This is a genomic window from Kitasatospora sp. NPDC051984, from assembly GCF_044593455.1.
Taxonomy (GTDB): Bacteria; Actinomycetota; Actinomycetes; order Streptomycetales; family Streptomycetaceae; genus Kitasatospora.
Genome location: NZ_JBIUCB010000040.1, coordinates 1 through 41,925, shown reverse-complemented (window position 1 = coordinate 41,925; position 41,925 = coordinate 1). Strand labels below are relative to the sequence as shown.

The following is a 41,925-nucleotide window of genomic DNA, read 5'->3' as shown; positions in this document are numbered from 1 at the left end:
AACCCTAGACAAGTCACATCCTCCCAGGTCAGATGGCATCTCCGTTTTCATGTCCGGCCCCTGGAACGGCAATTGGCCGGTGAATCCGGGCTCAGGCCAAGGCCGACGAGGAATCCTGTCCGAGTTCGCGAAGTCGGTGCTCGGACTATGCCATCCCTGGACACGTGCTTCCTGGAGTGAAGATGAGTGTTGTAACGGAGTACGAGCTGAAGCTCGACTGGGTTCGGATCGACGACGTCAGCGACAACGACAACGTGGGTGAGGTCGGCGGCTCCATCCTGCTGGACGACCTGACCTTGTGGCAGCCCACCGTCCAAAACTTCCTGGGGGGAACTCACAGCACCACAGCGGACATGAGGGCCGGAGACTTCTTCAAGCTCCCCAAGGAGCGGTCCTCACATCGCCACTTCGATGACGACGCTCCGCAGCAGTCCGTACCCTTCAGGTTGAGGATGCGGTTGGTGGAGAATGACACCTTTGGCCAGGACAGCATCGCTCAGGTCACCGAGGAGATCCGTCCCGACCCGAACGACTTCAACGGCAAGGCGAGCCTGACGGCCGAGAAGACCGCCTCGGCCGACGGCAAGATCACCTACCGATACACGCTCACGCGAATCGGTTAGCTCGAAGCGCCGACTGCGGCGGCGGGTCAGGCAGCGGCCTGGAGGCCGACGTCCAGGTCGAAGACCGGAGCGACGGTGCCGAGCGGAGCGGACTGGTTGAGGGCCACGACGGTGGCCTTCACCGGCATCTCGCCGAGTGCGGCGGGGGCCATGGTCACCGAGTCCGCGCCGATGATCGACGTCTTCGGGTAGTGCCACACGACGGCCTTGGTGCCGTGCACGGCGGCGATCATCAGCGCCCGGTTCTGCGCGGCCGGGCGCGTGGGGATCGAGAGCAGGCCCTTGCTGTCGAGGCCCTTGTCGGTGCCGTAGTAGACGGCTACAGCAATGGCCACGAACCCGACGTCCGCGCACCGCGGTTGCTCGCCGCGTGACCGTCCGCCGCTGACACCAGGCCCCACCCCTTGCGTGTGGTCACTCCTGAGCCCAGCCGCGCCCGCCTGATGAACGAGGAGGCAGCGCCCCAGAGGGGCACCACCTCGTCGTCACGTCACGGGGACGTCAGGGAGTCTGAACCACATTCACGTTGGTCACCTTCGCGCAGACCGCGAACGCCTGGAGGGTGCCCGGGCTGGTGGGGTCGCTGTTCGTGGCGTACGCCCACCAGGTCTCGTTGCCGAGGGGCCTGCTGGCCGCGAGGTTGTAGCGCTGGACGTACGCGTTTCCGGCCTTCACCTCGGCTCCGCCGCCCGTGAGGACCTCTCCGGCCGGACATTTGGCCTGGGCCGCTGCCTCACCGGCGTAGCCGCCGCCGGGCGACGGGGGAAGCGTGACAATCGGGCCGTACACGATGTCCATCGTTGCCGGGCCGTCAGCTCCCGCAAAGCCGACCGAGCTGACCAGCATTCCCGCAGCCGCTGCTGCCACGAGGGCAAACTTCACCGCGCGCTTGACCACTGAGGTCTCCTTCTATCACTGAGGGGAGTCCCCGGTGCTCAGCGGGACTCGTCTATACACCCACAGATTCCACGTACCGTCGGATTTGCGTACAACACGTCCGAAATTCACCCGTTGCGATCAAGCCGGCGCCCACCACCCCTGCGACAAGGCCTGGCCGGCCCCGGTGCGGCCCGGACCGCCCTTCGGACCGTGCCGAGGCCCGGCCAGACCCCGGGCCCCACCCCGAGCAGCACAGGAGAGCAAGCAGCATGCCCGAGTACACCGTCGCCGTGGACGTCATCACCGTGCACGTGGTGCCCGTCGAAGCCGACACACCCGAAGCCGCCCAGGCCGAGGCCGAACGCCTGGTCGAGCAGGACTGGGAGACCTGGCACCACCACACCGAACCCGCGTGCGTCGGCGACGCCCTCACCGAGGACGAATGGGCCGCCCAGGAAGCCGAGTGGGCCCCGCTGAAGCAGACCGCCGAGCAGCAGGCCGCCGAGGGGCGCCAGGCCCCACCCCCGCGGCCACCACCCGCCCGTGCCCGGCCAGCCCCGTCGGCCGAGGGCACCAGGCCCAACCCCGACCCGCCCGAACGGAAGGACACACCCCTGGCCATCCACCCCGCCAACCTGCTGCCCGACGGCCGCCGAGGGGCACTACCGGGTCGTGCGCGGCCTCGGCGAACAGATCGGCACCCGTGGAGAAACACGGTGGCGTCTGGATGCCCCGCAACGCTGCTGGAGCCTGGGTCGGAGCCGCCGCCGGCCGCTCGGGCTACCTCACCCCGCCAGGTCGCCGCCGTTCGAACTGTCCATCACCGTCCCGCTCCCGCCCCCGGAAGAGCTTGAGCAGTACCGGGTGACGCCGGGCCCCACCCCCGTCGTCGTGGCCGAGCGTGAGGCCCAGACGCGGAGCACCCCACCTCCGTCGGAAGTGGGGGTGGGGGAGGTGAGCGGTCAGCCGAGGTAGACCTTCTGCCACTCCAAGGACGTCATGGACAGAGCCGCCTCGGCGAGGGTGCGCGCCGACTCGGTCTTGAGGCTGCCGAGGCTGCTGTCGATCCACGGCTGGACGTTCTGATAGCCCTGCTCGCGGTACTCCACTGCCTGGATCAGGCACTCCAACTTGTCCGCGTCATGGGCGACGACGACCTCCAGGCTCTCGGCGTTCTCGTACTCCTCCACGATGGCCTGCACTCCGGCAACGACAGCCGGATGAGCAGCGCTGACCTGATCGGCGGTCACGCGTTCGTTCGAGGCCGCGGTGAGGTAGCGCCGGCTGATGTGGGGGATATCGCTGACCCGGGTTTCCTGGGTGTCGTGGAAGAGGCACAGCAGGGCGACCTTGGCCGGGTCGGCCCCCTCCATCATCGCGAGCACCGCGCCCACGATGCCCGTCCGGAAGGAATGTTCGGCGATCGTCTCGGGGTCTTTGACCCCAGCGATCCACCAGCCGGAGCGCTTCGCCCGCTTGAGCATGCCCGCCTCGAACAGGTAGCCAGCGGTGCCCTTCGCCTGCTTGTCGTCCGTCATTGTTGTCCTTCGCTGTTGGATCGGTTGTTGCTGTATCCGCCTACCCGCAGACCGTAGTGCACAGACTCAAGCTCTCGGCGGGACTGCCCTGAAAGACCGTCACCGTCCAACAACGTGCACACTCGTGCGGCCAGGTCCCGGGCTGTACGGGGGTCCGCGTCGGCCAGGCCCCGGCGGGTGAGCATGAGTGCCCAGATCGAATGGACGTACAGATCGGTGTACTCGCCCGCACGGTCCAGCCGGATGGCGAACTGTCGTAGCAGCGAGGAGGCGTCCCACGCGGGGCACTCCTGCTCGGCCATGAAGTCATCGCTGGTCTGGGGACGTGAATCGAGCCCGAGCCAATGAGCCCAGTAGTTCAGGTTCGCGGCTTCGAAGTCGTCATTGTCGGTGATCGAACGGGCGATGAAGTCCCGGAGCAACTCGGGATCTCCCTTCCTCGCCAGTGCCGCCGCGACCGAACGCGCCTCGGCCCAGCGGGGCGACCATCCCGAGCCCGCCGAGGGGATCCGCCCTCGGCGCTGCATCCCCCCAAACCACTCGGCCACATCGCGGGCCCGGTCGTAGGAGGACAGGTACCAGACCTGCCTTCGGAGTAACGCGGTCTCCTCACCTCCGCTCTCCACCAGGTCGGCGGTATGCCGGAGGTTGTCGAAGAATCGCGCGCGCATTTCCTGCCCCAGAAGCGGCGCGGTGGAGACAGGCCCGCGTCGGGCGGCAGGGATGCTCAACTCGGCTGCCACCGCACCGGGCAGAACCCCGCTGACGGCCCAGCCGATCATGTGCGTGGTGTCGCGAGTAAGCACCCACCCGGCCAGTGGATGCTCCAGAACTTCGGCCCTCGAGGGCCTGAACCGCAGTATCTCGCTGAGGACGAAGTCTGCGTCCATGGCAAGGCTGATCAGGTTGACCAGCCCACTTGGCGCGCCGAGCAGGATCAGCCTCCGGCGCAGCATCACCAGGTTCCCGGCTCGGGTGGAGGAGAGTGGCCGACGGCCGGACTCCCAGCCCTGGACGGTGCTCTTGTCGATGCCCAGGTCCACGGCCAACTCGTCCTGAGTTCTCGGGATCTGTTCCCGGATGACCTTGAACAGGAAGCCGGAAATCACCCCTTCGGGGACCCTGACGACCTCGGACGGACTGTCAGTCAGTGTTTCGGTGCGCCTCGGTGGTGTCCGCCCAGCCATTTCTGCCCCCCCTGCCCTCGGTCGTCCAGGTAACTCGTACTGGCAGTCCGTCGAGCCCTGTCTTCACCGGCCGTAACGTCATGACTACGGCATCGCCGGTGACAGCGGAAGCCTAGTGCCAACTCGGTCTTCTGCGAACGACGGTGCTGTCCTGCCGTAGAGCCCCCTGCGGCAGCCTCAACCATCCAGCAGGAGGACCAGCATGCCCACCAGCACCATGCCGTCCGTCGGCACGCTCGGCGAGCGCTTCCGGTAGATCCGTAGTGACCGCGACACCTGATCCCACAAACCCCAGGCTGTCGCACGAGTCCCGAGGAGCGGCCTCCCCACGGCGGCCTCGGGGACGGAGGGAACACCACCATGACGAGACGCAAGACCCCGAGGGTCTACCGCGACCCCGAGACCGGCCCGTCGAAGGCCGAGCGGTACAAGCTCCCGAAGGGCTGGAACCCGCTGGACGAGTATCGGAAGGCCAACGCGGCCGGCCGGGCCCCGTCCCTGGGCGAGATCGTGCAGGAGTCTGCCATGCGGTGCTCGTGTCGCTGCCGCAACTGCGTTACCCGCAGGGGTGCCGCTGATCGTCCGACAGAAGCGGGGCCTGAAGGTGGTCGAGGGCGACCCGGTCTGGCACTGCGAGGACGGCTGGACGGGCACCGTCGCGGAGACCCCGGGCGAGCACGCCAACCATGCATGGGTGAACAGGGATTCCTCCCGCGCCGTGTACCCGGAGCTGGTCCTGCTGACCGAGTTGGAGCCCGCAGAGTGAACACGCCGAGACCCTTCCGCCTTGCGGGCGACGAGTACGCGGTGGACCGGCCGGACGGCTACCGCCAGGGAACGTGCTGGGTCTGCCGGCAGGAGAAACTGGTCTGCGCGGGCACCACGCTCCGCGCCCCCGGCAACTACGACAGCACGCTCCACACGATCTGCGACGACTGCATCGCCCGCGCCCGCACACCCCATCGCCGCGCCGCGCTGCGGGCCGCGCTCGACCGGCGGCCGGCGTAGCAGTGACGCCCCGAGGAGAGAACGCCGTGGACGACGGCCGGAACGACTGCGGGGACACCGCCGGGCGGGCCTCGCACGAGGCCCCCACCCCTGGCCGCTTGCCGTCGCGTACACGGTTTCCCTGCTCGCGCTCATAGCGCTGGCGACGGCGCTGATCGCCTCCGGCCGCTACTAGCCTCACCCTTGCCCGCTGGGCGCCCATGAGTTCCCGGCCCGCTGGAAAGGGTCCGTCGGGCCGGGTCTGCATCACCCCGTACCACGGCTCGTCCACCTTGGACGAGCGGAGCCAACCCGATTGGAGAGGCATCGTGAGCGACACCACCATCACGCCCGACCCGGAGGTCACCGCCCTGACGCGGCGGCTGGACCACTCCGTCCCGGACGGCGACTTCGCCCCGGCCACCGTCGCGTCCCTGACGCGGCGCCTGGACCACTCCGTCCCGGACGGCGACTTCGCCCCGGCGGGAACCGAGAGCTGACCGCAACTCCCAACTGATGCCGTCTGACTGACGGCACGGCGGGCCGACTCGGCATGCGCAACCGGGTCGGCCCGCCACCTCCCCGACCTGTCACCTGCACGCCTCGACCAAGAGGAGAACCATCGTGTCGCCGACGATTGCCACCCGAGTGGAGCCCGGTTCCTTCTTCGACCTCACCCGCAAGGACCCGGCCCTGACCCGGCTCCGTGACGCGGGCGCCGAACCCGTGCTCCCGTTCGCCCTGATGGAGCGCCTGGTGCGGTCCGGCACTCCCTTCGCGGAGCACGCCCGAGTCCTGCGCAGTGACACCGTGACCGTGGCGGGCGTGACCTTCGACTGGTTCGACGCCGAGCTTCCCCGCGAGATCGCCGACGAACTCAGCCTGACAGAATACGAGCTCGTCCAGCACACCGACGAGCGCCGCACGACGCTGACCCAGGCCCTGGACCGCCTGTCGCTTATCCACCCCGAAGGGTTCGCCCGCGTGCGCGAGTTCGTCCGCGGCCTGCTGTGGGTCGCCCTCAAGCCTGGTGTCCGCGCGTCCTCGCTGACCAGTTCCAGCGACCCGGCGCTCCCGTACGTCATCGTGTTCTCCGACAAGGCCCGGCACCACATCCCGCCGAACACCGTCAGCCCCGAGCCGTCGCCCCGCTTCCTGGCAGAGAACCTGCTGCACGAGGGAACGCACCAGTCGATCAGCTTCCACGTCCTCCAGAACCGGGTGTTCGCCGACGGCTACTCCTCCCGGACCTCGCCCAGGATCGAGATCGGGTGGCGCGCGACGCAGGGCGAGGCCCGCAACCAGTTCTGGGAGATCGACCGGGCGTTCCACGCGACCTGCGTCTACAACCAGTTGCTGCGGTTCCGCCGGACCGAACTGGACCGCGACGACCTGACCGCCGACGAGCGCGCGCGCTTCCAGGACGCCTACGACGAGGGACTGCCGGCCGTCCGCTACCTCATGCGCGAACTGGAGCTGTTGGGCGAGCACTTCTCCCCCCACGGGGTGGAGCTGCTGGCCGACCTGCGCCACCGGACCGACCAGCTGTAGTGCGACGCTGAGCGCAAACCGAACGAGGGAAGGCCCCGTGCTCCAGCACCTCATCACCCAGGACGACCAGCTGCGCATGGTCCCCATCGACCGGGACGAGCTGACCATTGTCGTCGACCAGCTCCGCCAGGAGTTGGACGCCACCACCGACCCCTCCCGGACCCGGTTCCTGAGCAGGGAGATCGGCATCGCCCAGATGACCCTGGGCAACCATGACGAGGCCCGCGCACTCCTGCGGCAGGCGCTCGACATGGCCACCACCGCAGGCAACACCCGATCCGTCGTCGCCTCCGGGATCAACCTCGGCGACGCCCACCGCTACGCCGGCGACACACAGGCCGCGGACGCCCTCTACCGCAGCGCACTGGCCACCGCGCGAAGCCGGCACCCGGAACTCCTCGACTTCGCACACCAGCACTTCGGCAAGCACCTGATGGAACTCGGCGACCACGCGGGGGCGTTGGCCCACCTGCAAGAGGCGCTGCGGCTGCGGATTGCCAAGGGCAACGCGGAGCTGGTCGAGTCCACGCAGGCCGCACTCGACCGGGTCGCGCTGCTGCTCGGCCGGGCCAACCCCAACTCCCCGGCACCGCACGGGTGGAGTGCCGGGTGGACCGCCTGGATCCAGTCCCGCACCACCGCCCGGACGCCGGCCCGATGGGCGGAGAACTTCCCCGGCCTCCAGGGCGCCGTGCGAGGAATCACCGCGCACCAGCGCGCGCACCCGCGCCTCCTCCGCCACCTGCGCGACCAGTCGTTCGCCGCCGAGCCGATCGCCGCGATGGCGCAGGAGGCCGAGAACGCCCTTGCCACCGCCGGATACCTCCACAACGGCAAGTGGAACGCGCCCGTCGGCGACGCGGCGACCCGCTTCGCCGACCACGTCGACCTCGCCGCCGTCGTGGCCCGGTCCACGGGCCTGGAGGTCGAGCAGCCGCACACCGGCGTCTACATCGCGTACCTGGAAGACGGGCAGTTCCTCGACTTCCACGTCGACGAGTTCGGCTTCGGCGAGGTCAACCTGATCCTGTGCCTCAAGCACGACCGCCCCAGCGGTACCGCCACGCCCAGCTCCACCGTCTTCATCACCGCCGACGGCTACCTCGAATGCGATCTGGCCGCAGGTGACTGCGTCGTCTTCGACGGCGCACTCACGCCCCACGGCCGGACACCTGTCAGTGCCAGCGAGAGCGTCACCCTCATCAGCTTCGGCTTCCGTGCGCGCGACCGAGCCTCCCGCACGCCCGCAAACCTCCCGCCGCCGCCCCGGCCGTGAGGCTTGGAGCACGGCTCGCGCGGGGGGCGATCTCGACGTTCTTGCACGGGCCACGGCTGTGACGCGAAGTGGCTGCATGACCGGCTGGTCGAGTCGTGCTTGCCCATCGAGCGCGACGACCTGACACAACTCGGCGCACCCCGGTCGTGGGAGCTGATCTCGCTCCCGCCCCGCACCGCGAGGTGGTGATGGTGAGCCCCCGGGCCCGCCTCGGGGAGTTCCTGCACCGCGACGGGTGGCCCGGCTCCGCTGCCGTACGCGGTGATTCCCCCACCTACGTGTAAACGAATCTGGCCACGTCCACGATCAGCATGAACTGGGCCAGGCAGAGCACCCCGAGCAGCAGCCGGCGGCGCGGATGCCCGGCGGCCGGGGCGTGGGTGGACGGTGGATGGTGCGCGATGCGTTAGGGGTTTCAGGGTGGGGGTTCAGCGAAAGCCGAGGCCGGTCAGGCGAGTTGGGTCAGCGCCCGCGCGGCATCCACGAAGAACTGCTCGTCGGCCGTGTCGTGCAGACCCAGCAGCACGCCCTGGGTGAGCCCGACGAACAGCGCCCGCAGCGCGGTGACCAGGCGCTGCGCCCGATCCGCCGTCACCGTGCCACCGGCGAGCGCGCGTCCGGCGAACAGCTCCACCAGCTGCGCCTCCTGGGCCCGCACCGACTCGGCCAGCCGGGTGCGCAGGTCGGTGTCGTGCACCGCCATGTCCAGCAGCGTCACCTGCAGGGACAGTGCGGCCATCGCGTCGGGGCGGTCGCAGCTGCGGCGGTAGTGGCGGGCGAAGGCGTCGACCGCCGCCGGCAGGTCGAGTTCGCGCGGCAGGGCCTGTTCGAGTTCGGCGTAGTGCGGGCCCAGGTGGTCCGCGACCACGGCCACCACCAGGCCGTTCTTGCTGCCGAACAGCGAGTACACCGCCCCGGTGGTCACCCCGGCCAGCGCGGCGATCTCGTCCAGCTTCGCGCGGTAGCCGTCCCGGGATACCAGCTGGAGGGCGGCGTCCAGCAGTGCCCGGCGGTTGCGTTCCTTGGCCTCGGCCCTCGTCATTCGCATAGTCTGATTATTACCGTAATCTTGTTACGGGAAACTGAGACACTCAGGGGAGGGGAACGCGCATGGCGAGGAACAGGACGGTGGGGATCGTGGCCGACGGCGCCTTCAAGGTGCTGCTGGCGGCGGTGTCCGGACTCGGGGCCGTGCAGGTCGGCGGCCAACTCGGCGTCGCGCCATGGCTGATGATCGTCTGCGCGGTGGCCCTGCTGATCTGCGGCGCGGCCGAGATCCGCTTCGTGCGGCGGCGGCCGGCCCGCACCTACACCCGGCTGATGATCGGCTACGACGCCGGCTGGGTGCTGACCGCCGCCGCCGGGCTGCTGCTGGCGCACGGCGGCAGCAGCGCGGGTGGCGAGGTGTGGATCGGCTACCAGGCCCTCGCGCCACTGGTGTTCGCGGCGGTGCTGGCCCGCGCCGAGGAGAGCCGAGTCGAGGAGAGCCGAGTCAAGGTGAGCCGAGTCGAGGAGAGCCGAGCCGTGGAGAGCCGAGCCGAAGAGAGCTGAGGCATCCTCAAAGCGGCCGTCAGGACTGGTCGAGAACGCCCGTGACCACCGTGTGCAGGTGGTGCCGGAAACGGTCGAGGACCGGCAGGTCGAGCGGGCCGAGGCGGCGGCCGGCCGGGTCGATGACGCCGGCCTGGCCGAAGGAGTGGGACGTCCAGACGATGGTGAAGACCAGCATCTCGACGTCCACCCCGGCGCCGAGGCCGGCCCGGGCGAGCACCTCGCGGACGGCGGCGGCGACCTCGGCGACCAGCGGACCGGCGAACTCGGTCTCGATGTCGGCCAGGTCGGAGCCCTCGGCCAGCCAGCGGCGCATCCACAGCGCCGGCACCTCGGGGTGGCTCAGGCAGAACGACAGGTAGGCGTCGACGAAGGCGAGCAGCGCCGCCCTGGTCTCCTCGGGGGACGGGCCGCAGGTGTGCAGCTGGCGGACGGCGGCGGTCACCACCTCGCGCTGGGCGAGATGGGCCCGGCGCATCACCTCGCGGTACAACTCCGGCTTCGCGCCCACGTGGTAGGCGACGGTGGCGATGTTCAGCCCGACCGCGTCGCCGATCGCCCGGGTACTGGTGGCGTCGTAGCCGCGCTCGGCGAACAGTCGGGTGGCGGTCGCCAGGATGCGTTCGCGGGGACCGTCGTCGGACCGGGTGCTCATGGGCCGAGGCTACCCGAGACGGAGTGCCGGTTTCAATCACATGACGGAGCGAAAAGTCGCAGGTCACGGAGCATTGCCCATTCCTCCATCATTCGATTGAATGAGCGCCTTCCACGGAGAGGAGGGCCCGGTCATGGGCTCCACGAAGGTGGCGGTGATCGGTGCCGGCGCGGCCGGGCTCGCCACGGCCAAGGCGCTGCTCGACCACGACCTGGACGTCACCGTGCTGGAACGCGGCGACCGGGTCGGCGGCCTGTGGGCGGGCGACGACAGCGCCGGGACGTCACCGTCGTACGACAGCCTGCACCTGAACACCAGCAAGGGCCGTACCCAGTTCGTCGACCACCCGATGCCCGAGCACTGGCCCGACTACCCGTCGGCCGCCCGGGTGGCCGGCTACCTCGCCGAGTACGCCCACCGGTTCGGCGTCACCGAGCGGGTCCGGTTCCACACCGACGTCACCGCCGTCCGCCGCGCCGACACCCACTGGGAGGTCGAGACGGCGGCCGGCGCCGAACAGGCAGCCGGGATTGAGAAGTTCGGCGCCGTGGTGGTCGCCAACGGCCACAACCGCGAACCGAAATGGCCCAGCCCCGGCTACCCCGGCCACTTCGACGGCACCCAGATGCACGCCCACGACCACCACAGCGCCGACACGTACAAGGGCCGCCGGGTGCTGGTCGTCGGCATGGGCAACAGCGCGATGGACATCGCCGTCGACGCCTCGCACGTCTCGCACGGGCCGGTGCTGCTCTCCGCCCGGCACGGCAGCCACATCGTGCCCAAGTACCTGTTCGGCCGCCCGTCCGACGCCACCGGCGGCGCGCTGTCCGTGCTGCCCTGGCGGATCCGGCAGGCCGTCGCGCAGACCGTGCTGCGGCTCGCCGTCGGCACGCCCGAGCGGTACGGCCTGCCTAAGCCGGCCGGCGGGCTGTTCCAGAACCACCCCACGATCAGCGACACCATCCTGCACCGCCTCACCCACGGCGAGGTCGAGGCCCGTCCCGGCATCGAACGGCTCGACGGCAACCGGGTGCTGTTCACCGACGGCACCGCCGACCGGGTCGACGTGATCGTCTGGGCCACCGGCTACCACGTCACCATCCCGTTCCTGGACGAGCGCTGGACCGGCGACGACCCCGAGGAACTGCCGCTCTACCAGCGGGTCTTCCACCTCGACGACCCCACGCTGAGCTTCGTCGGCCTGATGCAGTCCACCGGTGCCGCGCTCCCCGTCGTCGAGGCCCAGGGCAAGCTGGTCGCCGCCCACCTGGCCGGCCGCTACGCGCTGCCCACGCCCGAGCAGCAGCGCGCGCACGTCCAGCGCATGCACGCCGCCGCCGTCCGCCGCTGGGGCGCCAAGCGGCCGATGATGCGGATCGACTTCGACCAGTACACCGCCGCCGTGCCCCGCGAACTGCGGGCCGGTGCCCGCCGAGCCGTCGCCCGCCGAGCCGTTGCCCGCCCCAACTCCACCACGAAGGCAGCGATATGACGCTCCGACTGTTCGATCGCCGTCAGGACCCGCGGGGCCGCCGCGTACTGATCACCGGCGCCTCCGGCACCATCGGCCGCTCCCTCGGCGAGCGCCTCACCCGGGCCGGCGCCCACGTCATCGGCCTCGACCTGCGCCCCACCGGCGACGAACCGTTCACCGTGCTGCGCTGCGACATCACCGACGGCGCCAGCGTCACCACCGCCGTCGCCGAAGCCCTCGACACCCTCGGCGGCCTCGACATCCTGGTCAACAACGCCGGCATCGGCGGCCCCGCCCCCGCCGAACTCGCCCCCGGCGACGAAGTCCGCCGCCAGCTGGAGATCAACCTGCTCGGCACCTGGCGCACCACCGCCGCCTGCGTGGACGCCCTCGTCGCCGCCCGCGGCCGGGTCGTCATGGTCACCTCCCGGATGGCCGTCATGCAGCTCCCGCTCGCCGCCGCCTACGGCGCCTCCAAGCGCGCCATGGTCGCCTACGCCGACGCGCTGCGCCTCGAACTCGGCACCCACGTCACCGTCACCTGCGTCTACCCGTCCGCCGTGCGCAGCCCCATCCACGACTCCACCAAGGCCGCCGGACTCTCCCTCGACGGCATGAGCGTCTACGAGCCGCTGGACGGCGTCCTCGACACCATCGAACGCGCCGCGCTCGCCGTCCGGGCCCGCCGCGACCTGCCCACCACCCGCAAGGGCGCCGTCGAGTTCTTCCTCGCCCGCCACCTGCCCGCGCTCACTGACCGGATCGTCACCGGCACCCTCGCCAAGCGCGCCGCCGCCGGCGCCTTCGACGACGCCCCGCTCGCCGCCGGCGTCGCCGCCCGCCACCGGAGCACCCCGTGACGGACCCCCACGCCCGACCGGAGCAGGCCCCGCCGTCGCCGGCCCGACCGGAGCAGGCCCCGCCGTCGCCGGCCCGACCGGAGCAGGCCCCGCCGTCGCCGGCCCGACCGGAGCAGGCCCCGCCGTCGCCCAGAGCCGGCCGCCGCACCCTCACCCTGTACGCCACCGGCTCCGTCGGAATGGGCGTCTGGGTCACCGTGCCCGGCCTGCTGCTGCTCTACTTCCTCACCGACGTGCTCGGCGTCCCCGCCGCCGTGGCCGGCCTCGCCCTGCTGCTGCCCAAGATCGTCGACATCGTCGTCCACCCGCTGCTCGGCTCCCGCTCCGACCGGCAGGCCCGCGTCCACGGCCACCGCCGCCGGATGATGCGCACCGGACTGCTGCTCGGCCTCGCGATGGCCGCCATGTTCACCGTCCCGGGCCAACTCGCCGGCGCACCAGCCGCGTTGTGGGTCGGTGGCTGGCTGATCATCGGCAACCTGCTGTTCGCCGCCTTCCAGGTGCCCTACCTCACCACCCCCTCCGACCTGCTCGTCGGCTACCACGAGCGCACCCGGGTCTTCATGTTCCGGATGGCCCTGCTGACGATCGGCCTGCTCGGCGCCGGCGTCGCCGCCCCCGCCCTCGCGGCCGGCGGCGGCCGCGGCGACTACACCCGGATGGCCCTGCTGCTGGCCGTCGCGATGACCGCCTCCGCCGCCGTCGCACTGCGCGGCGTCCGCGGCCTCACCGACGCCTGCGGCTTCCGCCCGCCCGACCCGCGGGCCGGCCACTCCACCCTCGCCGACCTGCGGATCGCCCGCCAGGACCGCAACTTCCGCGCCCTGGTGGCCTCCTACCTGTTCACCGGCACAACAACCCATCTGTTCCTGGCCGCGCTGCCCTACGTCACCCAGTACCTGTTCCACAACGCCAAGTTGACGGCGCTGTTCATGGGCCTGTTCCTCGGCCCCGCGATGTTCGCCGGACCCGCCTGGACCGCCTGGTCGCGACGGATCGGCAAACAGCGCGGACTGCTGCTCTCCCAGGCCGTGTTCGCCACCGGCTCGCTCGCCCTGCTGCCCGGCGCCCTGCTGGCCGGCGGGGTCGGCACCGCGCTCACCGCCGTCGTCGTGATGGCCATGGGCATCGCCTTCTCCGGCCTGCAACTCTTCGCGTTCTCCATGCTGTCCGATGCCGTCAATGCCGCCGGCTCGTCCGATGCCGTCAATGCCGCCAATGCCGTCAATGCCGTCGGCTCGTCCGACGCCGTGAACGCCGTCAATGCCGTTAATGCCGCCGGCTCGTCCAAGGCCGGCGCTTACACCGGCGTGTGGACCGCCACCGAGGCCACCGGCACCGCCGTGGGCCCCTACCTGTACTCTGCCGCGCTCGCCCTCGGCGGCTTCGTCTCCAGCACCGGCGGCCACACCACCGCACAGAGCGGCACAGCCCTGAACGCGCTGCTGCTCGGCTTCACCGTCCTGCCCGCCGCGCTGATGGCCGTCGCCCTGTGGTTCCAGCGCCGCTGCACCCTGGACCGCACCCCATGACCGGACCCGACACCCTCGCCGTGGCGGCCGTCGCCCTCGGCGCGTTCGCCCAGGCCGCCACCGGCATGGGGTTCTCGCTGATCTCCGCGCCCGCCCTGATCGCCGCGCTCGGCCCGCACCGCGGCGTCGCCACCGTGCTGGCGCTCGCCCTGCTCGCCTCGCTGCTGCCGCTGTCCCGGGACTGGCGGCACATCCGCCCCCGGGACACCGGCCGCCTGCTGGTGCCCACCCTGCTCGGCACCCCCGTCGCCGCCTGGCTGCTCGGCGGCGTCGACACTCGGCTGCTCGCCATCGCCGCCGGCGCCGGCGTGCTGGCCGGCGTCACACTGCTCGCCTGCGGGCTGCGTTCGGCGTTCCTGCAACGCCCGGCCGGCGCCTGGATCAGCGGCCTCGCCAGCGCCGGACTGAACGTCATCGGCGGCGTCGGCGGCCCCCCGATCGGCCTGTACGCCGCCAACGCGGGCTGGCCCCCGAGGCAGGCCAGAGCAACCCTGCACGCCTTCTTCCTGGTGCAGAACGTGGCCACCGTCGCCGTCGTCGGCTTCGTCCTGCCGTCCTGGCCCGCCGTGGCCGCCCTCGCCGTCGGCGCGGCCACCGGCATGGCACTCTCCCCGCGCCTGTCCCTCGCCGCCACCCGCAACGGGGTGCTCGCCGTGTCCTGCGTCGGCGCGATCGCCCTGATCGCCACCGCGCTGTGAGGGCCGCCGCGTGACACGGTGGCGGCCCGATCTCAGCCCTGCTGCGGCAGGTGCTCCGCGACCAGGGCGGCGAACTCGTCCGGGGAGACGATCCGGATGCCCAGCTCCTCCGCCTTCGCCCGCTTCGATCCCGCCTTCTCGCCCGCCACCAGCAGCGTGGTGCGCTTGGAGACCGAGGACGAGGACTTGCCGCCGGCCCGCTCGATCAGCTCGTTCATCTCGTTGCGCGACAGCTCCGCCAGCGGGCCCGTCATGCTGCCGGTGACCACCATCGTCTGGCCCGCCAGCGCACCCCCATCGGCGGATTCGGTGGCCGCCGGGGCCTGCGGCTCGGTGACGGCCGTGCCCACGCCCTCGGCGGCCAGCCGGTCCAACAGGCCGGACAGCTCGGCGAGTTCGGTCACCAGCAGGCGGGCCTTCTCCGGGCCGATGCCGTCCACCGCCGCCAGCGTGTCCGCGTCCGCCGCGCGGATCGCCGCCATCGAACCGAAGTGCGCGGCGATCCGGCGCGACATGCTGCGGCCGGTGCCGCGAATGCCGAGCGCGCAGAACACCCGGTGCAGCGGCTGGCTGCGGGCGGTCCCGATCGCCGCCAGCAGATTGTCCGTGGACGTCTCGCCCATCCGCTCCAGCGCCAGCAGCTGCTCCCGCGTCAGCGTGAACACGTCCGCCAGATCCGCCACCAGGCCCGCCTCCACCAGCTGTACCGCGCGGGTCGAACCCAGACCCTCGATGTCCAACTGGTCGCGGCCCGCCGCGTAGATGATCGACGCCACCGCCTGACAGTTGCGGCCCCGGACGCACCGCCAGCGCTGCTCGCTGGTGTCGATCGCCTCGCCGCAGCGCGGGCACGCCTCCGGGAAGACGATCGGCCGCTCCGCGCCGGTGCGCTGGTCCACCAGCGGCGCCTCCACCCGCGGAATGACATCCCCCGCGCGGTGCACGAAGACCCGGTCACCCAGCATCAGCCCGCGCCGCTCGATGTCGGCCGGGTTGTGCAGCGTCGCGTACGTCACCGTCACGCCGTCGATCACCACCGGCTCCAGCACCGCCCGCGGCGCGATGATGCCGGTACGGCCCACGTTCCACTCCACGCCGAGCAGCGTGGTCACCTTGTGCTCGGCCGCCAGCTTGCGGGCCACGGCCCAGCGCGGCGCCCGCGAACCGCTGCCCGCCTCGCGCTGGTCCGCAGCCTCGTCCGCCTTGATCACCACGCCGTCGATGCCGAACGGCAGCGCCGCCCGCAGCGCCGCGATCTGCGCCACCCGCTCCTGCACCTGATCGACCGTCACGCAGCGCACCGGCGCCGCGTCCGTGCTCGCCGCCGTGTTCGCCCCCAGCTCGGCCAGCCGGGCCAGCAGCGCGCTGTGCGCCAGGCCGTCGTCGAAGCCGACCGCGCCGTACGCGAAGAACGTCAACTCCACCCGGTACGGGCGGTCCTTGGCCCGCAGGGTGCCGGCCGCGCCGTTGCGCGGGTTGGCGAACGGGGGCGCGCCGTGCGCGGTGCGGACCTCGTTGGCGCGGTCGAACTGCTCGCGGGTGAACAGCACTTCACCGCGCAGCTCGACGTCCACCGGCTCGGTCAGGACGGCCGGCAGGCCCAGCACGTCGCCCGCCGCGTGGCTGATCTCCTCGCCCGCCAGGCCGTCGCCGCGCGTGATCAGCCGGTGCAGCCGGCCCGCCCGGTAGCGGGCCGCGACGGCCAGCCCGTCCAGCTTCGGCTCCACGCACCAGGCCGCCACCGGGCGGCCCAGCCGGCGCTCCAACCCGGCCGCCCAGTCGGCGAGTTCCTCTTCCGAGAAGACGTTGTCCAGCGACAGCATCGGCACGCTGTGCGGCACATCGCCCTGCGCCGCGCCACCGGCCACCTTGCCGGTCGGCGACTGCGGCAGCACCTCGTCCGGGTGCGCCTCCTCGTACCCGGCGATCGCCCGCAGCAGGGCGTCGTACTCGTCGTCGCCCAGCGAGGTGGACCCGTCGCCGTAGTAGGCGGCCGCGGCCTCGACGGCGTAGGCGACGGCATCGGCGTAGTCGCCGGCGGAGAGCAGAGCGGTGTCGTTCATGCCCGCATCGTCTCGTCTCGCACTGACATTCGGGACGGACGCGTGTCCGGCCCGGCACTTCCGTCGGTCGCCCCGCAGTCCCTAAGGTGACGGCCATGACCAACACGGGGAACGACACCACCGACGTGCACATCAGCCTGGTCGGCGGCACCCGCCTCGAAGGCGCCGAGATCCACGCCCGCACCCTGACGGCCTCCCTGGTCGGCGGCGCCGACATCGACCTCACCGAGGTCGACATCCCCGACGGCGCCGAACTCCGCATCACCAAGCTCAGCCTGGTCGGCGGCGTCCACCTCCGGGTCCGCCCCGAAGTCCGCGTCAAGGTCACCGGCATCCGCCTCGGCGGCGTCAGCGACGACGGCCCGACCGTCGCCGGCGGCCCGACGGTGCACGTCGCGGCCTGGGGGCTGGTGGGCGGCGTGCGGGTGAGCCGGGACTGAACGCTCTTCGGTCACCGGACCTCAACGGCGGTCGGACGAAAGCGAATTGACGCGACGAGGCGGCCGGGGGCAATCGGGCTGCGGGAACGACCGTTCACGGATCCGTGGATGCCGCACAAGGTGCGCCGGCTGGCTGGGCTGGAACGAGATCCTCGCCACCGACTGGGGCGAACCGGCCGTCCCCCGCGCCACCGGCATCGCCCGGTACCGGCAACCCCCGGACGGCGCCTTGCAGTTGCTGCACCGCGAGGACGGGAGCCGGGCTTCGCACGGGCAAGCGGCACCGACACCCGGCGCGTCGACCCCGCCCGCATCGGTGAGTTGTGGGCCGAGGGCACCGAATGGCGCACCGGCAGCACCGTCTTCCGCGCCGAACGCGCCCGCCGCCGCGACGCCGGCCCCGCCCGACGGCCCGTGGCAGCCGGTGTGGACCGTCATGCGCGCCCTCGCGCGAGTTCACGGTGACCGGAACGTCCGGCTGGTCCTCTGGTTCGAGGAGTCGGCGTCCGCGTCACCCGACCGGTGCAAGCCGGGGCGGGCAGATCGCGGCAGCGGTCGGCGGGCCCGCCGAAGCCCGTGGAAACGCCTGAATCAGGCGAAGAACCGTGCGAGTTGATTCAGACGGTTGGCCCAGCACGGCCAGCCGCGAAGCTCGTTTGTGTGCGCATCATGGGTCTCGGCCGCCGGTTCGGCCGAATTCCCCTTCCGTTCCCCGAAAGGAACGCCCATGCTCCGCACTTCCCGTTCCCGTGCCCGTAAGGCCGCCGTTGCCGCCGCGTGCGCCGTGCTGCCCCTCGGCGCGGCCCTCGTCGCCCCGGCGGCGGCCAGCGCCGCACCGGCGGCCGTGAAGGTCTCGTGCCAGGCCGCCGGCCAGGTCCACTTCAACCCCGGCGTGGAGCTGCTCCCGCGTGCACAGCACGTCTCCTACCAGGGCCAGGAAGGCGCGTGCGACGACTTCAGCAAGTTCGACATCATGACCGCGAAGCTCACCATGAGCTTCGATGACGTCTCCCTCTCCTGTCTGGCCAGCGGCAGCTCGGGCAGCGGCAAGGGCAGCGCCAAGATCGAATGGACCGAGGAGGACGGCGAAACGGCGGAGAGCATCCTCGACGTCCAGATCGACAACTCCGCCCTCAATGTCGGACATGTGTCGGGCCAGGTGCGCAGCGGCCAGTTCAAGGGGCACGGATTCACCGGCACCTTCAAGACCAGCCTGGTCGCCGGTGGGATCGAATGCACCATCGGCGCCCCGGGCGGTGGTGTGAAGGACGCCGACTTCACCGGTGACTTCAGCATCTCCTGACAGCGGTTCGACGTCCGCGGTGGCGCTGCCGGTGGGCCTCGGCCCGTCGGTGGCGTCGCCGCTTGGACGTGTTCCGTGAAGTCCGTGTCGCGCGATTCGAGTTGGGTGGTGGCGTGCGCATATTGCCGTCGTGCCAACGGAGTTGCCGACTCCTGCGGCCTGGCACCGGTGCGTGGTTCAGGCCGGGCCGTGGGCGCGGAGTTGGGCCGGGCGGCCGGACGGGCGGTGCCAGCTGAGGTCGAGGCCGGTGGCGCGCAGGGCGATGCCGAGGGCGTGGCGCATGGCGTCCTGGACAGCGGTGGTCAAGTCCGGTGCGGCGAGGCGCGGCGAGGGGTTCCAGCCGAGGTCGGCCAGGCCGGCCGCATCGCAGTCGTTCAGGGTGATGCCCGCGCCGCCCGGGCGGGTGGCCACCGGGAGGCCTGCCAGGGTCGCGCTGCGGCGGACGGCCGTGACGATCTCGGCCCGGACGCCGGGGTGAACCGGCGGCGGTGCGGCCGGGGCGGACGGCGGGGGAGTGGGGCCGGTGTCCGGCCGGGCGGCAGAGCCGCGCACCGTGGTTCGGGCCGGGGCGTCGGTGCGTTCCGCGTCGAGGTCGAAGGCGGGGAGCAGTTCGGCGAGTGCGTTCTCGAGGGCGTCGGCGACCAGTTGACGGGCGGTGGCCGCCGGGTTCTGCCCGCCGCCCACCGTCGCCGCGTCCTCCAGCCGGGGCGAGGCCAGCCAGCGCAGCGCGATTGCCCCGCCGTTCGGCACCAGGTGCACGCCCGGCCCGTGGCCGCCGTGCGCGACCGGCAGGCCGGCCAGCAGCAGGGCCTCCGTCACCCGGTCCGCCAGCACCGGATCGAGCCCGGGCGCGAGGACCTGACCTGACGTCAACTCGCGGTTCTCAGTGGCGATCCTGTCCACCCCGACCCCCTCCTCCGCGGTGCGGACCGTTCGCGCCGCCCGCGGAGAGGGTATCCATGAACATGCAAAATTCAACAGCGCTCGGAACGGTCAGTGTGGGGGCTCGGGGAGCGGCCCGCAGAGCAGGTTGCCCGGGTCGGTGGGGTTGTCGCTGATCCAGAACTGTGCCCAGAGCAGGGCGAATTCGGAACGGCCGAGGTGGCCGTCGCCGTCCCGGTCGAGCTGGTCGAAGACGTCGCCGGTGTCGATGGCGCGGCCGTGCCAGGTGTCGACCAGGTGGCGGTGCTCGGCGCGGGAGATCCGGCCGTCGCCGTTCTCGTCGACGGCGTCGAAGACCGCGTCGGAGGTGGCGTTGACGTATTCGAGCATCGCGGGCAGGCGGTCGACCATGGCGAGGATCTCGTCCAGGCCGACTCTGCCGTCGCCGTCGCGGTCGGCCGCCGCGGACAGATGGTCCCACCAGCCGAGCGTCACTTCCGTTACCCGCGCGGCGAGTTCGGGATCGTCGGCGACCCGGGGCAGCCGGTGCCAGCGGTCGGCGAGGTCCTGGAAGTCGTCCTGATCCAGGTAGCCGTTCCGGTCGGTGTCGAAGGCCTGGAACATGGTGGTGAGCTTGCTGCGCTGGAACTCGCTGGCCAAGGTAAACAGCCTCTCTCGGGGTGCACTTGCCTTGATCCTTTTCCGTTCGGTCGGATCCCGCACCGGCGCACCGTGGCGCGGCCCCTGGCCTGCCCCGCTCCGGGGGCGCACGAGAGGCCATGCGCGCGGCCACCCTTTCGGTGTGGGCCCGGTGCGGCGGGCGGGCCGATGAATGTGGCCGTTATGTGTCCGTCAATTGGAGGTTTATTGCGGCGGCCCACAGTAGTGACATGGCCGCCGGAGAGACCGGCGGACCACTCCGGGGGGAGAACCCATGGGAACCTACGCCCGCATCGCCGGCGCCTTCGCGGCCGCCGCCGCGCTCACCGTCGCGCTGACCGGCACCGCGTCCGCCGCCACCACCACCGAGGCGGCCACCGCCAAGTCGCCCGCCGCCGCGCCGGCCCTCACAACTGCCGCCCGCAGCACGGCGGTCAAGCTGAACAACTGGACCGGCTGCACCCTCACCCGCGAGAACTGGTGGCTCTCGCACGGCATCTGGACCAGCCAGCCGCCGGTGCACATCTACAACGGGCAGCAGGGCAGCTGGGCGTCCGAGTCGAACGGCTTCGCCACCGGCACCGAGGGCTACGCCCGGTTCTACGCCGAGAGCTGCGCCAACCCGGTGCTGAACGGCCGGATCATCCAGGTCCACTGGGACAACCCGTACGTGGGCTCGAACAGCTACGACTCGAACGGCACCGACCTGATGTTCTACGTCCCGCAGCCGGCCGGTGGCGGCGGCAACAACGCCGTCGCCGAGTTCTCCGCCTGGGGGCACTGACCCTCCCCGGAGGGGACGCAAGGGAACACCGGCGAGCGGCAAGGGTGCGACTGTTGCGGTGCGGGGTGTGGGTGGGGCCTGAGTGGGCAGGTATGGCAGGTCCCTGATCACGTCCGACGGGCGACAACCGTCAACTCCCTTGGGGGAACCGCACAATGAAGCGCAAGTCCTGGGCGCTGCTCACCGCCCTGTCCCTGCCGCTCGCCCTCTCCACCACCGCGGTGGCCGCCGAACCCGCGGCCGCCGCGACCACCGCCGGCGCCGGGTGCGTGTACTCGCCCGCGGTGCCGGCGGACAACTTCAAGGGCATCCCGGTCTTCGACGCGAAGAAGGCGGCCAAGCCGTACAGCGCCACCCTGCGCACCACCCAGGGCGCGATCACCTTCAAGGCGCTGACCGACAAGGCCCCCTGCACCACCTTCTCGTTCCGGTTCCTCGCCGAACGCAGCTACTACGACCGCACCCACTGCCACCGCCTCACCACCCAGCGCCTGTACGTGCTGCAGTGCGGCGACCCGACCGGCACCGGCAGCGGCGGCCCGGGCTACTCCTTCCCCGACGAGAACCTCGAGGGGGCGACCTACCCGGCCGGCACCGTCGCAATGGCCAACGCGGGCCCGGACACCAACGGCAGCCAGTTCTTCATCGTCTGGAAGGACACCAAGCTGCGGCCCAACTACACCCCGTTCGGCCAGATCACCGGCGGGCTCGACGTGCTGCAGAAGATCGCGGCCGGCGGCGAGGACGACCAGAACGCCCCGGGCGACGGCTTCCCGAACCTGCGGGTGGACTTCCGCAAGGTCAGCATCTCCAGCCACTGACCCGGCCCTGGGCGGCCCACCACTCGCGGTGGGCCGCCCCGCGTCCCCGCCGCCCGGATCAGTGCCCTCGCCGACCATCTGCTCGGCCGGCAAAGGGAGTTCGCCGCCACCGGCGAAAAGCCTATTGGCGGTGATCGACTCCACCAACCGCATGCTCGACGGCGGCCTGATGAGCGCCGGCCTGACGCTGCGCCGGCCCGTGTGTGCTGCCCGCGTGCCCAGGCTTCGGCTCCGCCCCGGCCGCCACGCCGCGCAGATTTTCGCCGGCATCGACGCCGGCATCCCCGCACCGGAAGGCACACGCCGCGCCGGCCGCTGCCCGTTCTCCGGCGACCGCCGACGCCCCGTCGTCGAGCCCACCTTCGACGACGGCCCCAACCCGCCGTACACCGGCCGGATCCTGGACGTCCTCGACGGGTGCGCCGTTCCCGCGGCGTTCTTCTGCGGCGGCCCGCACGCCCTGGCGCACCGACGAGGCGATCGCCAAACCCGTCGGCGAGGCGGGCCCGCGAATGCTCCGCCCGCCGTACGGCTCCCGCACCCCCGACGTGCTGCGCCGGCTCACCGAGAGCGAGGCCACCGTGGTGCTGTGGGACGTCGAGCCGTCCGACCGGGCCCGGCCCGGCGCACTGATCCCGATGCCCGATGCCCGATGCCCGATGCCCGATGCCCGACGGCGGCGGCAGCGGCGACCGCTCACAGACCGCCGACGCCCTGCCCGGCGTGATCGAGGGCCTGCCTGCCCGCGGACACACCCTTGCCCGGGTGGACGGCCCGACCTGACCCCGGTCTCTCGCGGCGCGGGGGTGCGGTTTTCCGAACCCCGAGAACGGGTGCTGGCACGGGCGAAACAGCAGTTCCCCGCGACGCACGATGAACACATGAACAGCGCAACGAGTACCGAAGTGGAGCTCGCCGTCCGCGCCGAAAGCGTGCACCGCGGCTATCGGCGCGGCGGCAGCGACGTCCCCGTCCTGCGCGGCGTGACGGTCCAATTCCGGCCGGGGACGTTCACCGCCGTGATGGGCCCGTCCGGATCCGGCAAGACCACCCTGCTGCACTGCCTGGCCGGCCTCGACCGCCCCGACCGCGGGCAGATCTGGTGGGGCCCCACCGCGATCCACACCCTGCCCGAACGCCGCCTCGCCCGACTGCGCCGCGAGCAAGTCGGCTTCGTCTTCCAGGCGTTCAACCTGATGCCCGGCATGACCGCCGCCCAGAACGTCGAACTCCCCGGCCGCATGGCCGGACACCGCCCCGCCCGCCCCACCGTCCACGACGCCCTCGCCCGGGTCGGTCTGGCCGGCCGCGAGCGCCAACGCCCCGCCCAACTCTCCGGCGGCCAACAACAACGCGTCGCAATCGCCCGCGCCCTGGTCTCCCGCCCACGCGTCCTGTTCGCCGACGAACCCACCGGCGCCCTCGACCGCACCACCGGCACCCAAATCCTGCACCTGCTCCGCACCGCCGTCGACCACGACGGCACCACCTGCGTCATGGTCACCCACGACCCCACCGCCGCCGCACACGCCGACCGGGTCCTGCTCCTCACCGACGGCCAACTCGTCGACGAACTCCACCACCCGACGGCCCGCCAGGTCGCCGACGCGCTGGCTGCGGCGGGGGGCGAGGTGTGATGAGTACGGTACTTGCCCGGCGCCAACTGCGGGGCCGCCGGGCCGGGTTGGTTGTCGCGTCGCTGCTCGCTGTCGCCACCGCGTTCGGCGTGCTCGCCGGGCAGGCTGCTGCCGACGGGCGCGCTGCGCTGGGGCGGGGCGTGATGGGCGCGGTGCTCGTCCGGCGCCAACTACGGTGTCGCTCGGCCGGTTTGGTCGTCGCGTCGCTGCTCGCTGTCGCCACCGCGGTCGGCGTGCTCGCCGGGCAGGCTGCTGCCGGCGGGCGCGCTGCGATGGGGCGAGGCGTGATGGGCGCGGTGCTCGTCCGGCGCCAACTACGGTGTCGCTCGGCCGGGTTGGCCATCGCATTGCTGCTCGCCGCCGCCACTGCACTGGCTGCGCCCGCCCGGCGCTTCGCTCTGCGCCACCAGTACGGCGACCTGGCCCTGCTGCGCACCGTCGCCGCCACACCCCAACGGGTCCGCCAACTGCTGCGCCGACAGGCCGCGTTGACGCTCGCGCTGCTCGGCACCACCGCCGCCCGCGCCTTCCTTGCCGCACTCCAGCACCCCACGATGGCGTCCCCGCGCGCCGGGATCGGTGCCACCCTCCCCGCCCCAGCCGCCGCCACCGCGCTCGCCACGACGGGAGGCGAGGCGCGATGACCACCGTGCTCGCCTGGAGCCAACTGCGCCGCCGCCCCGCCGGGTTCGCCGGTCTCGCCGCCGCGTTGCTGCTCGCCGTCGCCACCCTCACCGCACTCGGCGCGCTGCTGTTCGCCGAGCACGGCGTACCGGCCGCCGACCGGCGCGAGGTGCGCGGGCCCGGACTCGGGCTGATCGCCGGGGCGTTCGGCGAAATCACCGTACTGGTGGCGTTCTTCGTCGCCCTGAACACGCTCGGCTTCGCTCTGCGCCACCAGTACCGCGACCTCGCCCTGCTGCGCACCGTCGCCGCCACCCCCCGACAGATCCGCCAACTGCTGCGCCGACAGGCCGCGTTGACGCTCGTCCTGACAGCCGCCCCCGGCGCCCTGCTCGGTACCGCCGCCGCCCGCACCTTCCTCGCCGCGCTCCAGCACCGCATGATGGCTGCCCCACACGCCCGGCTCGGCGCCGTCCTCCCCGCCGCAGCCGCCGCCACCGCGCTCACCCTGCTGGTCGTCACCCTCGCCGCCACCCTGACCGCCCGCCAGGTCACCGCGCCCGCGCCCGCCGCGGCCCTCGCCGACAGCTCCGGCCCGGACCGGCGGCCCGGCCCCGTTCGCCTGCTCGCCGCGGCCGCCGCCCTCACCGGCGGAGCGCTGCTGGTGCGCCTCGCCGCGACCCGGCCGCCCGCCGACGTCGACAAAGCCGCGCAGGCGACGCTGCTCGCCACCCTCGTCCTGCTCGCCGGCGTCGCCCTCGCCGGCCCGCTGCTCGCCCCGCTCGCCACCGCCCCGCTCGGCCTGGCGCTGCGCACCCTGCTGCCCGCCACCGGCTGGCAGGCCGACGCCAACCTGCGCGGCTACGCCCGCCGCCTCGCCTCCGCGGTCGTCCCGATCGCCCTGCTCACCGGCCTCTCCGCCACCATGGCGACCATGACCGCCACCGCTCTGCACGCGGCCGCCGGCCCGCCCACCGGCGCCACCTCCGCCACCGACACCTGGCTGCGCCAGGCCGAACTCGGCCTGCTCAGCTCCTTCGGCGCGATCGCCACCGTCACCACCCTGGCCGCACTCACCGGCGAACGCCGCCGTGAGTTCGCTCTGCTGCGGCTGCTCGGCGCGACCCGCGCGGACGTCCTGCGCGTCCTCACCCTGGAAGCCGCCGTCACCGCCGCCCTCGGCCTGCTCCTCGGCGGCGCCGTCACCGCCACCACCACGGCCGCGTTCAGCATCGGCGCCACCGGACACGCCGTGCCGACCGTCCCCGTCACCACCTGCGCCTGGATCGCCGCCGCGGCCGCCCTGCTCACCGTACCCACCGTGCTGGCGGCCGCAGTTGCCGCGATGCGGCGGGCCCCGGCGGGCAGCGCGCACGAATGAGCCCGTCGCCGGGAGATCATGATCACCGGTACGGGAGACGGAGGTTGGGCCGATGAGGATGCGACGCTGGTGGGCGGTGCGACCCGGAGACGTGGCGTTCCTGGTGCTCGGACTGCCGGTGGCGCTGCTCGGCGCGGCCTACGCGCTGGCCGCGCTGTATGCGGGGGTGCTGCTCTCGCTGACGGTCGTCGGACTGCCGGTCACCGCGCTCGCACTCACCGGCGCCCGCCAACTCGGCCTGCCGAACCGGTGGTTGACGGGCCGACTGCTCGACGAGACCGTCCCCGCGCCCGGCCCGGCCGCCCGTCCGCACGGGGCCACCGCCCGGATCAGGGCCGCACTCACCGACACCGTCGCCTGGCGCACCCTCGGCTACCTGCTGCTGCGCCTGCCCCTCGGCGTACTCGGCCTCGCCGCCGTCCTGCTGCCACTGGGCAGCGCCTGGCTGCTCGGCTTCCCGCTCTGGCTGCGCCTGCTCGAGGACGGCCCGCACCCCGCGACCCCGCTCGACCTCGCCGCCCCACTGCTCGGCCTCGCCCTGTTCGCCCTCACCCCACCCCTCGTCCGCCTGACCGCCGACGCCAACCGCCGGCTGGCCCGCCACCTGCTCGGACCGGCGCGCACCCAACAACGCGTCCAACACCTCGAAGCGGCCCGCCACACCCTGCTCACCACCGGCACCGAGAGGCTGCGCCGCCTCGAACGCGACCTCCACGACGGCACCCAGGCCCGGCTGGTCGCCCTCGCCATCACCCTCTCGCTCGCCGACGACACCCTCACCCAGCACGCCCCCGCCGACCCCCGCCTGCGCACCCTGCTCGACCGCGCCCGCACCCAGACCGACGACACCATCGCCGAACTCCGCGCCCTCACCCAAGGCCTCCGCCCCACCGGCCTCGACGGCGGCCTCCCCGAAGCCCTCCCCGCCCTCGCCGCCGGCTGCGCCGTCCCCGTCACCCTCCACCTCGACCTGCCCCGCCGCCCGGACGAAGCCGTCGAACAGACCCTCTGGTACTGCGCCGCCGAACTCCTCACCAACATCACCAAACACAGCACCGCCACCGCCGCCACCCTCACCCTCACCACCACCCCCACCCGGGCCCGCCTCACCCTCCACGACAACGGCCCCGGCGGCGCCACCCCCACCCCCGGCCACGGCCTCCACGGCCTCACCACCCGCCTCGCCGCCGTCGACGGCACCCTCCGCATCACCAGCCCACCGGGCGGCCCGACCGTCATCACGGCCGAACTGCCGCTCACCCTCTGACCGTTGACGGCCACTCGGTGCCGCCTCGTGCCGGCCAGGCCCGGTCGTCGGCGGCCAGCCACGGTTCGTGCGCGGCACCGGCGGGAGTTGTCCCGCTGAACGCGCGGACGTCATGGTGGAGATGGGACTGGTCGGCATAGCCGCCGTCGACGGCCACCTGCGCGGGAGCGTCCCCGCGGACCAGGCGGTGGACGGCGCGATCGAAGCGGACCAGCATCGCGGCGCGTTTGGGCGTCAGGCCGGTCTGCGAGCCGAAGCGCGACCACGTGCGCTGGCGGCTCCAACCGAGCAGGCCCGCGAGCTCGCTCACCCGGGTCTGTCCGTGGCCGGCGACGATCCGGCGCCAGGCCCAGGCCACTTCGGGATCGACCCCCGGGCCCGCACGGAACCGGGTCATCAGCTCGGTGTCGATCAGCGCGAACCGCTCCGGCCAGGTTCGCGCCTGGTGAAGCCGTTCCCGCAGGCGTGGCACGGCACGGCCCCACAGGTCGTCGAGCGCGACGACGCTCCCGCGCAACTCGGCGAGCGGGAGCCCGAGTACGGGGTGCGCGACAAGCGGAGACAGGCGTATCTGCACGCAGTCGGCGCCCTCGACGCACACCTGGAAGGCACGGAAGCCGAGCCCGGCGGCCAGGCTCTCCGACCGCATCCGGCCTTCCGCGCCGCGGATGTCGAACGGGCGGTCACCGAAATCGAGAGCCACGGTGACGGCCGGGTGAGGAATGACTCGTAGGTCGATCGGGCGGTCACCGCGAATGCGGAACCCGGCCATTTCGACACCGGGCAGCACGGTCACTCGTGACGGTCGCGCGATCTCCCAGGCAGCGGTGGGGTCTGCCGTCCGGACAACAGGGTGCACGCCTCGACGGTACGAGCGGCTCGGCAGCGGAATCAACCACCGTGCGAGACGCGACATTTCTCCAAGACTCCCCGCGCCCGCCACCGCAAGAGTGGTGGCACCGCACGCGGCGCACCTCGCGCCGCACACCGCGCACCTCGCACGTCGCACCGACACCGCGCGCCGCGCACCTCGCACCTCGCACCGAAGCCAACCGACGGAGGAATCATGAACGAGCCGAACGCCCCGCAGAACAAACACCCCCACAGCCGGCCGGACGCGGCGGCCCCGAACGTCCCGCGCCGACGGCGGGCGCGGACCCGCCGGTGGCGGATCGCCCTGCTCGCCGCCGGCGTGCTGGCCCTCCTCCTCACGGGGAACACGGTGTCCGTGCGCGGCCAGACGGCGGGGGCCTCCGGCGACCAGATCGTGCACATCCCCGGTGGGGACCTCCATGTCGTCCAGGACGGGCCGCCCGGCGCGCCCACGGTGGTGCTCCTGCACGGCCTCGGCGGCTCGACGGCGTGGTGGGACCCGGTCCTGCCGGCGCTGCGGGACCTGCACGTGGTGCGGGTGGACCTGCTCGGGCACGGCAGATCGGCCAAACCGGCCGGTGGTTACGGCATGGAGGAGCAGGCGCGCCGGGTCGGTGCCGCGCTCGACCAACTCGGGGTGCACCGCGCGACCGTCGTCGGGCACTCCACCGGCGGTGCCGTCGCCACCGCGCTGGCCGAGCAGCGCCGCGCCCTGGTGGGGGCGATCGCACTGCTCGACACCGGCCCGCGCCTCGACGCGTACCTCGGCGACAGCTTCGCCGCTCACCTGCTGTCCACGCCGGTGGTGGCGGAACTCTTCTGGCGGTTTCGTACCGACGGCACCATCCGCGCCGCGCTGAGTTCCGCGTTCACCCGCGAGGTGAAGATCCCCGACCGGATCGTCGCCGACGTCCGGGGCATGACCTACCGAAGCCTCACCGCGACCGACGAGGCGTCCAGCGCGTACGTGAAGGAACGGCCCATCCCCGACCGGCTTTCCGGCCTCGGCCTGCCGACCCTGGTGGTCTTCGGCTCGCAGGACCACCGTTGGCGTCCCTCCTTCGCCCAGGACTACCGCCAAGTCCCCGGCGCCCGCATCGAGATCCTCGACGGCGTCGGCCACAGCCCCATGATCGAGGACCCCGACAGCACCGGAACGCTCCTCCACGGCTTCGCCATCGAAACCGCGCCACACTGATCACCCCGGATCGGCAGCCCACCGGGCGGCGGACCCGCCGTCGTCGCCGTCGAACTGCGCGCACAAATCCGACCGGTGACACCCCGTCGGGTGCTACGTTGGTCTGCTTTGCTCCGGCCGGAAGGAAAGCAGATGGACATCCCCGCCCTGCACAGCAAGTTCCTCGACGACACGCTCCCGCGCATCCGGCAGGACGCACGCGTCGCCGGTGCGGCGATCGGCGGGTCGATCATGACGGGCGACTCCGACGTCTACTCGGACGTGGACCTGATCGTGGTGATCGACGACGCGGCGTACGACGCGGTCATGGGGGAACGGCTGGCGCTGATCGGCTCCTGGGCACCGCTGGTGGCGGGGTTCACCGGGGAGCACGTCGGCGAGCCCCGCCTCATCGTCTCCCTGGTCGGGCCGCCGCTGCTGCACGTGGACTTCAAGTTCGTCCGGGTCTCCGACTTCGCCTCGCGGATCGAGGACCCGGAAATCCTCTGGGACCGCGACGGCCTGCTGGCCGGAGCCCTCGCCCAACAGCCGCCCGCCGCCCAGGAGTTCGATCCCCAGTGGATCGAGGACCGGTTCTGGGTCTGGGTGCACTACGGCGCGACGAAGCTCGGCCGCGGCGAACTGTTCGAGACCATCGGCGTCCTCGCCCAGCTGCGCGGCATCGTCCTCGGGCCGCTCGCCGCCCGCCGGGCCGGCGCGGACCCGCGCGGCGTGCGCCGCCTGGAGACCGTCGCCCCCGAGGAGGCTCGCGCCCTCCGCGCCACGCTGTGCGGCTACGATCGCCACGAGGCCGGGCAGGCGCTCCTCGTCACTGTCGACCTCTACCGCCGCTGGTCCGAACAGGACGGCGAAGCGACGGTCGAACGGCGCCACCACGCGGAGAAACTCGCCGTGCAGTACCTCCAGGACGTCATCGACCAGGCCCACTGAACAACGCGCGGGGAACGACAGGAGCGGTGATGACGGGGGAGTACTGGGACCGGGAACCGGACGAGCACATCCGGTGGGCCCGCTACCTCGCGGAGTTCGCCGAGGCGTCCCCGCAGGACGCGGCCGCACTGATCGCCCGGTTGCTCACCGACCCCGACACGGCGATGGCCAACAGCGCGGTCCGCGAATACCTCGACGGTCGGGCCGCCGCACTGCCCACCGACCCCGGCTACCCGGCCTGGCGCGACGAGATGACCGGGCCCGTGGCAGCGGGCGACTTCGTCTCCGGGCGCCTGCGCGAGTGGACGCTGCTGCGGGCGGTGACGCTGGACGAACCGTGGGACGCCGACGAGCTGCTCGCGGCGTCCAACTGGTGCCGGCTCCACGCCGCCCAGACCGCGACGGTCGGGACGGTCGTGGCGGCACTGGCCGAGGGCGGGCGGACCCGACGCATCCCAACGCCGCCAAGCTCCGCCTCCCGCGCTGACCTTCAGGCGCCCGTCTCGGCGAGGTAGGCCAGCACCGCCAGCACCCGACGGTTGTCCGCAGGCGAGGCATGCAGGTCGAACTTGGTGAACACCGAGGCGACGTGCTTCTCCACCGCGCGCTCCGACACCGAGAGCTGCTGCGCGACCGCCCGGTTGGAACGGCCCTCGGCCACCAGCGCCAGCACCTCGCGCTCACGGGCCGTCAACTCGCCCACCGCACTGCGCCGGCGGGCGCGCATCAGGTGCGTGACGACCTCCGGGTCGAGGGCGGTGCCGCCCGCCGCCACCCGGTGCAGCGCGTCGACGAACTCCGAGGTCCGGGCCACCCGTTCCTTCAACAGGTAGCCGATGCCGGCCGCACCGTCCGCCAGCAACCGGGTCACCCAGCCGGTCTCCAGGTGCTGCGAGAACACCAGCACCCCGACCTCCGGCCAGCGCCGCCGGATCCGCAACGCCGCCCGCACCCCCTCGTCGGTGTGCGTCGGCGGCATCCGCACATCCACCACCGCCACCCGCGGCCGGTACTCCGCCACCGCCGCCAGCAACTCCTCGCCGCTACCGACCGCCGCCGCCACCTCCAGCCCCCGCACGGTCAGCAACTCCGCCAGGCCGTCCCGCAGCACCGCCGAGTCCTCCGCCAGCACCACCCGCAGCCGATCGTCCGTCATCCGCTCATTGTGACGCACCGCCCCCGCGCGCCGACCGACAGGCCGTCACCCCCCGATCCGCCGAACCGCCCGTGTGGACGGTTCAGTTGCCGGCCGGCCAGAACGGCATCGGCGCGCTGCCGTCGTACACCGAGGCCAGGGCCGTCAGCACCCCGGCGGTGCCGGTCGCCAGGTCCATCGACAGGCGCATCAACTGCTCGCCGGGAAACGCAGGTTGGCCCTGCCGAGGCAGTACGTGCCAGGCCAGGCGGCGAACATGACGGTCGATCACCTCATCGTCCGGCGCAGGCCCGGAAGGGTCCAGGGCGAGCAGCGCGAGCAGCCCGGCCCGCCCGTTGAACAGGCCCGGCTGCGCGACGAACTCCGGTTCTGCGGCGGCCCGGAGCCGCCCCACCCGCTCGGCCAGCACGGAATCGGGGCGGTGCCGCAGCAGGGCGTGCGCGACGGCGGCGATGCCCGCGCTGCCGGACTCCAAGCACGCCGGTGTCCGGCCGTCCACCCGCAGCGTGCCGTCCTCGGCGACGACGCAGCGCGCGAGGTCCTGGTCGAGGGCGGCCCGGGCGAGGTCCAGCAGGGCCGGGTCCGCGCACTCCTCGAACAGCCGGACCAGCAGCAACGCGGTCCCGCTCGCGCCGTGCAGCAGCCCGGGCCGGGCCGTGGGCGCCGGCGCGGGTTCGCCCAGCCGGAGGGCGGCAACGGCCCGGTCGGCACTGTCGACGGCCGCGGCGAGCAGCGCGCGGTCACCGGTGACGCGGGCGAAGTGCAACCGCGCCAGCCCGATGCCGGCCAGGCCCGCCGACAGCCCGGGCCCGGCACCCGGCTCGTCGTCCCGCTCGAGGCGCCGCAACAGCTCCAGCGCGCTCCCGCGCCGGCCCAGCCGGTCCAGCGCCCACGCGACGCCGTGCGCGCCGACGAACAGTCCGGGCCGGCAGGGCCGCCGCTCCACCGCGTCGACCAGCCACCGCACCTGCCGCGGATCGACGCCCGCGCCCACCGAGTGCAGCGCCCACAGGACGCCCGCCGCGCCGTACGACAGACCCAGGGCGTCGTGGGTGAACTGCGCGGGGTCGCCCGGGAACAGCCGGTCGGCACGCTCGGGCGTCGCACTCCCGGCGATCGCCGCCACCAGCCCGTTCCGCAGCCGCGGCCAACCCTCCCGCCCATCCCCGAACAGGCTTTCCACAGCGGCCAGTTGAGCCTCCCCGCGCGACCCGCCCTCGGGCAGGTAGCCGATCGGCAGCTCGAAACGCTTCCGGGCGGAACGGGCCAGCGCCGCTCCCTTCGCCGGATGCAGCGCAGTCAGTGGCACCAGCGGCAGGAACGCCCACATCCGCAGCGCCCGCAGCGCACACTCGTCCACCTCGAACCCGGCCACCCCCGCCGGCGCCGCGAACCCGGCCTCACCCACCCCGGGGTGCACGAACTCTCCCACCGGGGAGGCGAGTTCGAAGTCGACGAAGACCGCCGACCCGTCCTCGCGGACGACCACATCGCGCGGATGCAGACCCCCGAGGACGATGCCCCGACCGTGGACGGCACGCAGCGCGCGCTCCACCGCGTCCAGCACCGCCAGCGCCTCCTCCCGGTACGCGGCCACCGCCACCTCGTCCGCCTCCGCGCGCACCAGCGGAAAGCGCCGGCCGAACCAGCGGTGCAACCCCTCGCCCGCCACATACTCCCGGACCAGGAAACGGTGCCCCCGCGCCGTCAGTTCACCCAGCACGGCCGGCACCGCGTCCAGACCCGCCAGCGCCTCCAACGCCCGCTGCTCGCGCGCCAGCCGCCGCACCGCGTCCTCACCACGCCGATCGAGGCCCGCAAACGGGCGGCCCTCCTTCAGGACGACCCGCTCGCCACCGCCGACCGGCCGCGCCAGGTAGCTCCCGCCACCGTTCGAGACGTGCAGCACCCGCTCCACCGTGAACGGGAAACCGTCGACACTCCCGAGCCCCGCGCCCGCCACCGCCCCGGCCAGCACCGCCGGCACCGGCGCCCACTCCGGCAGGTCGAACGCCGCCCGCCGCACCTCCGGACGCAGCACGCCCGACGGCTCGCGCAGCGCCGCCACCACCTCGCCCTCCCCGGTGCGGCACCACTGCTCGGCGAACGCCCCGTAGCGCAGGTACAACGGACCGCGCCGCCACCGCAGACCGCCCGGGATGCCCGGGCCGGGCGCCCCCGCCAGGGCCTCGTCCAGCCCGCCGAGACATCGCTCCAACTGTGCGTCGTCCGCCGGGTACAGCGTCAGGAACGTCCCACTGGAGTCGCGCGGGGCGTACTCGGCGTTCTGCAGCCGCACCAACGCCGGGCTGCGCAGGAATTCGAACGCCACCCCGTGCCCGAAGCAGTACGCCCGCACCACCTCCAGGATCCGCGGCGCGTTCTCCGGACAGGCCGACACGTGGATCCTCCACCCCTGCTCCGGCAATGGCACTGCGCCCGGCCGGTAGCCCACCCACGCCTCGCGCAGGCCGCGAACCCAGCCGTCCGGCGCGGCCCCGGCAGCCGCCGGGAACTCGTCGCGGGCCGCCCACTGGACCGGGGAGTCGTAGAAGACCGGATCGGCGTAGGTGTACGCCTCGTAGCGCATGTCCATCGGATCGCTCCATGGCGCCTCGCGGGGGAATGTGACGCGGCTTCCGACGACGCGGGGGACGTCCGGCCGACCGTCACCGAGAGTCTGCAAGGACGGGCGCGAGCGCCGAAAGAGCCCCGGCGAGGGTTGGCCGGATCCCGCAGGCGCATGCCACCGGCCCGCACACCTGCCCCCGAACCCTCCCTTTACCTGCGCTTTCCCATGCCGGACGCCGCCGCAACCGCGAGCCCGCTCCCGCCCGCGGCACCGTCCCGCCAGCGGCGATACCGGGCCGGGGCCCGTCCCCCCGTCGCACGCGCCGGAGCGACCGCGCCCCGGTCGCACCTCGGCGCAACGTCGGAGCGCACACGCCCGCCGAACGGGCCCCGACCCGGCACCCGCTGTCCGGTACCCGACCGGCGCGCCGCAACCCTCGAAGGCGTGCCCGCACCGCCGCGCACGCCCGGCGTGGGAGCGTCACCGCGCGCCCCACCTCGGACAACACGCCCAGGAAAGGCCCCAGTTGGCCGGTTGTCGGTCTTCCAGGACACCCCGCCCGGGTAGCACCGACGGGTAGCACCGACCACCCCCACGACGCCACCGTCAGCGACCTGACCCTCCGCCCCCGCACCTGACCCCACCCCCGCCGAACGCTTGGCCGCGGGCGGCCGGTTCGGCGCAGCCCACCACGCCTGCCCGTCGTCCGCACCCGCACCCGACAGGCCCCGGCGCGCGGCGGGATCGCGGGCGCGACCTCCACTCGGTGCCGCCCGCGTCCTCACCCGCCGAACCCTCAGGCCCGCGCCGCTCCCGCCAGGTCGATCCCGAGGACACCCGCCGCAGTGGCCACGCCCACGCGGCCCCCGTCGGTGATCACCAGCCCGACCGCAGCCGCGCCGATCGCCAGATCATGCGTGACCCGCTCGGCGCCAGCCAGCACCACGCGGACCAGGCCGTCCGCCCACCCGGCCGCGCACATCAGGCCGCCCGGCGTGGTGGCGACGGCGACCGCGGTGACGGGGACGTCCCGGGCCGGGAGCGGCGGGGAGAGCGGGCCGCGGCCCGGCATCCACGCCTGCACCCGGCCGTCGGCGCCGCCGGTGATCAGCAGGTGGTGCCCGCCGTGGTGGGCGAGATCGAGCGCGGTCACCGGCCCGTCGTGGAGCGGAGCGTCACTGCGCACCGCCTCCGTCCCGTCCCGGTCCTCCAGCAGGTGCACGCCTCCCGCCGCGTCCCCGGCCGCCACGGCGCGCTGCTCGCCGCCCCGCGCGGCGATCGCGGTCGCCCCGGCGTCCATCGAGGCCAGCAGCCGCCGCATCCCGTCGCCGGACGGGCCGGACAGCTCGGAGGGGCGGATCTCCTCGACGGCGCCACTGTGCCGCAGTGCGTACGTGCTGCCGTCGTGGCCGGTGGCCAGCGCGACGGTGGAACGGTCCGTCAGCCGGAGCGGCGAGCCGCCCGAGGGCCGACCGGTGGCAGGGTCGATCGCCCCGATGTCCCAGCCGACGGCGACCGCGAGCTGCCCCTCGTGCGACGGGGCGTTGTGCCGCGCGATCAGGTACACCGGGTCGGTCCGGCGCGCGAACGCCCAGCCGGCCCGCCAGCCCTGCCCGGCGAGCTGCGCGAACCGCTCCGACAGGTCGCCGCCCTCACCGGCCGTCCAGCAGTGCAGCGCGGACGCGCGCTCGCCCGGGTCCGCGGCGGCGATGACCCGCGGCCCGGCCGGCCACCACGCCCGGTGCACGGCGCCGCCGTCCCCCGACTCCGCACCGTTCGCGGCCCGCAGCGCCACCCCGTGCTCCACCGCGAGGCCGACCGCCAGCGGATCGGCGTGCACCAGGAACGCCGGGTCCGCCAGCAGGTCGTCGACCGGGGCCGACGTCCGGACGGCGTGCCGCAGCACCAGATCGAGCCGGTCGGCGTCCTTCGGGCCGGGCTGCTCCTCCGGCAGGAGGTTCTGGCGGATCGACAGGTGGTCGAGTCCGGTCCGGGCGAGGCGCTCGGCGAAGGAGTCCGGCCAGACCCGGTAGCGCCCCTCGTGGTCGGCGGGCAACAGCAGCTCGACGGCCTGCTCCACCGCGAACGGGCCGAGGCTGCCGGGCAGTTCGCCCCACAGCTCCTCGTCGAGAGCGCCCCGGACCGAGGCCAGCGCCACCACCGGAGCCCGGACGAGTTCGGGCAGCGACTCCCACCACGTCTCGGCCAGCGTCTCGGCCCGCCGCGCGAGCGGGGCGCCCGCGTCGAGCAGTATCCCGTCACCGGTGCGGGCGGCCAGCAGCGCCAGCGCGGGCGACGGGTAGACCTCCGCCGGGAGTCGGCGTCCGGCCAGGGACGTCGCCCACCGGGTGAACGCCTCCAGGTCGGTCCACTGCGGCTGATCGAGGTCGAGCACGGCGGCCGGCACGTCCAGCGCGGCCGCCGCCGGCGTGTCGGAGGCGCACTCCACCACGATCCGCAGCCACGGCACCCGCAGCAAGGGCCGCAACACCTCGGCCGCGATGCGCCGCGCGGCATCCGGCAGCAGACCGGAACCCGCCCGGTCGAGGTCGGTCACCACCAGGACGCGCGGCACCCCGTCGATCAACGCCGCGACCAGCTCCTCCGGCCCGGCCGCCGACACACCCAGCAGCCCGGCGAGCCGCCACACGAACAGGTCCACGGTCAACTCGGCGGCGGACAGCGCCACTTCGACCCGCCGACCGGAGTGCGCATGGTCCGGCGGGCACGCGGCGACCAGCCAGTGCAGCAGGTGACTGCGGCCACTGCCGCCCGACCCGGCGACCCGGCACAGCCGCGGCGCCTGCGGGTCCTCCAGCCAGCCCAGCAGCGCCCGCCCGGCCGGGCGCCGCCCGGCGTGCAACGGCGGCAGCGGCGCCGCGCCGTCCGCGACGGGCTGCTCCGGCTCCGGCGCGCCGTACCGCGGGTTCGGCCAGAACCGCAACGGGAAACCGTCGCCGTCCACCTGCCAGGCCCCCTCCACGACCCCCACCGGCACCCGCCCGTCCGGGTCGTGGCCCTCGTCGGCCTTGAACAGCCAGCCCCCGCGCCGCACCGCCTCCGCGCACTGCTCCCGGGACATCCGCGGATACGGCCGGTACCCCGGCGGACGCGGCGGCACAAACCCCTCGACGACCGACTCGCCCGGCCCGTCCGGCACGATCAGCTCGCTGGCCCGGTCCTCACCCATACAAGTCCTCCCCGTCTCGCCCCGTTCGCCCCCGAACGCAGCGGGGACACCCTAGCGCGCAGCAGTGCCGGCCGGACCGCGATCCGCCGCCATCGCCCCACCCGAACCTTCCGAACGAGGATCCCGCTCTCCGGCGGTGCGCGGAAGTACGTGAGTGACGATCCGTCAAAAGCCGGAACCAAGCGGTCTGATGTGATCGTCTGCCCACGCATGAATGACAACACGGTAGTAGGACGACGGGGTTTGCTGCGCACGGCGGTCGCGGGAGCGGCCCTCCTGCCGGTGGCCGGAGTCGGAGCAGGCGCCGCGGTCGGCGCGAGCGCCGGAGTCGCGGCCGCGGCCGAGACGGACGAACCGGCACCGACCGGCGGCGAGACCGTCTACCGGTGGCTCGGCAACAGCGGATGGCGGATCGAGGGCAACGGGAAGACCGTCCTGTTCGACCCGTACATCACGCGGTACCCGACGAACGACTTCGACCCGAAGACGAAACTGACCGTCGCCCCCGACCTGATCGACCAGCACATCGGCAAGCCGGACCTGGTCCTGGTCAGCCACTGCCACTGGGACCACTTCAACGACGTCCCGTACATCGCCAAGCACCACGGCGTGCAGGTGGTCGGGACGGCCACCGCCTGCCACCTGCTCCGCGCGATGGGGGTGAAACCGGAGCAGCTGATCGTGGTGAAGGGCGGCGAATACCTCGACTTCGGCGGGTTCACCGTCCAGGTGGTCGCCAGCCTGCACAGCCGCAACGCCAAGCACCAGTACTGGGTGCCAGGCACCCTCACCGGCCCGCCCGCCACCGCCCCGCGGACCATCGGCGACCTCCCGGAGGGTGACACCCTCGCCTTCCAGGTCCGCCTCGGTGACGGCCCGTCCGCCCTGCTGACCGGCGCCGCCGACTTCTCCGAACAGCACTACGCCGGACTGAAGCCGGACATCGCCATGCTGTCGGCGGAGACCAACGCCCACAGCGTCCACCGCTACGTACCGCGGCTCCTCAAGGCCCTCGACCACCCCCGCACGGTGATCCCCGTGCACTGGGACTCCTTCGAGACCCCGCTCACCGAGCCGGCCGTCCACGACACCGGGATGGACCTGGACGGCCTCATCAACCAGACCCGCGAACTCTCCCCCCAGACCCGCCTGATCCGCCCCGAACACCTGACCCCGCTCCGCCTCCGCGCCTGACCGCCCCGGCCCCGCCTGCGAGGCCGCCCCGGCCTTCGAAATCTGCCGCCCAACCGTCAACTATGGTGTGCGGACGCCACGGTGGCACCACCTGCCACCGTGCGCCGAACCGCACGACACCACCAGGGGGACCCATGACCGAGGCCGCACAGCACCTCCAGGCCACCATCCCGGCCACCATCACCACCGAGCGGCTGATCCTGCGCCCGTTCACCGCCGCCGACGCCGACGACCGCTACGCGTACCAGTGCCTGCCCGAGGTCGTCCGCTACCTCTACCGCCCGGCACTCACCCGCGAGGGCAACGAGGCCTCCATCGCCACCCGCGGCGTCCACGCCGGCTGGAGCGCCGACAACGACGGCCTCCTCTGGGCCGTCTGCCGGGCCGACCAGCCGGGCGTCGTCGGCGAGGTCGTCGTCACCCTCACCAACGCCCGCGCCCGCCAGGCCGAGATCGGCTGGGTCTTCAACCCGCAGTACGCCGGCCAGGGCTACGCCACCGAAGCAGCCCGCGCCCTCACCACAACAGCCTTCGAATCCCTGGGAGTTCACCGCCTCTTCGCCCGGCTCGACGCCCTCAACACCCCCTCCGTCCGAGTCTGCGAACGCCTCGGCATGCGCCGCGAGGCCCACCTGATCGACAACGACCTCGACGGCGACCGCTGGGGCACCGAATACGTCTACGCCATCCTCGCCCGCGAGTGGAACGCCTGACCCATCACCTGCCCCGCCCGGCTGTCCGACGGCCGGGCGGACGTGCGGCGGCACCGGCCGACTGATTCATGACGGATTCGCCCCGTCCCGCCGCTGCGTAGCGTCATCGAGGTCAGCCGCCCCGACCGCATGGGAGCACCACGATGCCCGCCTACGCCCTGGCCCAGGTCCACTCCGTCGAGGTCTGCCCCGACACCGTCGAATACCTGCGGCGCATCGACGCCACCCTCGACGCGTTCGGCGGACGCTTCCTCGTCCACCGCGGCAAGTTCGAGACCATCGAGGGCAGTTGGGGCCGGAAGGGCCTGATCATGATCGAGTTCCCCGACTACCAGCAGGCCCACGCCTGGTACACCTCACCCGCCTACCAGGACATCCTGCCCCTGCGCACCCGCCACATGACGGCCGACGTGATCATCGCCGACGGCGTCCCCGCCGGCTACCGGGCCGGGCACCGCTTCGACGAGCACTGAGCCCGCCCCTCCCGGCCGGCGTGCCGTCGGGCCCGCCGGCCGGGACACGCCGGTGCCCGGCGGGTGGGATTCCCGCCGGGCACCTGAATGCGAATGCTGAGGTCAGCCCTTAGAAGTGGGCACCGGACTCGGTGTGCGAGCCCTCGACGCCCTCGTCACCGGCGAAGACCCAGCCCTTGGAGTGCTCGACGCCGCACGGGTCGACCTCGGAGTGGACCTTGGCCTCGCCGGCCCCCTCCTCGTTGGCGATGAACTGACCCTGGTTGAACTCCGCGCCCTCGTGGCCTTCGTGGCCGTGGGCAGAGGCGAGTCCGGCGCAGCCGAGGACGAGGGGGGCGGCGAGGGCGCTGACGGCCAGAACACGCTTGAGAGCACGCATGAGAATCTCCTCCGAGAAGTTGGTCGGTGGCGGGCGCGGTGTCGGTCCTGCCGATTCCAGAACGCCACGGGATCCGGAGGCCCGCAAAAGGGCCGTGCGGCCGTCTGGTCCTGACGGATCCTCAGAACCCTTGCGCCTGCGGGGGAGGGGAGGTTCGAAGGTTCACCCCTGGGTGGTCGCCCGGGAAGCGCTCTGATTTACCTAACAGATCGTCAGATCACTTTCATCACACGACAGATGGCGCAGCGCGGCGCTCACGGGTGCCAGGGTGCCGCAGTGGTCGAACCCTGCGCGCGTCCTCCGAGCGCGGAACGATGTTCGGCGCGAGTGGCGGGCCGAGGCCGGGAGCGGTACTGCTCGCGCGGCGGGACCATCGAGGCGCCCGTCCGGCGATCCCGATCCGGGCGTCGTCGGCGGCGTGCGTACCTCGCCGCCTGGCCCGTTCGAGGGTGTCCGGTCGTCGCGCTCCTGAGTTCTCATCAGGCCCCCGTGGTCGCGGCAGTGCTGATGCCGGGTTGGCATCCCGCGTTCGGGCATCCGAGCGATTCGCCAGGTCCACTGATAGTAATAATTGATAACACTTGGTATTAGCTGTACATAGTCAAGGGCATGACGAGACATTTCCGCGGACCGTGGCGGCTCAAATCCCGAACGGCCCGCTTCATCAGCGCCGCAGCCACACTCGGCCTGGTCGGTACCAGCCTGGTCGCCTCGTGGGGCGCCGAGGCCGCCGCCCCTGAACGCCCCCGAGCGGTGGCCATGCCGGAGCGTGTCCGAGCCACTGGTTCGCCCCTCCTGCAGGAGGACTTCACCGGCGCGACCGCGGACCCGAGGTTCGTCGCCGTCGGCTCGGCGTGTCTGACGGGTGCTCCGACCTCGCCCCTCGGGCCGGACGGCCGCCCGCTGGGCGGCTGCCCGCTCCCGCAGGTCGGCCCGGTGCCGCCGCTGGACGGCTCGCCGTTCGGCTACCTGCGGATCACCGACTCCAGCAACGACCAGAACGGCGCGGTGCTCTTCGAGCAGGCGCTGCCGGCCAACGCCGGTCTGGACGTGAGCTTCGACCAGTGGCAGTACGGCAGCACCACGCCCGCCACCCCGGCGGACGGCATCTCGTTCTTCCTGGTCAACGGCGATGTCTCGCTCGATCACCCCGGCGCGTTCGGCGGCAGCCTCGGCTACGCGCAGAAGCTGCCCGACGACAACCCGAACCTGACCTTCCTGCCCGGCGTCGACGGCGGCTACCTGGGCGTCGGACTCGACGTCCTCGGCAACTACTTCGGCGACTGGGAACACCGCGGCAACGGTTGCCCGCCCGGCCAGCGTTCCCCGGCCGGAACGGGCTTCCACGTCCCGGCGCCCGGACCCAACATGGTCACCGTCCGCGGCCCGGGCAACGGCCTCGAGGGCTACTGCTTCCTGACCGCGACGACCAGCAACTTCACCACCACCGGCCCGTGGCCGTCCACCCTGCCGGGCAACCTGCAGGGCCCGCTGACCGCCCTGCCGCCGGGCGTGACGCCGGCCCAGGCCCAGGCACTGCTGGAGCCGTCCCGCCGCCGGGTCAACGTCCACATGACCCCGGCGCCGAACCCGGTCCTGACCATCAGCGTCGACTTCAACGACGGCACAGGCCCGCACCAGGTGCTGAGCACCCCCGCGCCGCAACCCGTCCCCCCGACCTACAAGTTCGGCTTCGCCGGCTCCACCGGCCTGTTCACGGACGTGCACCTCATCCGCAACGTGGTGATCGGCACCGACCAGCCACTGCCCGAACTCAACCTCGTCAAGCAGGCCCACCAGCCCCTGCCCGCCGACCTCACGATCGGCAGCACGATCCCGTACGACTTCGTCGTCACCAACTCCGGGACCATCCCGATCAACAACCTGGCCGTCAACGACCCGAAGGTCGGTCCGATCAACTGCCCCGTGACCGTGCTGGAACCGGGCAAGACAGTCACCTGCACAGCGACCTACCTGGTCACCGCAGGAGACGTCGCCGCAGGCCACGTCGTCAACACCGCCCAAGCCACGGGCACCGCAGACGGCGATCCCGTGACATCGCCACCATCCACCGAGGACATCCCCGTGGTGGCCCCGCCGGGCATCGAGATCGTCAAGCACGTGGACGCCCCCGAGCCCTTCAACGTGGGCGACACCGTCCCCTACACCTACGTGGTGAGCAACACCGGCGGCACCGAGGTGACGAACCTCTCGGTGACCGACGACAAGATCACCAACATCACCTGCGACACCACCACCCTGGCCCCCCGCGGCAGCCCCGGCGACAGCACAGAATGCCACGGCACCTACGTGATCACCGCAGCCGACGCCGCAGCCGGCCGCTCCACCAACCACGCGACAGCACACGGCACATCCAACGGCGAGCCAATCACCTCCCCCGAGACAGAAGCCACCGTCACAGTCATCGGCCCGTCCTCCCTCGCCCTGAGCAAGCAGGCAGACACCGCAGGCCCCGTCCACGTGGGTGAGACCGTCGGCTACACGTACACCGTCACGAACACCGGCACCGCCGTTGTCCACAACGTGACCGTCTCGGACGACCATGTTGCC

At 72.6% G+C, this 41,925-nt stretch carries 42 protein-coding genes and 1 pseudogene; 29 read left to right on the top strand and 14 right to left on the bottom strand.

The annotated features are described in order from the left end of the window. The first annotated feature begins 182 nt into the window (after positions 1–182). A complete protein-coding gene (locus tag ACIHEI_RS35900) occupies positions 183–623 on the top strand; it encodes a hypothetical protein (RefSeq protein WP_396609742.1) in 441 nt (146 codons plus the stop codon). 26 nt (positions 624–649) lie between these two features. On the opposite strand, the gene ACIHEI_RS35895 is transcribed toward ACIHEI_RS35900, so the two are convergent. Both ACIHEI_RS35895 and ACIHEI_RS35890 read right to left on the bottom strand, forming a co-directional pair. Continuing rightward, positions 650–958: a hypothetical protein gene (locus ACIHEI_RS35895; protein WP_396609741.1), complete on the bottom strand. Its 309-nt coding sequence runs from the start codon at positions 956–958 to the stop codon at positions 650–652. A 166-nt stretch (positions 959–1,124) separates the two neighbouring features. Continuing rightward, positions 1,125–1,520 carry a hypothetical protein gene (locus tag ACIHEI_RS35890; RefSeq protein WP_396609740.1) on the bottom strand — a complete coding sequence of 132 codons (396 nt, stop codon included), beginning with the start codon at positions 1,518–1,520 and terminating at the stop codon, positions 1,125–1,127. A 251-nt stretch (positions 1,521–1,771) separates the two neighbouring features. Between ACIHEI_RS35890 and ACIHEI_RS35885 the strand changes: the two genes are divergently transcribed. Continuing rightward, positions 1,772–2,356, top strand: coding sequence for a hypothetical protein (locus ACIHEI_RS35885; RefSeq protein ID WP_396609739.1), 585 nt, complete (start codon positions 1,772–1,774; stop codon positions 2,354–2,356). 108 nt (positions 2,357–2,464) lie between these two features. Here the strand turns inward: ACIHEI_RS35885 and ACIHEI_RS35880 are convergent, their stop codons facing one another. Both ACIHEI_RS35880 and ACIHEI_RS35875 read right to left on the bottom strand, forming a co-directional pair. After that, the gene (locus ACIHEI_RS35880; protein WP_396609738.1) at positions 2,465–3,040 is read right to left on the bottom strand and encodes an HD family hydrolase; all 576 of its coding nucleotides are present in this window, start codon (positions 3,038–3,040) and stop codon (positions 2,465–2,467) included. Then, complete coding sequence (locus ACIHEI_RS35875; protein ID WP_396609737.1) at positions 3,037–4,149, bottom strand: helix-turn-helix domain-containing protein; 1,113 nt, start codon at positions 4,147–4,149, stop codon at positions 3,037–3,039. Before ACIHEI_RS35875 ends, ACIHEI_RS35880 begins: the two co-directional genes overlap by 4 nt. 646 nt (positions 4,150–4,795) lie before the next feature. Here ACIHEI_RS35875 and ACIHEI_RS35870 point away from each other — a divergent pair. The 5 genes from ACIHEI_RS35870 to ACIHEI_RS35850 all read left to right on the top strand — a co-directional run bounded on the left by ACIHEI_RS35870 (position 4,796) and on the right by ACIHEI_RS35850 (position 8,041). Further along, positions 4,796–4,993: a hypothetical protein gene (locus ACIHEI_RS35870; RefSeq protein ID WP_396609736.1), complete on the top strand. Its 198-nt coding sequence runs from the start codon at positions 4,796–4,798 to the stop codon at positions 4,991–4,993. After that, positions 4,990–5,235 carry a hypothetical protein gene (locus ACIHEI_RS35865; protein WP_396609735.1) on the top strand — a complete coding sequence of 82 codons (246 nt, stop codon included), beginning with the start codon at positions 4,990–4,992 and terminating at the stop codon, positions 5,233–5,235. Before ACIHEI_RS35870 ends, ACIHEI_RS35865 begins: the two co-directional genes overlap by 4 nt. Before the next feature lie 308 nt (positions 5,236–5,543). Next, positions 5,544–5,714: a hypothetical protein gene (locus tag ACIHEI_RS35860; protein ID WP_396609734.1), complete on the top strand. Its 171-nt coding sequence runs from the start codon at positions 5,544–5,546 to the stop codon at positions 5,712–5,714. 124 nt (positions 5,715–5,838) lie between these two features. Beyond that, on the top strand, positions 5,839–6,765 hold the full coding sequence (locus tag ACIHEI_RS35855; protein WP_396609733.1) for a hypothetical protein: 927 nt from the start codon (positions 5,839–5,841) through the stop codon (positions 6,763–6,765). A gap of 37 nt (positions 6,766–6,802) precedes the next feature. Continuing rightward, complete coding sequence (locus ACIHEI_RS35850; RefSeq protein ID WP_396609732.1) at positions 6,803–8,041, top strand: tetratricopeptide repeat protein; 1,239 nt, start codon at positions 6,803–6,805, stop codon at positions 8,039–8,041. Positions 8,042–8,489: 448 nt separating this feature from the next. On the opposite strand, the gene ACIHEI_RS35845 is transcribed toward ACIHEI_RS35850, so the two are convergent. Then, complete coding sequence (locus ACIHEI_RS35845; RefSeq protein WP_396609731.1) at positions 8,490–9,083, bottom strand: TetR/AcrR family transcriptional regulator; 594 nt, start codon at positions 9,081–9,083, stop codon at positions 8,490–8,492. Between the two features lie 68 nt (positions 9,084–9,151). Between ACIHEI_RS35845 and ACIHEI_RS35840 the strand changes: the two genes are divergently transcribed. Next, positions 9,152–9,592, top strand: coding sequence for a hypothetical protein (locus tag ACIHEI_RS35840; protein ID WP_396609730.1), 441 nt, complete (start codon positions 9,152–9,154; stop codon positions 9,590–9,592). Between the two features lie 19 nt (positions 9,593–9,611). Here the strand turns inward: ACIHEI_RS35840 and ACIHEI_RS35835 are convergent, their stop codons facing one another. After that, on the bottom strand, positions 9,612–10,247 hold the full coding sequence (locus ACIHEI_RS35835; protein ID WP_396609729.1) for a TetR/AcrR family transcriptional regulator: 636 nt from the start codon (positions 10,245–10,247) through the stop codon (positions 9,612–9,614). Between the two features lie 133 nt (positions 10,248–10,380). Here ACIHEI_RS35835 and ACIHEI_RS35830 point away from each other — a divergent pair, with 133 nt between their 5' ends. From ACIHEI_RS35830 to ACIHEI_RS35815, 4 genes are read left to right on the top strand one after another with little or no spacing between them, the layout of a single operon-like run. After that, positions 10,381–11,742, top strand: a complete 1,362-nt coding sequence (locus ACIHEI_RS35830) for a flavin-containing monooxygenase (RefSeq protein ID WP_396609728.1) — start codon at positions 10,381–10,383, stop codon at positions 11,740–11,742. Then, positions 11,739–12,584: an SDR family NAD(P)-dependent oxidoreductase gene (locus tag ACIHEI_RS35825; protein ID WP_396609727.1), complete on the top strand. Its 846-nt coding sequence runs from the start codon at positions 11,739–11,741 to the stop codon at positions 12,582–12,584. The genes ACIHEI_RS35830 and ACIHEI_RS35825 overlap by 4 nt, the downstream gene beginning before the upstream one ends. Beyond that, on the top strand, positions 12,581–14,116 hold the full coding sequence (locus ACIHEI_RS35820; RefSeq protein WP_396609726.1) for an MFS transporter: 1,536 nt from the start codon (positions 12,581–12,583) through the stop codon (positions 14,114–14,116). The genes ACIHEI_RS35825 and ACIHEI_RS35820 overlap by 4 nt, the downstream gene beginning before the upstream one ends. After that, complete coding sequence (locus tag ACIHEI_RS35815) at positions 14,113–14,814, top strand: TSUP family transporter (protein ID WP_396609725.1); 702 nt, start codon at positions 14,113–14,115, stop codon at positions 14,812–14,814. The genes ACIHEI_RS35820 and ACIHEI_RS35815 overlap by 4 nt, the downstream gene beginning before the upstream one ends. A 32-nt stretch (positions 14,815–14,846) precedes the next feature. Here the strand turns inward: ACIHEI_RS35815 and ligA are convergent, their stop codons facing one another. Continuing rightward, complete coding sequence (ligA, locus tag ACIHEI_RS35810) at positions 14,847–16,877, bottom strand: NAD-dependent DNA ligase LigA (RefSeq protein ID WP_396609724.1); 2,031 nt, start codon at positions 16,875–16,877, stop codon at positions 14,847–14,849. Between the two features lie 95 nt (positions 16,878–16,972). Here ligA and ACIHEI_RS35805 point away from each other — a divergent pair, with 95 nt between their 5' ends. After that, positions 16,973–17,317 (top strand): hypothetical protein, encoded by a 345-nt coding sequence (locus ACIHEI_RS35805; RefSeq protein ID WP_387641857.1) that lies wholly within the window; start codon positions 16,973–16,975, stop codon positions 17,315–17,317. Between the two features lie 727 nt (positions 17,318–18,044). After that, complete coding sequence (locus tag ACIHEI_RS35800) at positions 18,045–18,620, top strand: hypothetical protein (protein WP_396609723.1); 576 nt, start codon at positions 18,045–18,047, stop codon at positions 18,618–18,620. 177 nt (positions 18,621–18,797) lie between these two features. On the opposite strand, the gene ACIHEI_RS35795 is transcribed toward ACIHEI_RS35800, so the two are convergent. Together ACIHEI_RS35795 and ACIHEI_RS35790 are read right to left on the bottom strand one after the other, a co-directional pair. Further along, on the bottom strand, positions 18,798–19,523 hold the full coding sequence (locus ACIHEI_RS35795; RefSeq protein ID WP_396609722.1) for a hypothetical protein: 726 nt from the start codon (positions 19,521–19,523) through the stop codon (positions 18,798–18,800). A 90-nt stretch (positions 19,524–19,613) separates the two neighbouring features. Then, positions 19,614–20,162 (bottom strand): EF-hand domain-containing protein, encoded by a 549-nt coding sequence (locus ACIHEI_RS35790; RefSeq protein ID WP_396609721.1) that lies wholly within the window; start codon positions 20,160–20,162, stop codon positions 19,614–19,616. Between the two features lie 274 nt (positions 20,163–20,436). Between ACIHEI_RS35790 and ACIHEI_RS35785 the strand changes: the two genes are divergently transcribed. The 8 genes and pseudogenes from ACIHEI_RS35785 (at position 20,437) to ACIHEI_RS35750 (ending at position 26,676) form a co-directional block, all read left to right on the top strand. After that, positions 20,437–20,946, top strand: coding sequence for a hypothetical protein (locus tag ACIHEI_RS35785; protein WP_387641866.1), 510 nt, complete (start codon positions 20,437–20,439; stop codon positions 20,944–20,946). Between the two features lie 155 nt (positions 20,947–21,101). Further along, the gene (locus tag ACIHEI_RS35780) at positions 21,102–21,767 is read left to right on the top strand and encodes a peptidylprolyl isomerase (protein WP_387641869.1); all 666 of its coding nucleotides are present in this window, start codon (positions 21,102–21,104) and stop codon (positions 21,765–21,767) included. 151 nt (positions 21,768–21,918) lie between these two features. Next, a pseudogene (locus ACIHEI_RS35775) lies at positions 21,919–22,182 on the top strand (hypothetical protein); the annotation flags it as partial. Positions 22,183–22,412: 230 nt separating this feature from the next. Then, a complete protein-coding gene (locus ACIHEI_RS35770) occupies positions 22,413–22,550 on the top strand; it encodes a hypothetical protein (protein ID WP_396609743.1) in 138 nt (45 codons plus the stop codon). Between the two features lie 98 nt (positions 22,551–22,648). Continuing rightward, positions 22,649–23,404, top strand: coding sequence for an ABC transporter ATP-binding protein (locus ACIHEI_RS35765; protein ID WP_396609720.1), 756 nt, complete (start codon positions 22,649–22,651; stop codon positions 23,402–23,404). Continuing rightward, entirely contained in the window at positions 23,404–24,048 is a 645-nt protein-coding gene (locus tag ACIHEI_RS35760; RefSeq protein WP_396609719.1) for a hypothetical protein, read from the top strand. Before ACIHEI_RS35765 ends, ACIHEI_RS35760 begins: the two co-directional genes overlap by 1 nt. Further along, on the top strand, positions 24,045–25,409 hold the full coding sequence (locus ACIHEI_RS35755; protein WP_396609718.1) for an FtsX-like permease family protein: 1,365 nt from the start codon (positions 24,045–24,047) through the stop codon (positions 25,407–25,409). Before ACIHEI_RS35760 ends, ACIHEI_RS35755 begins: the two co-directional genes overlap by 4 nt. 52 nt (positions 25,410–25,461) lie before the next feature. Next, complete coding sequence (locus ACIHEI_RS35750; protein ID WP_396609717.1) at positions 25,462–26,676, top strand: sensor domain-containing protein; 1,215 nt, start codon at positions 25,462–25,464, stop codon at positions 26,674–26,676. Here the strand turns inward: ACIHEI_RS35750 and ACIHEI_RS35745 are convergent. Continuing rightward, positions 26,666–27,472, bottom strand: a complete 807-nt coding sequence (locus ACIHEI_RS35745) for a helix-turn-helix domain-containing protein (RefSeq protein ID WP_396609716.1) — start codon at positions 27,470–27,472, stop codon at positions 26,666–26,668. The genes ACIHEI_RS35750 and ACIHEI_RS35745 overlap by 11 nt on opposite strands. Positions 27,473–27,742: 270 nt before the next feature. On the opposite strand from ACIHEI_RS35745, the gene ACIHEI_RS35740 reads away from it, so the two are divergent. The 3 genes from ACIHEI_RS35740 to ACIHEI_RS35730 all read left to right on the top strand — a co-directional run bounded on the left by ACIHEI_RS35740 (position 27,743) and on the right by ACIHEI_RS35730 (position 30,192). Beyond that, a complete protein-coding gene (locus ACIHEI_RS35740) occupies positions 27,743–28,747 on the top strand; it encodes an alpha/beta fold hydrolase (protein ID WP_396609715.1) in 1,005 nt (334 codons plus the stop codon). Positions 28,748–28,879: 132 nt separating this feature from the next. Continuing rightward, positions 28,880–29,677 carry a nucleotidyltransferase domain-containing protein gene (locus ACIHEI_RS35735; RefSeq protein ID WP_396609714.1) on the top strand — a complete coding sequence of 266 codons (798 nt, stop codon included), beginning with the start codon at positions 28,880–28,882 and terminating at the stop codon, positions 29,675–29,677. Positions 29,678–29,706: 29 nt separating this feature from the next. Beyond that, positions 29,707–30,192 (top strand): hypothetical protein, encoded by a 486-nt coding sequence (locus ACIHEI_RS35730; protein WP_396609713.1) that lies wholly within the window; start codon positions 29,707–29,709, stop codon positions 30,190–30,192. Here ACIHEI_RS35730 and ACIHEI_RS35725 read toward each other — a convergent pair. From ACIHEI_RS35725 to ACIHEI_RS35715, 3 genes are all read right to left on the bottom strand, one after another. Continuing rightward, positions 30,168–30,833, bottom strand: coding sequence for a LuxR C-terminal-related transcriptional regulator (locus tag ACIHEI_RS35725; protein WP_396609712.1), 666 nt, complete (start codon positions 30,831–30,833; stop codon positions 30,168–30,170). The genes ACIHEI_RS35730 and ACIHEI_RS35725 overlap by 25 nt on opposite strands. Positions 30,834–30,915: 82 nt before the next feature. Next, positions 30,916–33,429 (bottom strand): class III lanthionine synthetase LanKC, encoded by a 2,514-nt coding sequence (gene lanKC / locus ACIHEI_RS35720; protein WP_396609711.1) that lies wholly within the window; start codon positions 33,427–33,429, stop codon positions 30,916–30,918. A gap of 772 nt (positions 33,430–34,201) precedes the next feature. Next, a complete protein-coding gene (locus tag ACIHEI_RS35715; RefSeq protein WP_396609710.1) occupies positions 34,202–36,595 on the bottom strand; it encodes a hypothetical protein in 2,394 nt (797 codons plus the stop codon). A gap of 243 nt (positions 36,596–36,838) precedes the next feature. Here ACIHEI_RS35715 and ACIHEI_RS35710 point away from each other — a divergent pair, with 243 nt between their 5' ends. The 3 genes from ACIHEI_RS35710 (at position 36,839) to ACIHEI_RS35700 (ending at position 38,975) form a co-directional block, all read left to right on the top strand. Further along, entirely contained in the window at positions 36,839–37,789 is a 951-nt protein-coding gene (locus ACIHEI_RS35710) for an MBL fold metallo-hydrolase (protein WP_396609709.1), read from the top strand. Between the two features lie 134 nt (positions 37,790–37,923). Then, a complete protein-coding gene (locus tag ACIHEI_RS35705; RefSeq protein ID WP_392954165.1) occupies positions 37,924–38,502 on the top strand; it encodes a GNAT family N-acetyltransferase in 579 nt (192 codons plus the stop codon). Positions 38,503–38,645: 143 nt separating this feature from the next. Then, positions 38,646–38,975 carry a DUF1330 domain-containing protein gene (locus tag ACIHEI_RS35700; protein ID WP_396609708.1) on the top strand — a complete coding sequence of 110 codons (330 nt, stop codon included), beginning with the start codon at positions 38,646–38,648 and terminating at the stop codon, positions 38,973–38,975. A gap of 109 nt (positions 38,976–39,084) precedes the next feature. On the opposite strand, the gene ACIHEI_RS35695 is transcribed toward ACIHEI_RS35700, so the two are convergent. Next, positions 39,085–39,354: a hypothetical protein gene (locus tag ACIHEI_RS35695; protein WP_396609707.1), complete on the bottom strand. Its 270-nt coding sequence runs from the start codon at positions 39,352–39,354 to the stop codon at positions 39,085–39,087. A gap of 609 nt (positions 39,355–39,963) precedes the next feature. Between ACIHEI_RS35695 and ACIHEI_RS35690 the strand changes: the two genes are divergently transcribed. Next, positions 39,964–41,925: hypothetical protein (locus ACIHEI_RS35690; protein ID WP_396609706.1), on the top strand; the 1,962-nt coding region annotated here is incomplete at its 3' end.

Coding starts and splice junctions, on each gene's coding strand:
- ACIHEI_RS35900 (WP_396609742.1), top strand. CDS start 183: ATGAGTGTTGTAACGGAGTACGAGCTGAAGCTCGACTGGGTTCGGATC.
- ACIHEI_RS35885 (WP_396609739.1), top strand. CDS start 1,772: ATGCCCGAGTACACCGTCGCCGTGGACGTCATCACCGTGCACGTGGTG.
- ACIHEI_RS35880 (WP_396609738.1), bottom strand. CDS start 3,040: ATGACGGACGACAAGCAGGCGAAGGGCACCGCTGGCTACCTGTTCGAG.
- ACIHEI_RS35845 (WP_396609731.1), bottom strand. CDS start 9,083: ATGACGAGGGCCGAGGCCAAGGAACGCAACCGCCGGGCACTGCTGGAC.
- ACIHEI_RS35840 (WP_396609730.1), top strand. CDS start 9,152: ATGGCGAGGAACAGGACGGTGGGGATCGTGGCCGACGGCGCCTTCAAG.
- ACIHEI_RS35835 (WP_396609729.1), bottom strand. CDS start 10,247: ATGAGCACCCGGTCCGACGACGGTCCCCGCGAACGCATCCTGGCGACC.
- ACIHEI_RS35830 (WP_396609728.1), top strand. CDS start 10,381: ATGGGCTCCACGAAGGTGGCGGTGATCGGTGCCGGCGCGGCCGGGCTC.
- ACIHEI_RS35825 (WP_396609727.1), top strand. CDS start 11,739: ATGACGCTCCGACTGTTCGATCGCCGTCAGGACCCGCGGGGCCGCCGC.
- ACIHEI_RS35815 (WP_396609725.1), top strand. CDS start 14,113: ATGACCGGACCCGACACCCTCGCCGTGGCGGCCGTCGCCCTCGGCGCG.
- ligA (WP_396609724.1), bottom strand. CDS start 16,877: ATGAACGACACCGCTCTGCTCTCCGCCGGCGACTACGCCGATGCCGTC.
- ACIHEI_RS35805 (WP_387641857.1), top strand. CDS start 16,973: ATGACCAACACGGGGAACGACACCACCGACGTGCACATCAGCCTGGTC.
- ACIHEI_RS35800 (WP_396609723.1), top strand. CDS start 18,045: ATGCTCCGCACTTCCCGTTCCCGTGCCCGTAAGGCCGCCGTTGCCGCC.
- ACIHEI_RS35785 (WP_387641866.1), top strand. CDS start 20,437: ATGGGAACCTACGCCCGCATCGCCGGCGCCTTCGCGGCCGCCGCCGCG.
- ACIHEI_RS35780 (WP_387641869.1), top strand. CDS start 21,102: ATGAAGCGCAAGTCCTGGGCGCTGCTCACCGCCCTGTCCCTGCCGCTC.
- ACIHEI_RS35770 (WP_396609743.1), top strand. CDS start 22,413: ATGCCCGATGCCCGATGCCCGATGCCCGACGGCGGCGGCAGCGGCGAC.
- ACIHEI_RS35765 (WP_396609720.1), top strand. CDS start 22,649: ATGAACAGCGCAACGAGTACCGAAGTGGAGCTCGCCGTCCGCGCCGAA.
- ACIHEI_RS35760 (WP_396609719.1), top strand. CDS start 23,404: ATGAGTACGGTACTTGCCCGGCGCCAACTGCGGGGCCGCCGGGCCGGG.
- ACIHEI_RS35755 (WP_396609718.1), top strand. CDS start 24,045: ATGACCACCGTGCTCGCCTGGAGCCAACTGCGCCGCCGCCCCGCCGGG.
- ACIHEI_RS35750 (WP_396609717.1), top strand. CDS start 25,462: ATGAGGATGCGACGCTGGTGGGCGGTGCGACCCGGAGACGTGGCGTTC.
- ACIHEI_RS35740 (WP_396609715.1), top strand. CDS start 27,743: ATGAACGAGCCGAACGCCCCGCAGAACAAACACCCCCACAGCCGGCCG.
- ACIHEI_RS35735 (WP_396609714.1), top strand. CDS start 28,880: ATGGACATCCCCGCCCTGCACAGCAAGTTCCTCGACGACACGCTCCCG.
- ACIHEI_RS35730 (WP_396609713.1), top strand. CDS start 29,707: ATGACGGGGGAGTACTGGGACCGGGAACCGGACGAGCACATCCGGTGG.
- ACIHEI_RS35725 (WP_396609712.1), bottom strand. CDS start 30,833: ATGACGGACGATCGGCTGCGGGTGGTGCTGGCGGAGGACTCGGCGGTG.
- lanKC (WP_396609711.1), bottom strand. CDS start 33,429: ATGGACATGCGCTACGAGGCGTACACCTACGCCGATCCGGTCTTCTAC.
- ACIHEI_RS35715 (WP_396609710.1), bottom strand. CDS start 36,595: ATGGGTGAGGACCGGGCCAGCGAGCTGATCGTGCCGGACGGGCCGGGC.
- ACIHEI_RS35705 (WP_392954165.1), top strand. CDS start 37,924: ATGACCGAGGCCGCACAGCACCTCCAGGCCACCATCCCGGCCACCATC.
- ACIHEI_RS35700 (WP_396609708.1), top strand. CDS start 38,646: ATGCCCGCCTACGCCCTGGCCCAGGTCCACTCCGTCGAGGTCTGCCCC.
- ACIHEI_RS35695 (WP_396609707.1), bottom strand. CDS start 39,354: ATGCGTGCTCTCAAGCGTGTTCTGGCCGTCAGCGCCCTCGCCGCCCCC.